The 57,075-nt window shown below is 39.3% G+C and carries 61 protein-coding genes, 1 tRNA gene, 1 pseudogene, 1 riboswitch and 2 other annotated features (2 of these 66 running past the window's edge); of the genes and pseudogenes, 21 read left to right on the top strand and 42 right to left on the bottom strand.

Annotated features, from left to right (window positions below; genetic code table 11):
* From sstT to queF, 9 genes are all read left to right on the top strand, one after another.
* Positions 1-68, top strand: partial view of a serine/threonine transporter SstT gene (gene sstT, locus OC530_RS06840; protein WP_119943197.1) — the 3' portion only. Its footprint begins 1,138 nt before the window's first position; 68 of the gene's 1,206 nt are visible here — the last part of the coding sequence; its start codon lies off the left edge, out of view; it ends in the stop codon at positions 66-68.
* Positions 69-241: 173 nt separating this feature from the next.
* Positions 242-1,195, top strand: a complete 954-nt coding sequence (locus OC530_RS06845) for an aromatic acid exporter family protein (RefSeq protein WP_164226100.1) — start codon at positions 242-244, stop codon at positions 1,193-1,195.
* A gap of 142 nt (positions 1,196-1,337) precedes the next feature.
* Entirely contained in the window at positions 1,338-1,718 is a 381-nt protein-coding gene (locus OC530_RS06850; RefSeq protein WP_112443854.1) for a MarR family transcriptional regulator, read from the top strand.
* A gap of 99 nt (positions 1,719-1,817) precedes the next feature.
* Positions 1,818-2,039, top strand: a complete 222-nt coding sequence (locus OC530_RS06855; protein WP_000570253.1) for a DUF4649 family protein — start codon at positions 1,818-1,820, stop codon at positions 2,037-2,039.
* 15 nt (positions 2,040-2,054) lie between these two features.
* Positions 2,055-2,369, top strand: coding sequence for a thioredoxin (trxA, locus tag OC530_RS06860; protein WP_001029581.1), 315 nt, complete (start codon positions 2,055-2,057; stop codon positions 2,367-2,369).
* A gap of 201 nt (positions 2,370-2,570) precedes the next feature.
* Positions 2,571-3,224 (top strand): 7-cyano-7-deazaguanine synthase QueC, encoded by a 654-nt coding sequence (gene queC / locus OC530_RS06865; protein ID WP_262080776.1) that lies wholly within the window; start codon positions 2,571-2,573, stop codon positions 3,222-3,224.
* Positions 3,224-3,667, top strand: coding sequence for a 6-carboxytetrahydropterin synthase QueD (gene queD, locus OC530_RS06870; RefSeq protein ID WP_000464575.1), 444 nt, complete (start codon positions 3,224-3,226; stop codon positions 3,665-3,667). The genes queC and queD overlap by 1 nt, the downstream gene beginning before the upstream one ends.
* Positions 3,660-4,376: a 7-carboxy-7-deazaguanine synthase QueE gene (gene queE, locus OC530_RS06875; RefSeq protein WP_262080779.1), complete on the top strand. Its 717-nt coding sequence runs from the start codon at positions 3,660-3,662 to the stop codon at positions 4,374-4,376. Before queD ends, queE begins: the two co-directional genes overlap by 8 nt.
* An 18-nt stretch (positions 4,377-4,394) precedes the next feature.
* Entirely contained in the window at positions 4,395-4,886 is a 492-nt protein-coding gene (gene queF, locus OC530_RS06880) for a preQ(1) synthase (RefSeq protein ID WP_173233178.1), read from the top strand.
* Between the two features lie 57 nt (positions 4,887-4,943).
* Here queF and OC530_RS06885 read toward each other — a convergent pair whose 3' ends face one another.
* Positions 4,944-5,612, bottom strand: coding sequence for an MIP/aquaporin family protein (locus tag OC530_RS06885; protein ID WP_173233180.1), 669 nt, complete (start codon positions 5,610-5,612; stop codon positions 4,944-4,946).
* A 255-nt stretch (positions 5,613-5,867) separates the two neighbouring features.
* On the opposite strand from OC530_RS06885, the gene OC530_RS06890 reads away from it, so the two are divergent.
* Positions 5,868-6,632 carry a (S)-acetoin forming diacetyl reductase gene (locus tag OC530_RS06890; protein ID WP_000048147.1) on the top strand — a complete coding sequence of 255 codons (765 nt, stop codon included), beginning with the start codon at positions 5,868-5,870 and terminating at the stop codon, positions 6,630-6,632.
* Positions 6,633-6,739: 107 nt separating this feature from the next.
* Here the strand turns inward: OC530_RS06890 and OC530_RS06895 are convergent, their stop codons facing one another.
* Positions 6,740-7,531, bottom strand: a complete 792-nt coding sequence (locus OC530_RS06895; protein WP_262081011.1) for a DUF2785 domain-containing protein — start codon at positions 7,529-7,531, stop codon at positions 6,740-6,742.
* An 11-nt stretch (positions 7,532-7,542) separates the two neighbouring features.
* Positions 7,543-7,875: a helix-turn-helix domain-containing protein gene (locus OC530_RS06900; RefSeq protein WP_000182730.1), complete on the bottom strand. Its 333-nt coding sequence runs from the start codon at positions 7,873-7,875 to the stop codon at positions 7,543-7,545.
* A gap of 150 nt (positions 7,876-8,025) precedes the next feature.
* Between OC530_RS06900 and OC530_RS06905 the strand changes: the two genes are divergently transcribed.
* A complete protein-coding gene (locus tag OC530_RS06905) occupies positions 8,026-8,415 on the top strand; it encodes a nuclear transport factor 2 family protein (protein ID WP_262080789.1) in 390 nt (129 codons plus the stop codon).
* A gap of 167 nt (positions 8,416-8,582) precedes the next feature.
* On the opposite strand, the gene pepF is transcribed toward OC530_RS06905, so the two are convergent.
* The 7 genes from pepF to OC530_RS06940 form a co-directional block, all read right to left on the bottom strand.
* Positions 8,583-10,379, bottom strand: a complete 1,797-nt coding sequence (gene pepF, locus OC530_RS06910; protein WP_262080791.1) for an oligoendopeptidase F — start codon at positions 10,377-10,379, stop codon at positions 8,583-8,585.
* A 10-nt stretch (positions 10,380-10,389) separates the two neighbouring features.
* On the bottom strand, positions 10,390-11,133 hold the full coding sequence (locus OC530_RS06915; RefSeq protein WP_164226094.1) for a 16S rRNA (uracil(1498)-N(3))-methyltransferase: 744 nt from the start codon (positions 11,131-11,133) through the stop codon (positions 10,390-10,392).
* Between the two features lies 1 nt (position 11,134).
* Positions 11,135-12,085 (bottom strand): 50S ribosomal protein L11 methyltransferase, encoded by a 951-nt coding sequence (gene prmA / locus OC530_RS06920; protein WP_262080793.1) that lies wholly within the window; start codon positions 12,083-12,085, stop codon positions 11,135-11,137.
* 137 nt (positions 12,086-12,222) lie between these two features.
* Positions 12,223-12,696: a GNAT family N-acetyltransferase gene (locus OC530_RS06925; protein ID WP_262080795.1), complete on the bottom strand. Its 474-nt coding sequence runs from the start codon at positions 12,694-12,696 to the stop codon at positions 12,223-12,225.
* Positions 12,689-13,120, bottom strand: a complete 432-nt coding sequence (locus tag OC530_RS06930; protein WP_262080797.1) for an NUDIX hydrolase — start codon at positions 13,118-13,120, stop codon at positions 12,689-12,691. The genes OC530_RS06925 and OC530_RS06930 overlap by 8 nt, the downstream gene beginning before the upstream one ends.
* The gene (locus OC530_RS06935; protein WP_262080799.1) at positions 13,101-14,189 is read right to left on the bottom strand and encodes a M50 family metallopeptidase; all 1,089 of its coding nucleotides are present in this window, start codon (positions 14,187-14,189) and stop codon (positions 13,101-13,103) included. The genes OC530_RS06930 and OC530_RS06935 overlap by 20 nt, the downstream gene beginning before the upstream one ends.
* A gap of 18 nt (positions 14,190-14,207) precedes the next feature.
* A complete protein-coding gene (locus OC530_RS06940; RefSeq protein WP_049511487.1) occupies positions 14,208-14,678 on the bottom strand; it encodes a DUF3013 family protein in 471 nt (156 codons plus the stop codon).
* 115 nt (positions 14,679-14,793) lie between these two features.
* On the opposite strand from OC530_RS06940, the gene OC530_RS06945 reads away from it, so the two are divergent.
* From OC530_RS06945 to OC530_RS06955, 3 genes are all read left to right on the top strand, one after another.
* On the top strand, positions 14,794-16,065 hold the full coding sequence (locus OC530_RS06945; RefSeq protein ID WP_049511488.1) for a replication-associated recombination protein A: 1,272 nt from the start codon (positions 14,794-14,796) through the stop codon (positions 16,063-16,065).
* A gap of 264 nt (positions 16,066-16,329) precedes the next feature.
* Positions 16,330-16,402 (top strand) — tRNA-Lys (locus tag OC530_RS06950).
* Positions 16,403-16,584: 182 nt separating this feature from the next.
* Entirely contained in the window at positions 16,585-17,730 is a 1,146-nt protein-coding gene (locus OC530_RS06955) for a low temperature requirement protein A (RefSeq protein ID WP_173225582.1), read from the top strand.
* A gap of 48 nt (positions 17,731-17,778) precedes the next feature.
* Here the strand turns inward: OC530_RS06955 and OC530_RS06960 are convergent, their stop codons facing one another.
* Positions 17,779-18,234 (bottom strand): GNAT family N-acetyltransferase, encoded by a 456-nt coding sequence (locus OC530_RS06960; protein WP_173225579.1) that lies wholly within the window; start codon positions 18,232-18,234, stop codon positions 17,779-17,781.
* Between the two features lie 69 nt (positions 18,235-18,303).
* Between OC530_RS06960 and OC530_RS06965 the strand changes: the two genes are divergently transcribed.
* Positions 18,304-18,963 carry an A24 family peptidase gene (locus tag OC530_RS06965; RefSeq protein ID WP_262080806.1) on the top strand — a complete coding sequence of 220 codons (660 nt, stop codon included), beginning with the start codon at positions 18,304-18,306 and terminating at the stop codon, positions 18,961-18,963.
* 51 nt (positions 18,964-19,014) lie between these two features.
* Here OC530_RS06965 and OC530_RS06970 read toward each other — a convergent pair whose 3' ends face one another.
* Together OC530_RS06970 and OC530_RS06975 are read right to left on the bottom strand one after the other, a co-directional pair.
* Positions 19,015-20,166, bottom strand: coding sequence for an XRE family transcriptional regulator (locus OC530_RS06970; RefSeq protein WP_130886591.1), 1,152 nt, complete (start codon positions 20,164-20,166; stop codon positions 19,015-19,017).
* Between the two features lie 14 nt (positions 20,167-20,180).
* Entirely contained in the window at positions 20,181-20,912 is a 732-nt protein-coding gene (locus tag OC530_RS06975) for a hypothetical protein (protein ID WP_071478875.1), read from the bottom strand.
* A 228-nt stretch (positions 20,913-21,140) separates the two neighbouring features.
* Here OC530_RS06975 and OC530_RS06980 point away from each other — a divergent pair.
* A pseudogene (locus OC530_RS06980) lies at positions 21,141-21,242 on the top strand (prepilin peptidase); the annotation flags it as partial.
* On the opposite strand, the gene trpA reads toward OC530_RS06980, so the two are convergent.
* The 23 genes from trpA to OC530_RS07095 all read right to left on the bottom strand — a co-directional run bounded on the left by trpA (position 21,214) and on the right by OC530_RS07095 (position 49,568).
* Positions 21,214-21,990: a tryptophan synthase subunit alpha gene (gene trpA, locus OC530_RS06985; protein WP_262080810.1), complete on the bottom strand. Its 777-nt coding sequence runs from the start codon at positions 21,988-21,990 to the stop codon at positions 21,214-21,216. The pseudogene OC530_RS06980 and the gene trpA sit on opposite strands and share 29 nt — an antisense overlap.
* Positions 21,983-23,206, bottom strand: coding sequence for a tryptophan synthase subunit beta (gene trpB, locus OC530_RS06990; protein ID WP_262080812.1), 1,224 nt, complete (start codon positions 23,204-23,206; stop codon positions 21,983-21,985). Before trpB (OC530_RS06990) ends, trpA begins: the two co-directional genes overlap by 8 nt.
* A complete protein-coding gene (locus OC530_RS06995; protein WP_262080814.1) occupies positions 23,184-23,783 on the bottom strand; it encodes a phosphoribosylanthranilate isomerase in 600 nt (199 codons plus the stop codon). Before OC530_RS06995 ends, trpB (OC530_RS06990) begins: the two co-directional genes overlap by 23 nt.
* The gene (gene trpC, locus OC530_RS07000) at positions 23,770-24,537 is read right to left on the bottom strand and encodes an indole-3-glycerol phosphate synthase TrpC (protein WP_262080816.1); all 768 of its coding nucleotides are present in this window, start codon (positions 24,535-24,537) and stop codon (positions 23,770-23,772) included. The genes OC530_RS06995 and trpC overlap by 14 nt, the downstream gene beginning before the upstream one ends.
* Positions 24,534-25,538, bottom strand: coding sequence for an anthranilate phosphoribosyltransferase (gene trpD, locus OC530_RS07005; RefSeq protein WP_261089410.1), 1,005 nt, complete (start codon positions 25,536-25,538; stop codon positions 24,534-24,536). The genes trpC and trpD overlap by 4 nt, the downstream gene beginning before the upstream one ends.
* Positions 25,539-25,548: 10 nt before the next feature.
* The gene (locus OC530_RS07010) at positions 25,549-26,115 is read right to left on the bottom strand and encodes an aminodeoxychorismate/anthranilate synthase component II (protein ID WP_050252723.1); all 567 of its coding nucleotides are present in this window, start codon (positions 26,113-26,115) and stop codon (positions 25,549-25,551) included.
* Positions 26,112-27,473 (bottom strand): anthranilate synthase component I, encoded by a 1,362-nt coding sequence (gene trpE / locus OC530_RS07015; protein WP_262080820.1) that lies wholly within the window; start codon positions 27,471-27,473, stop codon positions 26,112-26,114. The genes OC530_RS07010 and trpE overlap by 4 nt, the downstream gene beginning before the upstream one ends.
* A 324-nt stretch (positions 27,474-27,797) precedes the next feature.
* Positions 27,798-28,029 (bottom strand) — a binding site (T-box leader).
* Positions 28,020-29,198 carry a tryptophan synthase subunit beta gene (gene trpB / locus OC530_RS07020; RefSeq protein ID WP_218764326.1) on the bottom strand — a complete coding sequence of 393 codons (1,179 nt, stop codon included), beginning with the start codon at positions 29,196-29,198 and terminating at the stop codon, positions 28,020-28,022. Its footprint overlaps the feature before it by 10 nt.
* 163 nt (positions 29,199-29,361) lie before the next feature.
* Positions 29,362-29,593: a binding site (T-box leader), on the bottom strand.
* 214 nt (positions 29,594-29,807) lie between these two features.
* On the bottom strand, positions 29,808-30,803 hold the full coding sequence (locus tag OC530_RS07025) for a LacI family DNA-binding transcriptional regulator (protein WP_000410752.1): 996 nt from the start codon (positions 30,801-30,803) through the stop codon (positions 29,808-29,810).
* 686 nt (positions 30,804-31,489) lie between these two features.
* Positions 31,490-32,200, bottom strand: coding sequence for an MgtC/SapB family protein (locus tag OC530_RS07030; protein ID WP_001149044.1), 711 nt, complete (start codon positions 32,198-32,200; stop codon positions 31,490-31,492).
* Between the two features lie 2 nt (positions 32,201-32,202).
* Entirely contained in the window at positions 32,203-33,894 is a 1,692-nt protein-coding gene (locus OC530_RS07035) for an iron ABC transporter permease (protein WP_001216174.1), read from the bottom strand.
* Positions 33,895-33,905: 11 nt separating this feature from the next.
* Positions 33,906-34,916 (bottom strand): ABC transporter ATP-binding protein, encoded by a 1,011-nt coding sequence (locus OC530_RS07040; protein WP_262080825.1) that lies wholly within the window; start codon positions 34,914-34,916, stop codon positions 33,906-33,908.
* A gap of 102 nt (positions 34,917-35,018) precedes the next feature.
* Positions 35,019-36,086 carry an extracellular solute-binding protein gene (locus tag OC530_RS07045; protein ID WP_000738376.1) on the bottom strand — a complete coding sequence of 356 codons (1,068 nt, stop codon included), beginning with the start codon at positions 36,084-36,086 and terminating at the stop codon, positions 35,019-35,021.
* A gap of 24 nt (positions 36,087-36,110) precedes the next feature.
* Positions 36,111-36,770 (bottom strand): DUF1868 domain-containing protein, encoded by a 660-nt coding sequence (locus tag OC530_RS07050; protein WP_262080828.1) that lies wholly within the window; start codon positions 36,768-36,770, stop codon positions 36,111-36,113.
* 183 nt (positions 36,771-36,953) lie between these two features.
* Positions 36,954-37,964: a UDP-glucose 4-epimerase GalE gene (gene galE / locus OC530_RS07055; RefSeq protein ID WP_262080830.1), complete on the bottom strand. Its 1,011-nt coding sequence runs from the start codon at positions 37,962-37,964 to the stop codon at positions 36,954-36,956.
* Between the two features lie 12 nt (positions 37,965-37,976).
* Positions 37,977-39,452: a UDP-glucose--hexose-1-phosphate uridylyltransferase gene (gene galT, locus OC530_RS07060; RefSeq protein ID WP_262080832.1), complete on the bottom strand. Its 1,476-nt coding sequence runs from the start codon at positions 39,450-39,452 to the stop codon at positions 37,977-37,979.
* A 12-nt stretch (positions 39,453-39,464) separates the two neighbouring features.
* On the bottom strand, positions 39,465-40,106 hold the full coding sequence (locus OC530_RS07065; protein WP_000945323.1) for a phosphate uptake regulator PhoU: 642 nt from the start codon (positions 40,104-40,106) through the stop codon (positions 39,465-39,467).
* A 57-nt stretch (positions 40,107-40,163) separates the two neighbouring features.
* Positions 40,164-40,910 carry a protein phosphatase 2C domain-containing protein gene (locus tag OC530_RS07070; protein ID WP_218764323.1) on the bottom strand — a complete coding sequence of 249 codons (747 nt, stop codon included), beginning with the start codon at positions 40,908-40,910 and terminating at the stop codon, positions 40,164-40,166.
* Positions 40,894-43,002 carry a glycosyl hydrolase family 28-related protein gene (locus OC530_RS07075; protein ID WP_050241872.1) on the bottom strand — a complete coding sequence of 703 codons (2,109 nt, stop codon included), beginning with the start codon at positions 43,000-43,002 and terminating at the stop codon, positions 40,894-40,896. Before OC530_RS07075 ends, OC530_RS07070 begins: the two co-directional genes overlap by 17 nt.
* A gap of 920 nt (positions 43,003-43,922) precedes the next feature.
* On the bottom strand, positions 43,923-45,149 hold the full coding sequence (locus OC530_RS07080; protein ID WP_262080840.1) for a DegT/DnrJ/EryC1/StrS aminotransferase family protein: 1,227 nt from the start codon (positions 45,147-45,149) through the stop codon (positions 43,923-43,925).
* 42 nt (positions 45,150-45,191) lie between these two features.
* Positions 45,192-45,884, bottom strand: a complete 693-nt coding sequence (locus tag OC530_RS07085; RefSeq protein ID WP_262080847.1) for a sugar transferase — start codon at positions 45,882-45,884, stop codon at positions 45,192-45,194.
* A 206-nt stretch (positions 45,885-46,090) separates the two neighbouring features.
* Complete coding sequence (locus OC530_RS07090) at positions 46,091-47,833, bottom strand: ABC transporter ATP-binding protein (RefSeq protein WP_262080849.1); 1,743 nt, start codon at positions 47,831-47,833, stop codon at positions 46,091-46,093.
* Complete coding sequence (locus OC530_RS07095) at positions 47,823-49,568, bottom strand: ABC transporter transmembrane domain-containing protein (protein ID WP_262080851.1); 1,746 nt, start codon at positions 49,566-49,568, stop codon at positions 47,823-47,825. The genes OC530_RS07090 and OC530_RS07095 overlap by 11 nt, the downstream gene beginning before the upstream one ends.
* A 45-nt stretch (positions 49,569-49,613) precedes the next feature.
* Between OC530_RS07095 and OC530_RS07100 the strand changes: the two genes are divergently transcribed.
* Positions 49,614-49,829 (top strand): hypothetical protein, encoded by a 216-nt coding sequence (locus OC530_RS07100; protein WP_262080853.1) that lies wholly within the window; start codon positions 49,614-49,616, stop codon positions 49,827-49,829.
* On the opposite strand, the gene OC530_RS07105 is transcribed toward OC530_RS07100, so the two are convergent.
* The 5 genes from OC530_RS07105 to OC530_RS07125 all read right to left on the bottom strand — a co-directional run bounded on the left by OC530_RS07105 (position 49,820) and on the right by OC530_RS07125 (position 52,826).
* Complete coding sequence (locus tag OC530_RS07105; RefSeq protein WP_262080855.1) at positions 49,820-50,455, bottom strand: DUF421 domain-containing protein; 636 nt, start codon at positions 50,453-50,455, stop codon at positions 49,820-49,822. The genes OC530_RS07100 and OC530_RS07105 overlap by 10 nt on opposite strands.
* Complete coding sequence (locus tag OC530_RS07110; RefSeq protein ID WP_261066510.1) at positions 50,452-50,907, bottom strand: DUF3290 domain-containing protein; 456 nt, start codon at positions 50,905-50,907, stop codon at positions 50,452-50,454. Before OC530_RS07110 ends, OC530_RS07105 begins: the two co-directional genes overlap by 4 nt.
* A gap of 126 nt (positions 50,908-51,033) precedes the next feature.
* Positions 51,034-51,675 carry an SdpI family protein gene (locus OC530_RS07115; protein WP_262080858.1) on the bottom strand — a complete coding sequence of 214 codons (642 nt, stop codon included), beginning with the start codon at positions 51,673-51,675 and terminating at the stop codon, positions 51,034-51,036.
* A complete protein-coding gene (locus tag OC530_RS07120) occupies positions 51,656-51,943 on the bottom strand; it encodes an autorepressor SdpR family transcription factor (protein WP_262080860.1) in 288 nt (95 codons plus the stop codon). Before OC530_RS07120 ends, OC530_RS07115 begins: the two co-directional genes overlap by 20 nt.
* Entirely contained in the window at positions 51,927-52,826 is a 900-nt protein-coding gene (locus OC530_RS07125) for a type II CAAX endopeptidase family protein (protein WP_262080862.1), read from the bottom strand. The genes OC530_RS07120 and OC530_RS07125 overlap by 17 nt, the downstream gene beginning before the upstream one ends.
* A 220-nt stretch (positions 52,827-53,046) precedes the next feature.
* Between OC530_RS07125 and OC530_RS07130 the strand changes: the two genes are divergently transcribed.
* The 4 genes from OC530_RS07130 (at position 53,047) to OC530_RS07145 (ending at position 56,575) form a co-directional block, all read left to right on the top strand.
* Entirely contained in the window at positions 53,047-53,874 is an 828-nt protein-coding gene (locus OC530_RS07130) for an exodeoxyribonuclease III (protein WP_262080864.1), read from the top strand.
* Between the two features lie 11 nt (positions 53,875-53,885).
* Complete coding sequence (locus tag OC530_RS07135) at positions 53,886-54,272, top strand: VOC family protein (RefSeq protein ID WP_112443817.1); 387 nt, start codon at positions 53,886-53,888, stop codon at positions 54,270-54,272.
* A gap of 234 nt (positions 54,273-54,506) precedes the next feature.
* A riboswitch (purine riboswitch) is annotated at positions 54,507-54,602 on the top strand.
* 129 nt (positions 54,603-54,731) lie between these two features.
* Positions 54,732-55,313 (top strand): xanthine phosphoribosyltransferase, encoded by a 582-nt coding sequence (locus tag OC530_RS07140; RefSeq protein WP_262080866.1) that lies wholly within the window; start codon positions 54,732-54,734, stop codon positions 55,311-55,313.
* A complete protein-coding gene (locus OC530_RS07145) occupies positions 55,313-56,575 on the top strand; it encodes a nucleobase:cation symporter-2 family protein (protein ID WP_001194477.1) in 1,263 nt (420 codons plus the stop codon). Before OC530_RS07140 ends, OC530_RS07145 begins: the two co-directional genes overlap by 1 nt.
* 53 nt (positions 56,576-56,628) lie before the next feature.
* Here the strand turns inward: OC530_RS07145 and OC530_RS07150 are convergent, their stop codons facing one another.
* Positions 56,629-57,075: the 3' portion of a Sau3AI family type II restriction endonuclease gene (locus OC530_RS07150; protein WP_262080871.1), read on the bottom strand. The gene runs 1,044 nt beyond the window's last position; 447 of the gene's 1,491 nt are visible here — the last part of the coding sequence; its start codon lies off the right edge, out of view; it ends in the stop codon at positions 56,629-56,631.

Below are 57,075 nucleotides of genomic sequence, written 5' to 3' on the forward strand. Positions count from 1 at the left end.
CCCTTAACTCTTCTACAGATGTTCTCTTTACCGCCGTTGCCGAATACGCAGCAGCCCGTAAAAAATAACTCATAAAGGCAAGCCTGCTCAGGTTTTGTCTTTTGCTCTTTTATTCTAACTTATACTCTTCGAAAATCAAATTCAAACCACGTCAGCTTCGCCTTGCCGTACTCAAGTACTGCCTACGGCTAGCTTCCTAGTTTGCTCTTTGATTTTCATTGAGTATTATCAGGAAATTCTTATGTCTATTAGCCAACGTACGACCAAGCTCATCTTAGCTACCTGCCTTGCCTGCCTGCTTGCTTATTTTCTCAATCTTTCCTCAGCAGTTTCGGCCGGAATTATCGCTCTCTTGAGCCTATCTGATACGCGTAGAAGTACTTTAAAACTGGCTCGCAATCGACTCTTTTCCATGCTCCTAGCTCTGGCTATCGGTGTTCTAGCTTTTCACCTGAGCGGATTTCATATCTGGAGCCTCGGCCTCTATCTAGCCCTCTATGTTCCCCTGGCCTATAAGATGGGCTGGGAAATTGGCATCACACCAAGTAGCGTGTTGGTTAGCCATCTCTTGGTGCAAAAATCAACCTCTCCAGACCTTCTAGTCAATGAATTCCTTCTCTTTGCTATCGGTACAGGATTTGCCTTACTGGTCAATCTCTACATGCCTTCACGAGAAGAGGAAATCCAGCACTACCACACGCTGGTGGAAGAAAAGTTAAAAGATATCCTCCAGCGTTTCAAATATTATTTATCCAGAGGGGATGGACGCAACCGAGCACAGTTGGTAGAGGAATTAGACACACTTTTAGAAGAAGCCCTCAGACTGGTCTATTTGGATCACTCTGACCACCTCTTTCACCAAACCGACTACCATATCCACTACTTTGAGATGAGACAGCGACAAAGTCGTATCCTGCGAAATATGGCCCACCAAATCAACACCTGTCACCTAGCTGCCAGTGAAAGCCTGATTTTGGCCCAACTCTTTTCAAAAATTGCTAGTCAACTAAGCCAGACCAATCCTGCTTCTGATTTGCTAGATGAAATTGAACGCTATCTGGAAGTCTTCCGGAACCGCAGTCTGCCCAAGACAAGAGACGAATTTGAAACCCGTGCCACCCTTCTTCAACTCCTACGTGAAGCCAAAACCTTCATCCAAGTAAAAGTTGATTTTTACCAAAAATATGGACAGTAAAAAAGAAAACCACTAAAAAACAGAACTTGCTAGCTCTTTTGAAAAGTAGTATAATTATTGCATGCACAATCATCTTGTGATGCAGAGACTGTCCGTAAATGGACTTTCTTCTATTTACAACTCTAAAAAGAAAGGAGATACTATGACCTATTTGGAAAAATGGTTTGACTTCAATCGGCGTCAGAAAGAAATTGAAAGTCTCTTGGAAGAGACCATTGCCCAGAAGAGCGAGCAAAGTCTGACCTTGAAAGAGTTTTACCTGCTCTACTATCTGGACTTGGCTGAAGAAAAATCTCTACGCCAGATTGACCTGCCAGATAAGCTTCATCTGAGCCCGAGCGCTGTTTCTCGGATGGTGGCTCGTTTGGAAGCTAAAAATTGCGGTCTGCTCAGTCGCATGTGTTGCCATCAAGATAGACGCTCTAGTTTTATCTGCCTGACAAGTGATGGGCAAAAGACACTGACCTCGCTACAAAAGGCTGTCGAAGCAAGCTTGGAAACTGGTTTGGATTTCTTGATTTGAGATGATTTTAGAAAAAAGTTGCGTGCGCAATCATTTTTCTTGACATTCTCTTCTACAAGGAGTAAAATAAAGTCATCATTAAACAAAGGAGTTTTAAACATGATTGAAATCACCTATTTAGATGCCAGCAAGAACGAAAGAACTGTGACTTTCGAGTCTTATGAAGACTTTGATCGTTCGCAGCAAGCTTGCCTTATCGGCGTCGCAGACTACTACCCTGTCCAAAAATTGACTTATAAGGGTCATGATTTGGACTACCATGGGACTTATGGAGACATCTTCTTCTATCTCAAGAAACAAGATTTAAGCCAATATAACTAAAAAAGGAGAAATACAATGGCAAAAGCAATTACAGATGCAACATTCGAACAAGAAACAAAAGACGGTTTGGTCTTGGTAGACTTCTGGGCAACTTGGTGTGGTCCATGTCGTATGCAAGGTCCAATCTTGGATAAATTGTCTGAAGAACTTTCAGAAGATGTCTTGAAAATCGTTAAAATGGACGTTGATGAAAATCCAAACACAGCTCGTGCTTTTGGAATCATGTCTATCCCAACTCTTCTCTTCAAAAAAGACGGCCAAGTTGTCAAACAAGTTGCTGGTGTTCACACAGCAGAACAAATCAAGGCCATCGTTGCTGAATTGAGCTAATCAAACTAGAGACCAAGTACTTTCTTTGGTCTCTTTTTTCTTGCTCTTTGCCATTTTTCAAAAAATATGCTAGACTGTAAGTAGAATATTACGATGTTTGGGACATGCCATCGCTAAAAAAAACCTTGACTTGGTATTTTTTAGCTCCCTCAAGGGAGCTTTTTGCGTGCTCTGAACATTTCCCATTTTGGAAGGAGTACTATGAAACGTCAATCTGCCTTGGTCGTCTTTAGTGGCGGTCAAGATTCTACAACCTGCCTCTTTTGGGCTAAAGAACACTATGAAACAGTCGAAGCTGTCACCTTTGCCTATGGCCAACGCCACCATCTTGAAATTCAAGTTGCCCAAGAAATCGCTAAGGAACAGGGGATTCGCCATCACATCCTAGATATGTCTCTGCTGGGACAAATCACTGAAAATGCCCTGACCTCTGATATGGAGATTGAGCAAAAAGAAGGAGAGATTCCCAATACCTTCGTTGATGGTCGCAACCACCTCTTTCTATCCTTTGCGGCTGTTCTTGCTAAGCAACGGGGCATTAAAGACATCGTGACAGGTGTCTGCGAGACAGACTTCTCAGGCTACCCCGATTGTCGGGATGTCTTTGTCAAATCCCTTAATGTTACTCTCAACCTTGCCATGGATTACGACTTCGTTATCCAAACGCCTCTCATGTGGCTAGACAAGGCTGAAACTTGGGAATTAGCCGACCAACTCGGTGCCTTTGACTATGTTCGTGAAAAGACATTAACCTGCTACAACGGAATTATCGGGAGTGGCTGTGGAGATTGCCCAGCCTGCCACCTACGTCAACATGGGTTAGATGTTTATCTCTCACAGAAAGGAGAAGACTAATGTTTTTTGCACCCAAAGAAATTAAACAGGAAACTGGGGAGTCTCTTGTCTACAATCCTCACAGAACCTTGGTATCAAAAGAATTTACCTTCGATGCTGCCCACCACCTCTTTCACTATGAGGGAAAATGCAAATCCCTGCACGGCCACACCTATCATCTGCAGATTGCTGTCAGTGGATTTTTAGATGAACGGGGCATGACCTACGATTTCGGAGACATCAAAGCAATCTACAAGAACTACTTAGAGCCCCACTTGGATCATCGCTATCTCAATGAAACCCTGCCCTATATGAACACGACTGCTGAAAATATGGTTTACTGGATTTTCCAAACTATGAGTCAAGAGTTGCCAGACGAGCGTGGTCTCCGTTTGGAATACGTTCGCCTCTATGAGACTCCGACTGCCTTTGCGGAGTTTAGACGGGAGTGGTTAGATGACTAGGGAACGTGTCCTCAAACTACCAGTTTTGGAAATTTTTGGCCCAACCTTTCAAGGCGAAGGCCGTGCTATTGGGCAGAAAACCATGTTTGTCCGCACTGCAGGTTGCGACTACTACTGCGACTGGTGCGACTCTGCCTTTACTTGGGATGGTTCTGAAAAGCCAACTCGTATGACTGCTGATGAGGTCATTGCTGCCTTGGATAAATTGGGGAGCTACGACTATGTAACCCTATCTGGTGGAAATCCTGCCATCCTAGCAGCCAATATGGCCGAATTGGTCACTAAGCTCAAGGAACGCGGTGTCACCCTTGCTGTCGAGACTCAAGGTTCTCGCTGGCAAAATTGGTTAAAAGACATCGACCAAGTCACCCTGAGTCCCAAACCTCCTTCATCCAAGATGGAAGTCAACTTTGAGACCTTGGACTTTATCGTTTCCCAACTGGATCCAGACAAGGTCACCTTTAAAATCCCTGTCTTTGATGATGCAGATTTAGCCTTTGCTAAAGGAATACAAGAACGCTACCAACCAGATGTCCTCTTCTTATCGGCTGGAAATCCTGAGCCCAAGGCCACAGGCAATATTATCCAAGATCAACTGAACCGTCTCAAAGAACTCTGGGAACGCGTCGCTACTGACGATAGCTGGGGCAATGTCCGCGTCCTTCCTCAACTCCATACCCTCCTCTACGATAACCAACGTGGTGTTTAAGATTAGAAAGAAAAAATCATGTCACAACAAGAAGAAATGAAAAACCTAAGCCTCCTCGGCAACAAAGAAACCAACTATATCTTTGACTATCAACCAGATGTCCTCGAATCTTTTGACAATCGTCATGTGGAAAATGACTATTTTATCAAATTTAACTGTCCTGAATTTACCTCGCTTTGCCCTATTACCGCTCAGCCAGACTTTGCGACTATCTATATTTCCTACATCCCTGACAAGCTCTGTGTTGAGTCAAAATCCCTCAAACTCTACCTCTTTAGTTACCGAAACCACGGAGATTTCCACGAAAACTGTATCAACACCATCGGGAAAGACTTGGTCAACTTGCTAGACCCTCGCTATTTAGAAGTCTGGGGAAAATTCACTCCGCGCGGTGGCATTTCAATCGACCCCTACTACAACTACGGTAAACCTGGAACTAAGTTTGAAGGCTTGGCAGAACAACGCCTCTTCCAACACGACCTTTATCCAGAGAAAATTGACAACCGCTAAACTCATACGAAAAAGCCCTGTTCCTCAAGATGAGGAGCAAGGCTTTTTGAGTTTCAATTATTCTTCTGTTCCAAGGAAGTTTTTCGCAACAAGGGCTGCAAGAACTCCACCAGCGATTGGTGCAAGGATGAAAATCCAAACTTGTTGAAGGGCTGCGCCGCCTACCAAGACAGCTGGTGCCAAGCTACGAGCTGGGTTTACTGAAAGTCCAGTAATCTTCAATCCGACAAGAATCATCGCCATCAATGACAAACCGATTACCAAACCAGCAATCGCGCCATTGCCCTTACTTTCTGAAGTCACAGTCATGATAACCAAGACAAACAAGAAAGTTGCGATGATTTCAAACAAGAAACCACCAAAGACAGTGACACCGTTTGCCAAGGCATTTTCACCAAGGCTAGCAGTTGACATACCTGAATTACCCAAGAGGAAGAAGACTGCGCCAGAAGCGATGAAAGCTCCAACAACCTGACCAAGGATGTAGTTTACAAGTTCTGAAGATGACAAACGTTTGTTAACAAACATAGCAATCGAAACAGCCGGGTTCAAGTGAGCACCTGAAACAGTTCCGATTGAGTAGGCTGCCACCACGATTGCCAAACCAAAGGCAAAGGCGATTCCAAGGTGACCAAGGCCATCAAGACCATTTCCAAAAACAACAGCCCCTGTCCCAACGAACACAAGCATGAACGTACCGATTAACTCAGCGACAAATTTTTTCATTCTCTTTCTCCTTTTTTCAAAAACTAGATACTAGTCTATCAAAAGAGGGAAAAGGTTTCAAGAAAATTGATTGGAAATTTTCAGGATAGAATTCTATAAAAACGGTAGCATTTATTTGAAACATTTTTTCTAAAGTTATATAATGTCAATATAGTTCTAATTAGTTATTCAGTCCCTAATTTGAACTAATTTTTACAACTTTGCTGTTCTTTTATGAACGTTTAAATGGTATCGTGGATACCAAGGAGGAATCATATGTCTAAAGTTGCTATTGTCACAGGTGCAGGTCAAGGAATCGGTTTTGCAATCGCAAAACGATTGGTTCAAGATGGCTTTAAGGTAGGAGTCTTAGACTACAATCCCGAAACAGCTGAAAAAGCTGTTGCCGAATTATCAGCTGAAAATGCCTTTGCTGTCGTGGCCGATGTTTCGAAACAGGCAGAAGTTGCACAAGCATTTCAAAAGGTTGTTGACCATTTTGGTGATTTGAATGTTGTCGTAAATAACGCTGGTGTTGCTCCCACTACTCCTCTTGATACAATTACTGAGGAACAATTTACACGCACTTTCGGTATCAACGTTGGTGGTGTCATTTGGGGTTCACAAGCTGCACAAGCACAATTTAAAGCACTTGGCCACGGAGGTAAAATTATCAACGCAACCTCTCAAGCTGGTGTAGTCGGTAATCCAAATCTAACTGTTTATGGTGGAACCAAATTTGCTGTTCGCGGAATTACGCAAACATTAGCACGTGATTTAGCAGACTCAGGCATCACTGTTAACGCCTACGCACCAGGTATTGTGAAAACACCAATGATGTACGACATCGCTCATGAAGTTGGTAAAAATGCAGGAAAAGATGACGAATGGGGTATGCAGACATTTGCAAAAGATATTACTCTAAAACGTCTATCTGAACCAGAAGATGTGGCTGCTGCCGTCAGCTTCCTTGCAGGACCAGATTCAAACTACATTACAGGACAAACCATTATCGTTGATGGTGGTATGCAATTCCATTAAGATACACAAAAAGAGGTTGGAAAATGATTCAACCTCTTTTGTTAGTTTTCATTATTAGTTAGGAGGATACAATAGAAACTCTTTCAATAAGTACTATTAGCTTATCTCTAGTATTGAAAAGACTGGATAGCTTCTTTCAAGTCATCTTGTAAACTATTTCTCTGGTCAAGTTGGACATAGACTTCCAACAGACAGGATCTGAAGTTGGAAAATTTATAAAAATCTTTCCTTTCTTCTATCGGAAAATCAACAGTTTTTATCCAAGAAGTCACTTGCTCTTGCTCCAACTTCCCTTGTAAAATCGGTTCATAAAGCACTCTGGCTAAACGCCAATCTTCATCATCTGTAAAACGAATGGTAATTCTTTTAAATAAATGATCAAGTATGTCAAATACTTCATGAATTCTGTTTTTAGGAAAGTCTGGATGACAAACCACCTCTGTCAGTAAATCGGCTCCATGTGCAAAAGCATGAACCCAACCATATTGACTTGAAAAACCCCTTGTATCCTTTTCTTTTGAAAGATAACACAAACCTTGATTTAAAAGGACATTACGAATTCCTGCATTTAATTCCTGATAAAAAATCGATTGCTGGTTGGCATCCGCAGACAAGAGATTTACATAAATAAGCGCCCTAAAAGAACGTTCAAGGGTTGACAAGCCTACCTTATCAATCTCTTTATCTAACCCTCCATCAGATGAAATCCCTTCAGCAATGAAATAAAATTGTTCCTGTGTAAATAGCTCTTCCTGAATCCCCCTAGCAAAGCTTGTAAAAACAAGCTCATCGCGAATTTCTGGAGAAGAATCTCCCAAATGGTCAAGCAACCATTGGATTTCTTCCTCATGATAACTTGGTTTTTCTTCTGCTATTTTTCTGAGTAACTCTTGATACATGGTCAATACCTCTACATTTCTAGCAACTTGATATAATCTAGACCCCATTTCTCGACAGCATCTAAAACAACTCTGAATTCCTGCCCCATTTCGGTTAAGCTGTACTCAACTCGTGGTGGAACTTCGGCATAGACCTTTCGTTGAACAATCTTATCCTTTTCTAATTGACGGAGATGACGGGTCAAAATAGTTTGAGTAATCCCAGGCAATAATCTCTGCAATTCTTTAAATCGTTTGGTACCCGTACTCAACTGATAAATGATTACCAGTGCCCATTTCCCCGTTAAAACCCTCTGCGTTGTCGCAAATGGACAAATACCATACTCACTCACTTTATTTGTCATAAAATATCTTCTTTCTATTTTTTTAAAAAAATTTATCTTTTAGTATCAATAAAAGTACCACTTTTGATACTAGCTATCGAAAAAGTGTCTACTTGTTTTTTTGTTTGTAACTGTTACAATTATATCATAAAAAAGAAATGGAGAATAGATATGTCAACAAACTTAGAAATTTTCAACGCTTATAACCAAGCTTTAATTGCTGGTGACTTTCCTGGTGTCTTTGAAACGATGGCAGATGATATTATCTGGCATCAACCTGGTACTCATAGTATATCTGGTACAGTTGTTGGTAAGGACAAGCTAGGACCTCACTTGGCTACATTTGCTGAGAAAACCAATGGAACCTTTAAGGTGATAACAAATTGGGTTTCTGACAATAAGGATTTAATCGCAGCTAATGTTACTTTTCTTGGAACACGTGCTGATGGTACTGAACTCAATATGAACGGGATTGAACTCTTCCGCATTGAAGACGGAAAAATCAAAGAAGTTTGGCTCTTCTCTTCAGATCAAGCTGAAGAAGATAGCTTTTGGGGATAATTTAAGAGGCCAGGACAAAAAATTTTGATTTTAGGAATTCTTTATTCTAAATTTTTAAATCGATAGATTAGAAAAAAAGCGAACAAGACAGAATTCTGAGTTTCAGATAACTCGTTTTGTTCGCTTTTTATATTTAAGGTTAGACTTTTGTCCCAGACTCTTTTAATTTACTCTCCCAACTGGGCACTGTAAGCGATGATCTGGTCAACTGTGTCTGACAAGAATTGAATTGTATCACGGAGTGGTTTATCTGTTGAAATATCAGCACCGATAATCATAGCTGACTCAAGTGGTGTCTTGCTACCACCTGATTTGAGAAGTTTGAGCCAGTCTTCAGCTCCAGTTTCTGAATGTTTCAAATGGAGGTAACCAGCAGTCGAGATGACTAGTCCTGCTGAGTAAGTGTAACTATACAAGCCCATGTAGTAGTGAGCTTGGCGCATCCAAGTCAAAGCTGCATCATCGTCAATTTCAATGGCATCTCCCCAGAAATCCGTCAAGACTTCCTTCATAATACTGTTGAGTTTACTTGCTCCAAAGGTTTCTCCTTCTTCAATCAATGTATACACCTTACGCTGGAAGGCTGCTTCCAAAAGGTGAGTGATAAAGTTATGGAAGTAGGTGTCTGTCAAGCGGTGAGCAAGAGCAAAGCGTTTTTGACGAGGGTCGTCAGACTGGTGCTCCAAGTAGTCACTGAGAAGCAATTCATTGAAGGTTGACGGCGCTTCAACATAGTAGGTCGACATATGGGCGTTGAAGTAGCTTTGGTGATTATCTGAAAAGATGAATTGACCAGAATGCCCAATTTCATGAATCAAGGTATAGACATCGCTCAAACGGCCTGTCCAGCTCATGAGGACATAAGGATGCACGCGATATGGGTCTGCCGCATAGCCACCAGAATTCTTACCACTATTGGCAGCAAAGTCCACCCAGCGCTCTTCTTGATAGCGAGCAACTTCCTGACAATATTCTTGTCCCAAAGGTTCTACCGACTTCATGACCAAATCATAGGCGTCGTCAATGGTCACTTGAGGATTGAGGGCACTATCCAAATCCAATTTCCAGTCTGCAAAGGTCATCTTTTCAAGACCATTTACCTTGGCAACATGCTTGAGGTATCTCTGAGCAACGGGCGCAAAATCCTTCATGATGAGGTCAATCTGACGATCAAACATAGCACGGTTCACTTCTTGCTCAACCAGGAGATAATCAAAGACTGAGTCGTAACCCTTCATATCTGCTAGTAGTTTTTCAGACTTGACTTGGGCTAGATAGGCTGCAGCGGCCGTATTTTGGTGCTTACGAAGTCCCTCTGAGAAGGAACGGAAGGATTTCTCACGAACCTCAGCATCCTCATGGTTTTGGTAGAAGTTTTCATAGGTAACAAAGCTGTTTTTGTAGGTCTTGCCATGGGCTTCAAAGTCAGCCATTTCAAAATCCCCAGCTCGCATCTTAGTGTAAATGTCCTGCGGACTGTAGAAAACTTCTCCTAAATTGGTCAATGCCTTCTCCACATCAGCCCCTAAGTAGTGGGCTTTTTTGATTTTTGCCTGACGAATGGCCGCCGTCAAATGAGGTAATTCACCCAAACGATCCAAGACTTCCTCATCAGCTTCCACCAAGGCATCGTCAAAGAAGGTCAAGGCTACACTGGCATCTGTTTCAAATTCCATCCCAGCTTGGGCGATATTGGCAAATTCTTCATTGCTATAGTCTGTCGTCTGAGGCATAAAACCATAGTTTCCAATATGGCTCATCTGAATGTAGATTTGTTCCAATTCCGCAAAGGCCTTTTCAAAATCCTCAAAAGTATGAAGATTGCCCTTGTAATCACGACTAAATTGGTTGATGTCTTCACGAGCCTTCTCGATCGCACGTAAGAAATCCTCACGATCTTGGTATAGGGCTGTTAAATCCCAAAGTTCCTTCTCTGGAAATTCTGAACGGTGTTTTTGTTCCATTTTCTTCCTCTTATTTCTCTAATTCTAATAAAACACTAAGGGCTGATAAAGCGTAAAGTGGTGCTGTTTCTGCTCGCAAAATACGAGGTCCAAGTCCTGCTAAGACTGATCCCTTAGCTTCGAAACTCTCAATTTCTGCAGGTGACAGGCCACCTTCTGGACCAAAGATAAAGAGCAGTTTGGCTCCTTTTTCAAGACCAGAGACCGCTTGTAAGAGCGCAGCGGCTTCACCTTCTTTTGCCGACTCTTCATAAGCCACTACGATGCGGTCAAATTGGTCTAGTTGGGCTAGAAAATCTGATTTTTTCTCGAAAAGTGTGACACTCGGTACTAGATTACGCTTGCTTTGTTCTGCTGCTCCAAGAGCAATTTTTTCTAGTTTTTCAACCTTTTTACCCAATTTTTTGCCATCCCATTTGGCGACCGACCAGTCAGCAGGAAAGGCCCAGATTTGACTGGCACCTAGTTCGGTTACTTTCTGAGTAATAAATTCCAGCTTGTCTCCCTTGGGAAAACCAGAGGCGATGGTCACTTGGATTGGCAGTTCCACATTGTCATCTAACTCTTCAACCAACTCAAACTGACGGGCTTCCACATCCAGCACACGCGCCAAGCGCTTAATTCCATCATCAAAGACCAAAGTCACCTCATCATCTTCTTTCAAGCGCATAACCTGAAACATATGTTTGCTGGTTTCCTTGTCCTCGATGGTGACAGGAGAGATAGCACTGCCTTTGACAAAATACTGTTGCATGCTAGCCTCCAATCACACCGGAAATATCCTTGGTTTTCTTAAAGACACAGGCATTCCATTCCCCTTGAACCATGTGAGTTTCAAGGAAAAATCCAGCTGACTCAGCCGACTCGCGCACCATGTCCCACTTGTCCTTGATAATCCCACTCATGATGAGGTAGCCTTCATCCTTGATCAAACGATAAGCATCATCCGTCAGATGAATGAGGATATCCGCCAAGATATTAGCTACAATCACATCTGCCTCAATCTCAACTCCCTTAAGCAAGTCTCCTGCTGCTACATGGATATTTTCCATGCCAGAGTTTAGCTCAATATTTTCCTGAGCAACCCGAACTGCCACATCATCTAGGTCGTAGGCAAAAATTTCTTTGGCACCCAGAAGCGAGCTAGCAATAGAAAGAACTCCTGAACCAGTCCCCACATCTAGCACCGTTTCGCCACCACGAAGAACCTGCTCCAAGGCAAAGAGGCTCATCTTAGTTGTTGGATGCGTCCCCGTACCAAACGCCATACCAGGATCCAGCTTGATAATCTTTTCTCCCGCAGTAGCCTCATAGTCTGTCCAAGACGGCACAATGGTCAAATCATGAGTAATGCGAGCTGGTTCATAGTATTTCTTCCAGTTGTCTGCCCAGTCTTCCTCAGCCAAGGCAGTCGTCACCATTTTAACCTCTCCCAAATCCATAAAATCCGTTAATTCTGCTAAGCGGGCCTGCAAGTCCGCCTCAACCACTGCTACATCAACCGTTTCAGGGTAGTAGGCGGTCACAACGATTTCTTCTTGTTGCTCGACCTCTGGGAAAATCTCTCCAAAGCGGTCAACATTTCCCACATAGTCCATGCTGTCTTCAATCGCAACGCCTTGCGCTCCCAGCTCGATCAAGAGATTGGAAACCAACTCCTCTCCCTCACGCTTAACTGTAACTTTTAACTCTTGCCATGTTTCCATATTTAAGATACCAAGCCCGTAAAACACAAATCCAAAATAGGAAATTCTCTGAAGACGCTTGTGTCTAAGAGAAGTTTATCTTTTTGGCACGGTGTTTAGGGCGAGTTCAGTTTAGAAATGTAACTGAACTATCCTTTCTATTTCTCTATGCATTTTTTCATGTATACCATATCCATGCCTTCTTTTTCAGGTTCAATATGGGTTTGATGGTAGCCGTTCTTCTCATAGAAAGCAACCATACCTTCATCCTGTAATACCGTACACAAATCCCACTGTCTAACGGTTGGAAATTCCTCTTCTAGCAAGCGCAACCCCTCAGAGCCATACCCTTTTCCTTGATACTGGGGCAAAATCGCTGCCGTTCCCAACCAAGCCTCCGTCAACTCTTCATTGGTCTGAACTCGTAAAAATCCGATTTTTTCGTCCTTTTCTTTCACAAAGTAGTAATAGCTATTGGGACGCTCGACTAGTTTCCACTTAATTCGTTCACTGTCCTCCAGATAAGGATCGTATTCATCTTGGTATTTATCATAAACAGCCTTAAAACTAGCTCTTTGAATTGCAATTACGGTTTCTAAATCCTCTGCCCCTGCTCGTTCAAGTCTAATCATACTCTTCCTCCAAATAATCCCTCAATCTCTCCTGCAACTGAGGGACAACTTGACTGGAACTAAGAAACTCCTCAACATTCATTAACTGATAGCCCTGTCCTTCATCTCCAAAGGTGATATTGTCAAACTGTTCTTGACTTAGCTGACCAACCATAAAGACAGAGTGCCGACCTTCATAGAGCATACTTGGATAAACCTTACTCCAAAGCAGACAATCCTCAGTCAGATGAATTCCCAGTTCCTCAAAAACTTCACGCGCCGCGCACTCAAAAGGACTTTCATCCTCCTCTCGCCCACCGCCGGGCAGTTCCCACATATTGGGCCAGGGAATGCTTGCCTTATCATCTCGTAAGATGGTCAAGAGCCTATCCCCACAAAACAAAGCAATCTTACAGCCTGTGAAATCAGATATTTCTAGTTTCATCTTCAGTTCCTTCTGACATTTCCTTTTCCAGCTCGGCTAACCAGTTTTGATAATAGCTTTTCTCATCCCGTAACAACCGGCTGCTATTCATTTTCTGTCTAGCAATCTTCATAGCCATGTGAGTTTGAACTACATCTTTCTTTACCTTAAATTGATACCAAGCTTGAATGACCTGCATATCTGCTGTTTTTATAGATAAAAAGGATTTGACCCCTCGAATACTTGCATATTCTTCCGCTTTCTTATTATCTCCTTCCATCAGAGCAATTTGAAGAAGGTATAATTGAGAACTAGTTTTAGACATTGGATTATCTGTTTTCTCTAACACAGACTGAAACTGTTGCTTTGCAAGCTCTATATTATCATCCAATATGAATACCAACCCCTGAAGAGTCTGAACACTTTCTGCAAAACTCCCTCTCGCCTCCTCATCAACAGACATGATAAAGTCTTTTAAATCATATTCTTGAGGAGATAGCAAGGTCTGGGCAGAATGCCTCAACATCAGGTAGGCGTATTTCGTATTTTCAGGGTATTGTAGCAATTCCCAAATTTTTGCTCCATCGGTGATGCCGACTGGCAAAATGTTATTTAGGAAGAAAGACAAATTAAGAAAAATCCAAGTGCCTGCAAAATACCAGCTTCTTGTCAAAAAACCAAACACTATCGCCAATAATATCAAGCTGAGATGAACCATCAAGCCTCCTGAAAGCATCAGGATGATTCTTTGATCGCTTTCATCCTCTTTTAAACCAATGTATTGAGCACCAACACTTTTCAGAATGGCTGTTCTACTAAGATGAAACCTGCCTGACTTTTTGGTCAAAATAAAATGTCCTAACCCAAAAGCCACCAGCCGATAGCCTGTCACGTAGCCACAAAAAGCATGTCCCAGCTCATGAAGAATCAAGATTAAATACATACTTAGAAGAGCGAAGGCATAACCAAAAGTAAAGACTAAAACTGCAGAATACCCCAACTCTGCAAATGCGATTGTTCCACAAGCACAAGCCAGCATAATAAAGACAACAGCTAGCACATAAACCAAATAAATCCCAATTTTCTTCATAAAATCTCCATCCAACTCCTAGTATCTCGGATAAGGATAAAACTCTCCCTCTTCCAAGCCTACTTTTCCTTCTTCAAAGACTTCTTGGTTCCATTCCATGACGAACTCTTCTGCTTCTGGGTCTTCCAAAAAGTCCATAAGGGCATCTAGTCCAACCTCAGCAGTATCTTTGAGGAATAGCGCAAAATAAGCTAAAAACTCACGAGAAAATCCTTTTTTAGGTAGGTAAGGAATGACCGTCAAATAGTCTTCTGCATTGACTGTTGATTTGGCAGGATTGTAAAAAAGCACTGCTTCCTCAAAAAGAATGTCATCTGATGAAACCTCTCCATCCTCATCTACCATCTCCACACCTGTAACGTTTTGCGCTTCCAATAGAAAACTCACTTCAACCGCGTGATTGCGCTTGTCCCAACTAATCTCAAAGTCAAAGGGAAAATTCTTCTCCAACTCTTCCTCTAAAACATCTAAAAATCCGTATGTTGCCATTTTGTCCTCTTTCTATGCGACTCTTAAATCGCCCCGATTGCTCGGAAATATGCTAAAATAGATACTACCATCTTACCACATATACATCAGAAAATCCACGCTAGAAAGGACTGCTATGCCAGACAATCTCGCGCTTCGTATGCGCCCTAAAACCATCGACCAGGTCATTGGTCAGGAACATCTGGTCGGACAAGGAAAAATCATCCGCCGCATGGTGGAAGCCAACCGCCTGTCCTCCATGATTCTCTATGGCCCTCCTGGAATCGGCAAAACCAGTATTGCCTCTGCCATCGCAGGGACGACCAAGTATGCCTTTCGAACTTTCAATGCGACAGTAGATAGTAAAAAACGACTGCAAGAAATCGCGGAAGAGGCTAAATTTTCTGGTGGTCTCGTCCTATTGCTAGACGAGATTCATCGTCTTGACAAGACTAAACAAGACTTCCTCTTGCCACTCTTGGAAAGTGGACTGGTCATCATGATTGGAGCAACGACTGAAAATCCTTTCTTTTCTGTCACTCCTGCCATTCGTAGCCGTGTTCAAATTTTTGAGTTGGAACCTCTGTCTAACCAAGACGTCAAAGAGGCCCTTCAGATAGCTTTAAGCAACCCTGAGCGTGGTTTTGATTTTCCAGTGGAACTAGATGAGGATGCGCTGGATTTCATCGCGACCTCTACAAACGGAGACCTGCGTTCTGCCTTTAACTCGCTGGATTTAGCCGTTCTATCTACCTCTGAGAATGACAAGGGCATCCGCCACATCACTCTGGATATTATGCAAAATAGCCTGCAGCGAAGTTATATTACAATGGACAAGGACGGGGATGGACACTACGATGTCCTATCAGCTCTGCAAAAGTCTATCCGTGGCTCAGATGTTGATGCCAGTCTCCACTATGCTGCCCGCTTGATTGATGCTGGTGATTTGCCAAGTCTCGCTCGTCGTTTGACTGTTATCGCTTATGAAGATATCGGTTTGGCCAATCCTGAAGCCCAGATTCACACCGTGACTGCTCTGGATGCTGCCCAGAAGATTGGGTTCCCAGAAGCCCGCATTCTCATTGCCAATGTCGTCATTGATTTGGCCCTTTCTCCAAAATCCAACTCAGCTTATGTAGCTATGGACAAGGCTCTTGCCGACCTCAAAACATCAGGGCACTTGCCCATTCCGCGACACCTGCGTGATGGGCACTACAGTGGAAGCAAGGAACTGGGGAATGCCCAAGACTATCTCTATCCACACAACTATCCTGGAAATTGGGTCAAGCAAGACTATCTGCCAGAAAAAATTCGCAATCATCACTATTTCCAAGCAGAAGATACTGGTAAATATGAACGGGCTTTGGCTCAAAGAAAGGAAGCTATCGACCGTTTGCGAAAAATCTGAAATCCTTTTCAAAAAATTGCACTTTCCTCTTGATTTTTTTTGAAAAAGTGGTATCATATAAACATAGAAACGCTGTGGTGTACGACTTCACACTTAAGTGTTGACCGACTATTTTTTGTATTATTAGGGAAACAAAAGTCTTCTAACAGCATGTAGGCCGTCTCACACGGAAACAGCTTCAGTTAGAGCGAGTTGCCCACCTGCTTAATTGCGCGGGTTCAATACAAACCGTGAAGTTTCGGCACCAATACAGCTTTTTTCTTTGCCTCCTTAGCTCAGCTGGCAGAGCAGCGGACTCTTAATCCGTGGGTCACAGGTTCGATCCCTGTAGGGGGCATCTAAATCAACAGGAAAAAGCCTTGATTTCAGGGCTTTTTTTGTGTAGTCTTAGAACTAAAAAACGATAGAAAAAACGCCCCTTCTGAACTGCGCCATATGAAGTTATTTAAGCACCTCCTTTTCTTTTATTGCCATTTTCTGTTATAATAAATTGTACTTCTAAAATAGAAAGGTCTTAAGATGACAACTCTTATTAAACATAAACGTGTAGAATTTTCAGAACTTTTTTATGACTTAGTTTTTGTTTTTGCAATTTCAAAAGTAACTACTTTAATCGACCATCTTCATAACGGTATTTTGACTTGGAATTCTTTCCTTGATTTTTTCATTGCTATTTTGGTTCTCATCGATTCCTGGATGATTCAAACCGATTATACCAATCGCTATGGAAAGAACTCTTTATTTAACATGGTAATCATGTTTATCAAAATGGGACTTTTACTCTTTATAGCCAATATGATTGGACCTGATTGGCAACAATATTTTCATTATCTCTGTTGGGCTATTGGTACATTAACCCTTACCTTATTTTTTCAATATTTGGTTGAATTTTTTAGAAAATCAACCGATGATGTTGAACGGGAAAGTATCAAAGGTTTTCTATGGATAACAGGTCTAGGAAGTTTAGGAGTCTATCTAGCAACTCTTCTTCCTATTTACGTTAGAGTCTATATCTTCTTTGCTAGTATTCTGTTTATCTTTATTATGCCAAGTATCTTGCTTAATAAAGATAAGCATTACCAGGTAAATCTTCCCCATTTAATCGAGCGCATCTCCCTTCTTGTCATTATTACGTTTGGAGAGATGATTACGAATCTAGCTAACTTCTTTACAATCGAGAATTTCTCGATTTATTCGGTTCTTTATCTCATTATTATGATTTCTCTGTTCTTGTTTTATTTTGGTCAATTCGACCATGCTATTGATGAAAAATCTAATCAAAAGGGACTATTTCTAATTTACAGTCACTATCCTATTTTCATTGGACTTATGATGATGACTGTATCGATGAGTTTTCTTCAGAATCCTGAAGCTAATCGTCTCTTTGCAACCAGCTTCTCTTATATCGGATTTGGCCTCTTTCAAGCTGCTGTCCTAGTAAATGGGCCCTATAACAAACACTATCTTCGCTATTCGAAAAGTTACTACTGTGTCCAAGCGACACTCTATCTGGCTGCCTTGATTCTCTCTTTAATCTTTGCTTCTAATCCTATAATAGTAGTGAGTATAACAACCATTTTAGCTCTAGCTATAGCCATTCATTTTATTTATTTTTATATGACACAGAATAAAAAATATTCCAAATCTAACTGGGAGTTATTTTAATGAGTTTATAACATAAAAAAGCTTTGGGAACCAAGGCTTTTTTGATTTCTATCTAAACTTTTTCATAAGGTATTTTCGTGCAGGTGCTTCAATGGTTTGAACAATTTCAAATCCTTCTTTTTGATAGAGGTGCTTGGCTGCTTGATTTGCATCGAAGACATTTAGAGAAATACTATCTATGTCTCCATTTTCAAAAGTCAAACTAACAAATTTCCTTAAGGCCTGGCTACCTAAGCCTTGCCCCTGTTTCTGGGGGTTGATAAAAAATCTTCCAATATGAAGATTGCTGTCTTCTTGCCTGATTTTCTGGATAAGCCCCACAAACTCGTATCCATCAAAGATTGAAAAGATTCCTTCCAAATCTTGCAAGACTTGAATGGTCAAGGGAAAAGGAATCATTGGTCCCATCCATTGTTCTTGAAAGGATTTGCCGAGGGAGTTGGACCATTGGCATACGAGCTGAGCATTTTCTGTGCTCACCTTTTCTTCAAAACGAATTATCATCTTTGCCTCACCATCTTATCTATGTTTCTCCATTATACTACTTCTCCTATTTTTTACGAATAGATAAGTATGATTGATTTTTATTTTTTTCTTGTTGGGAGCATTCTCGCTTCCTTTCTCGGTTTGGTCATTGACCGTTTTCCTGAGCAGTCCATTATCCGACCTGCTAGTCACTGCGATTCCTGTCAGACTCGCTTGCGTCCCTTAGATTTGATTCCGATTCTCTCGCAGGTTTTTAATCGCTTTCGCTGTCGCTACTGCAAGGCTACTTATCCTGTCTGGTATGCCCTTTTTGAACTAGGCTTAGGGCTCCTATTTCTGTCCTGGTCTTGGAGCTTTCTTTCCTTGGGTCAAGTCATCCTAATCACTGCTGGTTTGACCTTGGGCATCTACGACTTTCGCCATCAGGAATATCCCTTACTGGTCTGGATGACTTTTCATATAATCCTAATGGCCTGCTCTGGCTGGAATCTAGTCATGGTCTTCTTCCTTGTACTTGGAATTGTGGCTCATTTTATCGATATCCGCATGGGAGCAGGGGATTTTCTCTTTTTAGCTTCTTGTGCTATCGTCTTTAGCGCAACAGAATTACTGATCTTGATTCAGTTTGCTTCGGCGACGGGCATCCTAGCCTTTCTCCTGCAAAAGAAAAAGGAAAGACTTCCTTTTGTGCCTTTCCTCTTACTCGCTACTTGTGTGATTATTTTTGGTAAGCTACTGCTTGTTTGATAAAGTCCAATTTCTGCCATATGTCCTTCATGAAATTATTTCACAGTTAAATTATAAATTATTTCTTTTATACAAAGGAATGATGTTATCAAATCGATCCGTTCTTTTATCTTCTTGATACTGATCAAAAAATTTCATTTCGACTGAAAATATTTCGCTTATAAACTGTAAACGAATACTTTGTTTAGACATTATAGTCGCTAGACTGACTAGATGATTACTCAAAACGACGTCCAGAATACTCTTTACTTTGCTTGGTTTTTTAACAAAAATTTGATCATCCAGAGGTTCTATCATTTTGTAACCTTTTTGCGCAATTTGACGATAAAAGTAAGAATGTTGCTTTGGAGTCAATAATCCTAACTTAAAAGCTCGATACTCTAAAGCCTGTATCGAAACATTCAAATCCGACTTCAATAAAATATAACTATCAGGATTGCTGACACGCTTGCCAACCCTCTCTTCAAATTTGACTAAAAACTCTTCTTTTGGCAATAAAAAACATGATGCAAAATAATTTGCTTCTTGCTCCAAACGATCGCCATCTTCATTCATATCTTTATATTTGTGTAAAAGAATATGTCCTAGCTCATGAGCTAAGTCAAAATTTCGACGTACAGATGATTTATTCGTTCCCAACACAATATAAGGTCTTCCCAATTTTGACCATGCGCTATAAGCATCAGCTTGGCCATTAATTAATCGTTCCACGATATAGATGCCTGAACGTTCTAATTTATAAAGCAAATCATGATTATCTTTTGAAATACCTAATTTTTCCCTGGCATAAAGAGCCAATTCCTCAATGGATTCTCCCTTATGATAAGATTCACTCACTACATTACTTAGGTCATGAATTGTAATATTAGGTATAATTACAAAACTTTCAAAATAATCAATCAAACTATCTACCTTATGTAAATACATAGTTTGAATATCTATTGTTTTCCGTGTTGCTAGGTCTGCATTTCTAAAGGCAATTACAGAAGAATCAAATCGAATACTTTCTTCTTCTTGTTCAAAATAAGTTAAATCAACATGAAATTGGTTGGCCAAATGCATTTTGGTTGATAATTTAGGTTTCGTTTCGTTGGACTCAAACTGCCAAATGGCTTGTTCCGTTAAATCAATTCTCTGAGCTAATTCTGCTCTACTTAAACCATTTAACAGCCGTAATTCTTTCAATACCCGACCATTAAACATTTACATACTCCTTACTACTTTTGACCTTCTTGTTTTTCTATTCTTGGAATAATTTCAAAATCTTCTGTTTCCGATAATTCTGAAAAATTAGGAATATTTTGATATTTAGCTTCTTCGAAATGGTACGAACTTGATTGAATATACTCAGACAAATCTTGAATCAAGTGTAACTGACCAGTTCGTGCATCAGGCATAACAACATCTACAGATATAATATTGTTTTCTGAGTCCGCCTCATAAGTTAAAATCATAAATTTTTCGATATTCGAATTTTTAGTAGCTTGTTCAATTTCTTGAATCATTTCATCAGAAACTAACTCCATCTGAATTGGAAAAGAATGACTATCTTCATCATTTTTATAGGAAGAATGTTGATTAAGATAAAGTGTATTCATCTGAGCATATTCAAATAAGTAGCCACTCTTATTTTTTTGTACCAAAGGAAATTGGTTCGTAAGTCGCTTCTTACCCTTTATAATTAACAATACTTTCCCATATTTTTCTGTATTTGTTTCAAATTCTAAATATCCCCAAGTCTGTCCTGCTAATTTTAATTTATACTCAAACAAATCTGCTGATGCAAATGCAGTATCAATATGATTAGGTCGCGTCCATGCATAACCATTCGACACTATCATGGTCTCTCTTTTTTCTATACGTTCATCTACATAATCTTTTTGCCCTTTCATCAAAGTATCTACAATTTTTTGTGCCTCAAGCGAATCAAAGAGATCCTGATTCAACATAATTCTTCCTCCTTCAAATTCTTTTTAATGAATTATATCATTTTCTTAAAGAAATTACTACAATAATTAGCTTTTTCTTAAAGTTGCATATCAGAGTAATTTAGAAAATTATATCTTCTATAGTAAAATCAATTAAAAACTGAACAAATTTATTGGGAAATTCAAATCACTTTCTTAAAATATTTTAGGAATCATAATGTACTATTCCAGATTCAATTCATTATAAAACTAGCCTTTCTCCTGCAAAAGAAAAAGGAAAGACTTCCTTTCGTGCCTTTCCTCTTACTTGCTGCTTGTGTGATTATTTTTGGTAAGCTACTGCTTGTTTAATAAAGTCCTCAATCGGCTCTCCTTGGTGGAGAGCTTTTACTATTTTCGAACCAACAATGACACCATCTGACACCGCATTGAAGCGTTCTACATCTTCTTGACTAGATACGCCAAAACCTGTCAAGACTGGGATATCAGCCACTTGATGCAATTGTGCCAAGTGCTTGTCCAAGTCTGCACGGTAATTGCCTGATTTCCCTGTCACCCCATTGATGGCAACCGCATAGACGAATCCTTCTGCCCCATCAATCAACTCTTTCTGGCGCTCAATTCCTGTTGTCAAACTAACTAGGGGAATCAAAGTAATGTCTGTATCTGCCAAAAATGGCTCCACAAAGTTGGCATGCTCATGAGGCAGGTCTGGAATAATCAAGCCCTTAACCGCTGTATCTGCCAAATCTTTGACAAAGTTCTCAACACCATACTGAAAGAGGGGGTTGAAGTAGGTCATGATGACCAGCGGAATCTCTGTTTGAATGGTTTTCAAGGTTTCAACCAAAGCCTGGGTAGAGGTCCCGTGGGCTAAACTGCGCAAGCCAGCTTCTTCGATAACAGGTCCATCTGCAACAGGGTCTGAAAAGGGAATGCCCACTTCAATAGCCGAAACACCCAAATCTTCTAAAAAGTGAATCGTTTCTCCGAGACCATCCAAACCTTTCTCGTGGTCTCCAGCCATGATATAGGGAACAAAAATTCCTTTTCCAGTTGCTTTAATAGCATTTAATTTTTCTGTTAGTGTCTTAGGCATGAGCTTCTCCCTTCTTTGCTGCATCTGCTTCCAAGCGGTCTTTGACTTGGACCACATCCTTGTCCCCTCGACCTGATAGACAGACAATCATGGATTTGTCTGGTCCAAGTTCTTTGGCCAATTTCACCGCAAAGGCAATGGCATGGCTAGATTCCAATGCTGGGATAATCCCTTCAACACGAGACAAGAGTTGGAATCCTTCCAAGGCTTCTTCGTCTGTCACAGGGACATAGCTGGCACGTTTAATATCGTGGTAGTGAGAATGTTCTGGACCGATACCAGGATAGTCCAAACCTGCTGAAATAGAGAAGGCTTCAAGAATTTGACCATGGGCATCTTGGAGCACATCCATGAGGGAACCGTGAAGAACACCTGGACGCCCCTTGGTCAAGGTAGCTGCGTGGTGCTCTGTATCCACACCAAGTCCAGCCGCTTCAGCCCCATACATAGCTACAGACTCATCTTCTACAAATGGATGGAAGAGCCCGATGGCATTCGACCCACCGCCAACACAGGCTACTAGGGCATCTGGCAGATCTTGACCTGTCATATCGCGATACTGTTGTTTAGCTTCTCGACCGATGATGCTTTGGAAGTCACGAACAATTTCTGGGAAAGGATGAGGTCCCAAGGCAGAACCAAGGATATAGTGGGTATCATCGATATTAGCCACCCATGAACGAAGGGCTGCATTGACCGCATCCTTGAGCACGCGCGAACCGTCTGTCACTGCCTCAACCTTGGCTCCCAAAAGCTCCATACGGAAGACATTGAGGGCTTGGCGTTTGACATCTTCCTCACCCATGTAGATAGTACATTCCATGTTAAAGAGGGCTGCAGCAGTTGCAGTGGCCACACCGTGCTGACCAGCACCTGTTTCAGCGATAATTTTCTTTTTACCCATGCGTTTGGCAAGCAAAACTTGTCCCAAGGCATTGTTAATCTTGTGGGCGCCTGTATGGTTAAGGTCTTCCCGTTTGAGATAAATCTTGGCTCCGCCAATATGCTGGGTCAAGTTTTTTGCGTAGTAAAGAGGAGTTTCACGCCCCACATACTGGCGCAAGAGTTGATTTAATTCCTCTTGGAAACTTGGGTCTGCCTGACTTTCACGATAGGCCTTCTCCAACTCCAAAACTGCTGTCATTAATGTTTCTGGGACGAAACGTCCGCCGAATTTTCCGTAAAATCCATCTTTATTTGGTTCTTGATATGCCATTCTTTACCCTCTCTATAAATCTTCTAATCTTTTCCTGATCTTTTTGTCCATCTGTCTCCACTCCGCTCGATACATCGACTGCATAGGGAGTAAAGTGTTGAATTGCTTTTACTACATTGTCTTCATTAAGCCCACCTGCGATAAAGAAAGGCTGAGTTAGTCCAATCGTATCCAGTTGAGCCCAGTCAAAGGTCTGGCCACTCCCAGCCACAGGGGCATCAAAGAGGAGATAGTCTGCCTGAGAATTGGGCACATGACCCTCTCCATCCACCTGCACAGCCTGAATACTGGCACAAGGCAAATTCTCAAACAAATCATCCGCCACCTGACTGTGAACTTGAACCAAGTCCAAGCCAACTTTTTCAATCGCTTCTAGCAGTTCTGCCTGACTTGGTGAAACAAATACACCAACCTTTTTCACATCTGCAGGAATAAGCTTTGCCAGCTCAGCAGCCTCTTCCAAGGTCACCTGTCTTTTACTAGGTGCAAAGACAAAACCGATGTAGTCTGCCCCTGCTGAAACGGCTGTTTCCACTGCTTCTTTAGTAGATAATCCACAAATCTTAACCTTTGTCAATCTGCAACTCCTTGATTCTCTGGGCCACATCTTCTGCCTGCATGAGAGCTGTCCCTACTAAAATTCCGTTAAAGTATGGCGCTACTCGTTCCGCATCCTGCCCTGTGAAAATAGCAGATTCAGAAATGTACAAGCAATCATCTTTGAAATGTTTAGCCAAAGCTACACTGGTCTGCAAGTCAACTTCAAAGGTGGTCAAGTTGCGGTTATTGACCCCGATAATTTGAGCTCCAAGGCGGTGAGCTACCTCTAGTTCAGCTAGATTGTGGGTCTCCACCAAGACTTCCAGACCAAGCTCTGTCGCGTAGTCATACAGTTTCTTGAGGCGTTCTTCGGACAAGGCTGCCACAATGAGCAAGATGACTGTCGCACCTGCATTGCGAGCGCGGATAATTTGCTTTTCATCAATGATAAAATCCTTGTTGAGGGTCGGAATGTTTACCTGACTGGAAATCTCTCGCAGATAATCCAAATGTCCTTTAAAGAAAACTTCATCTGTCAAAACAGAAATCATCACTGCTCCGTTTGCTTCATAAGTCTGGGCCTGTTGCACAATATCCACATCGAGATTGATATCTCCCAAACTAGGGCTAGCTTTCTTAACTTCAGCGATTACCTGTAAACGGTCTTGGTGTTGTTTTAGATAGTCAGCCAAGCGATAGGTCTGGCGCAGGGGCTGGATTTCCTCCAGCTCCATCTGCTCAACCTCACGCGCCTTCTGCTCCAAAATTCGTGCTAAAAATTCCTGACTCATTTTTGGTACTCCTGTAACAGTCTGAGTTTTTCAAGGGCCTTGCCACTAGCAATCACTTGACGAGCCAAGGCAACTCCTTCCTTGATGCTAGCTACCTTACCATTAGCATAGAAACCAAGACCAGCATTTAAAACTGTAGTTTCCAAGAATGGACTTGGTTCATTTTTAAGAACGCTGAGCAAAATTTCTGCATTTTCCTGAGCATTCCCTCCACGAATATCGTCGATAGCGTAGCCTTCCATCCCCAGATCTTCTGGAGTGAAGCTTGACAAGCTGATTTCGCCATTTTCAAGAAGTGCAATCTTGGTTGTTCCATTCAAACCAGCTTCATCTAGCCCTTCTGGTCCAGCAACTACGATGGCACGTTTGCGACCCATATTTTTCAATACCTGAGCTGTACTTTCTAGAAGTTCTGGACGACTAATTCCAAGAAGCTGTGTTTCCAAAGCCATTGGGTGAATCAGGGGACCAGTCAAGTTCATAATCGTTGGAATTCCTAGTTCCAAACGAGCTGGCATGATGTATTTCATAGCTGGGTGCATATTTTTTGCAAAGAGAAAGACAATTCCAGTTTTATCAAAGACCTTACCTAGTTCAGCTGGTTTGAGGTCTAGGTTGATACCCAAGGCTTCGAGGACATCTGCAGAACCAGATTTAGAAGAAATCGAGCGGTTACCGTGTTTTGCCATATGAACACCGCCTCCAGCCAAGACAAAGGCTGCAGTTGTCGAAATGTTAAAGCTGAAAGACTTGTCCCCACCTGTACCACAGTTGTCCATGGCATCATGAATCTCAGTTGGAATGTGTTGGGCATGTCCTCTCATGACTTGGGCAATGGCTGTGCGTTCTTCAGGTGTTTCCCCCTTCATCTTAAGAGCCAAAAGGAGAGAAGCAATCTGCGCCTCAGTAACACGCCCAGTTACAATACGCTCAATGACATCCGTCATTTCCACACCTGATAAATTTTCAAATTTTGCTAGTTTTTCAATAATCTCTTTCATCCTAGTTTCCTCACTTTACAACCTTCTCGATAAAATTCCGAATAGAAGACAAGCCATCTGGCGTTCCAATGCTCTCTGGATGGTACTGGAAGCCATAAATCGGTAGGTTTTTGTGTTGAATCCCCATGATGGCTTGGTCATCAGTCGAACGAGCTGTCACTTCAAATTCTTCTGGCATTTCCTCAATCAAAATACTGTGATAACGCATGACCGCACGGCCATCCTCGATACCTTGATACAAAACAGATGGCGCTTCAAAGCTGATATTGCTCTGTTTCCCATGCATGACTTTGGGAGCCAAACCTAACTTACCACCAAATACTTCGGCGATGGCCTGGTGACCCAAACAAATCCCAAGAATCGGCTTCTTGCCAGCAAAGTCACGAATCATATCTTCCATCTTTCCAGCATCAACAGGCCAACCTGGACCAGGAGAAAAGACCAGACCATCTGCTTTTTCAGCTTCTTCATATAGCTTGGAATCATCATTTCTCAAAACCTGTACTTCTGCAAAATTCCCAATGTATTGGGCCAAGTTATAGGTAAAAGAATCATAGTTGTCAATCAATAAAATCATGGTCTTAGTTCTCCAATTCTAGTCATAGATTTTGCTTTGTTAATGGTTTCTTGGTATTCGTTTTGGGCAATGGAGTCGTAGACAATCCCTGCCCCAGCCTGCACATAGGCTGTTTGATTTTTGAGAATCATAGTTCGGATGGCAATGGCAAAATCCATATCACCCGTCGCAGACAAGTAGCCGATTGCTCCTGCGTATACGCCACGTTTTTCTGTTTCCAGTTCATAGATGCGTCTCATAGCTCGAATCTTTGGTGCTCCTGAAACTGTTCCAGCAGGAAGTGTTGCTTTCAAGGCATCCATGGCAGTGAGTTCTGGAAGCAAACGCCCCTTGACCACACTGGTCAAATGCATGACATAACGGAAGAGCTCCACTTCCATATACTTGGTGACTTGGACACTGGCCGTTTCAGAGATGCGACCAATATCATTTCGTCCCAAGTCTACTAACATCCGATGCTCTGCTGTTTCCTTCTCATCCGAAAGCAGTTCTGTCGCCAAAGCCTTGTCTTCTTCATCCGTAGCTCCTCTTGGTCGCGTACCTGCAATCGGATTGGTTGTCACGATGCCATTTTTGACAGAAACCAAACTTTCTGGACTAGCTCCGATGATTTGATAATCACCAAAATCATAGAAATAAAGATAATTAGAAGGATTAGTCACGCGAAGATTTCTATAGAAGTCAAATGGATTTCCAGTAACCTCTGCTGAGAAACGCTGGCTGAGTACACATTGGAACATATCCCCGTTACGAATCAAGTCACGAGCCGTTTCCACCATTTCCTCAAACTTCTGAGGAGCGATATGGGGTTTGAAGTCTAACGGAGATAGATCCAAGTCTTCAAATTCATTTGGAGCAGGAATGCGTAATTCCTCAAGCACTTGGTTCAAGGCTTCTTCCAAGTCTTCTTGGCTACGCTCACTATAGAGAGCTTCCTCGATGACATGGATTTTTTCCTTCTTGTGGTCAAAGACAATGTAACTCTCATAGACGAAGAAATGCATATCTGGCGTTCCAATAGTATCTTCAGGAATTTGACCAATTTCTTCATAAAGCGAAATCATATCGTAACCAACAAAACCAATTGCCCCACCACCAAAAGGTAGATCTGAATGGTGTTGGCTCTTATGAGTCACTTCATAAAGGAAATCCAAGGGATCACGATCAATCACTTGCCCATTTTGATAAAGAACTCCATTTTCAAACTTAATCTCAAAAACTGGATTATAGGCTAAGATAGAAAAACGAGCTGTTTCCTTGTCTCTCGGAATACTCTCTAAGATAACCTTGTGTTGCCCCTTTAGGCGCATATAAGCCAAGATTGGTGATAAGACATCTCCATGAATGATTCGTTCCATTGTAATTTCCCTTTCAGTTCCTTATTTTTAATTTTTTATCTTTTTCTATTTCCCTTAAATAGTGCGGACGGGAGGTAAAATTATCCAGTGGATGATTTTAGAAATCCATGAAATTTCATCCCTAATTTTTGAGCCATGTGTCTCAAAAATTCCGTCCTAGAGAAGCATCTTTGCTTCTCTAGGATACCACTATGGCGGGAAACAGCTTTTAGAAACTCACTTCGTTCGTAAATATTCTATAACGACCTATTTATTGAAAATATTTAAAAAATTAATCGCAATATCTGCGGTAAATATATAAAAATCCCCACGCAAAATAACTTGCGTGAGGACGAAATTCGCGGTGCCACCTCAATTATAGGATTTCTCCTATCTCTCATTCCTGTCTCAGAAACCTCCTGTAACAGGTTGTGCGATAAAGGGCACTCCCTTGAGAATTATGTTTTCTTCTCTCGTTTCAGATGGACCCAACCTTACAGCTTTCTCTGCTTGTTTTCAGCAACCACAAGCTCTCTGTGAGAGAAAGGACTGTAATTTTTCCATCTATTATTTTTTAGCTTCTAGGTAGTCTGCAATCGCAGCTACGTCCTTGTCTCCACGACCAGAGACATTGATGATGATAATATCGTCTTTACTTAGTTTCGGTGCACGTTTAACTGCTTCTGCGATAGCATGCGAACTTTCAATCGCTGGGATAATTCCTTCAGTCTTGCTGAGAAGGAGGAGAGCCTGAACAGCTTCTTCATCCGTCGCAGCGACATATTCCACGCGACCTGAATCTTTGAAGTAGGCGTGTTCTGGGCCAACCCCTGGATAGTCCAATCCAGCTGAAACAGAGTAAACTGGAGCTAGCTCTCCATCTTCCTTAAAGACTGCATAAGTCTTCATGCCGTCGACAATTCCGATACTACCTTTTGTCATAGTAGCTGCGTGCTTGTCTGTATCAAGTCCGTGACCAGCAGCTTCAACCCCAACCAATTTAACTTCTTCATCAGCCACATACTGAGAAAAAGCACCAATGGCATTGGAACCACCACCTACACAGGCAATAACGTAGTCTGGTAAACGACCTTCTTTTTCTAAGATTTGACGGCGAGATTCTTCACTGATGACCTTTTGGAACTCGTGGACAATTGTAGGATAAGGGTGAGGACCTACAGCAGATCCCAGAACATAGAAGGCTTCAAGGTCATTCATCCATGCTCCAAAGGCTGCATCAACAGCATCTTTGAGGGTACGAGTCCCTGTTTCAACTGCGTGAACAGTTGCTCCCATCATCTCCATACGGAAAACATTGAGACGTTGACGCTCCACATCCTCTGCCCCCATGTAGACATCACAGGCCATACCAAACTTGGCTGCAGCCGCTGCTGTCGCAACACCGTGCTGACCAGCTCCTGTTTCCGCAATCACTCGTTTTTTGCCCATACGTTTGGCCAAAAGAATTTGTCCTAAAACGTTGTTGAGCTTGTGAGAACCAAGGTGGTTAAGATCTTCACGTTTGAGATAAATCTTAGCTCCACCTAAGTGCTCTGTCAAACTTTCTGCAAAATAGAGCGGTGTTTCGCGACCTGAATAGTCCTTCAAGTAATGACGAAATTCTGCCAAAAACTCTGGATCATCCTTGTACTTGTCAAATGTCACTTCCAACTCATCCAACAAATCCTGAATCGGCTCCGGTACGAAACTACCACCAAATTGTCCAAAATAACCTTTAGTTGTCATAAAATTTTTCCTCTTTTAGTATGAATCCGGCCTTTTTGTTTGCTTTTAGTAGTAGGCAAGGAGCTGTAGATAGAACTCAAGTTCATCAAAGCGACTTAACGCCCTAATAAAAGATAAACAAAACGACGGATAGAAAAAAGCCCACACACAGAATTAAATTCCATGTGAGGGCGTTGGTAACGCGGTGCCACCTCAATTATAAAGGGATTATCCCCCTTTACATCTCTGCCTTGTCTAACAACAAGTTGCACTGTAAGGTGTGCGCACCGAATTTTCATTGTTTCAAATTCATTTTTAAAATCAGCCCACTTTCACTACTTCCAACCACCTGTTCACAATCACCACAGGCTCCCTGAAGATCAAAAATAGTTACTTTTCTGATTTGTTGAACTTATTTTAATACTTTGTTTTTTCTTTGTCAAGACTTTTTTACAATTTTTTTGAAAGATGTGTGATTCGAATGTGATAATGTCTTTAGTAAATCGAACGTGAAAATGTCCCACTTGTTAGAAATTGGATCCAACTCAATAGAAACTGAATGGAGGCTAAACAGAACTTACTTTAGAACACTCCATCTTTTCCATTAGGATTTTCAAGAATTAAACAATACTAGAAACTCTGTCTCCTAACAAGTTTAGTAGAAACTTCAACAGATGTGACACTTTCCCCCTTTATAATTGCTAATACCCCTTCAATCATTTCTTGAGCTAATTTAACATAATTAGGAGAAATTGTAGATAAAGCAGGAGTGTAATACTGTGAAATTGGAATATTATCAAATCCAACAACGGATATATTATCCGGAATCGCTATTCCTTTTTCGTAACACGCACGAATTAGTCCCTGAACTTTTTCATCGCCTGAAACAAATATAATATCTGGATAATTTCCAAAAGACAAATCATTCACAGCAAAGGAATAAACTGACTCTATTGTAGTTAAACCATAAACTACCTTCAAATCCATAGAATAATTATTATCCTTTAAAAAAGTTCTCACTCCTCTCTCTCGATCCTTATTTACATAAGACTCACCTCCCATAAGTAACCACATATCTTTAAAATTCTTTTCCAAAACTACTTTCATCATATCATAAGTAGCTTGAAAGTTATTGTTAGATACGTAAACTACTCCAGGTGTTTGAGACTCTCCAAAGACAATGAAAGGCATATTATTTTTCTTTAAATATTGGATTCGAATATCATTCTCCCCCTCATAAAAGACAATCACTCCATCTACAAGGCTACCAATACTTGAAATAATTGAATTACTAATCGAATCTTCCTCTCCAAAATATTCAACAATAGCATTTACTCCAAATTGTCTACAAGTTTGTAAAACTTTATCTAAAAGTGTTTGAAACCAGATTAAAGGAAAAGAATCAATCTTCTTCACAGATATTAAAATATTCGTGGTTTCTTTCTTCGTTAAATTCTGAGCATAGGCATTTGGAATATAGGATAACTCATCGATGACTTTTTTTATGGCATTATAAGTCTCAGGTTTTACTCTATTCCCTCCATTTATTACACGTGAAACTGTCTTTGGAGAAAAACCAGACAAACGTGCAATATCATATATCGTTACCTTTTTCCCTTTTTCCATTAAAATACTCCTGTCATAAACCTTCACTATAACTATACAATATTTAAATTATTTTAACAAGAAAATTACATTCTAATCTTTTAATCTAGTTTACATCTGGAGGAAATACTTCACTAAATCTACATTAACTTTCAGTACTAGTAACATAAATTTTACAATTCAATTCACTGTTTTGTACTATTTTGTAAACTGCATTACAAATCACCGGATAAGAAAATACACTACCTGAAAATTCCAAGGAATCATTTTCAGTAAATCCTTCTGTATTTAGAAATGTATTCATTATCTGTTCAATATAACACTCTAATATGGGAACAGCTTTCTCCTTAACAATAACATTTCTAAGCATTTCTTCAAATGGTAAATGACAAGCGAACACCATCTCACAAACATCATAAAATGAATGGAAGTGGTATACCTGTATGAGATTATAGTCATCAAAATAAGTTATTTTTCCTGCATCAAAATCCACTTTATATACTCTCAAATTAGTTAGATCCTTTTCTTCAAAAATTATTATGGACACCTCTAAAAACTACCGATTTTCTATTTTTATTGCTCAGAAAACGTTGATACATCAATGTTTAAAAGTATTGAAATTGAGTTTTTAGATGTGCCCTTATATTTCTTATTATTTAAAGAAAACAAAAGGACTAGAATAATCCGTCCCTTTGTTTATCCCTAGATTAGCTGATTTCCTCAACATAAATCACACCAACAATATTAGCAATTTCTTCCATTAGTTTAAGGTGCTCAAATCTACCTGATAATTCCAGAGTAATAAATGACGCGATTTTTTTGTCTGGAACATCAAAATATTCAATTCTTTCTGAATTAACATCTCCAAATGCAGTTCTAGAATCAGTCATTCTAATGCCATTCTCAGCACAGTATACTAGTACCCGATTATATGCCTCTGTAGATCTAACAACGATATACAATTCGATTATCTTTGAACGACTTTGAAGATATTTTTTTAAAGGTTGGAACATAGTTATAACACTCCAAACAGACATTGCTCCTAGTATGGCTCCTTCATAAAAACCAACACCAATAGCTAGACCGATTCCAGCTGAAGCCCATATTCCGGCTGCAGTTGTTAAACCAGTTATTTTCTTTTTATCTGTAATAAGTATTGTTCCAGCCCCAAGAAAACCAACACCTGATATAACCTGCGCACCTAAGCGTGTAGGATCTCCTGTACCAAATTTATAAGATACATACTCATTAGTCATCATAATTAAACATGCAGCCAGACAAACAATACTATGTGTACGAATACCTGCTGGTTGAGATTTACTTCCTCTCTCTAAACCAATTACACCACCAATAACTAATGAAAGTACAATTCTTAATACAATTTCGATATATGATAGTCCTAAGCTTGTTGCTTGCATTATTATTTCCTTTTTCTACTAACTGGTCTCTGAGTAAAGTATAAAACAGAACCAGAAATTATCATTAATACAATAGTATAAACGAATACAAGTGCTTGAGCATTTGAAGTTGCTGTTTCATCACCTGCTGAACGAATAGTTATACCCAGTGGTTGAGCTAATGGATGGTAAAGAAATACAGATAAGTCGAAGTCAGTTAATAAAGAGTTAAAGTTTAAAGCAATAACAGAGAGAACAACCGGTAAAATAAATGGGATGATAACCTTCATCATAGTATAAAAAGGTGAAGCACCCATACTTCTTGCTGCATCTTCCATCTCATCATCAACACTAAATAAAATAGCACGTACCATTCTATAAGAAAATGGGATTTTTACAACTATATATGCAATAAGTAGAATTACCAAACTACCTACCAAAATCTGATTCAAGACAAGAAATTGTGGCTGATTAAAAGTAAATAATAAACTTACTGCTAAAAGTGTACTTGGTAGTAACCAAGGAAGTAGAGCACCATATTCAAATAAGAAATCAAAACGAGATTTATGTTTTCTGACAACACGAGCAAATACAACTGCGAGAATTGTTGCTGTTGTCGCAGCAATAATAGAATAAATAAAGCTGACCAAGAATGGAGAGAATGCCGCACTATTACTAAAGAATAAGCGATAATTTTCTAAAGTAAAGTTTGATAATGTTAAGTTACCTGTTTGAATTGCAACTGGATCTGTAAATGAGTATAATACTATAAAAATTAGTGGAAGCATGAAAACTGTGAACAATCCATATGCTACAATGTGAGCAATGATATTCCAAGGCTTAGACGCAATTTTTTGTTTTTTAAGAGGCGCTTTAGTCTTAGAGATAGAAATATAATTTCCACCTTTTTCTATCTTGTTCATGATAGTAAGCAAAATTGTAGTTGCAATACCTAAAATAATTGCAAGTAGAGCAGCTAAATCACGAGAATTCCCCATCCCTGCAAATGTAATAATCATTGGATTTATAGTTTGAAATTCTTTACCACCAACAATCATGGGTGCTGCTACTGCAGATAAACCACTAAGAAAAACCATGATAGTAAGTGCAAATAGAGTTGGAATTAAGGTTGGTAACACTACTTTTCGGAAAACAGTAAATGGTTTTGCTCCCATATTTCGAGCAGCCTCAATAGTGTGATAGTCAACGCTTCGAATTGTATTTGTTAAAAACAATGTATGATTAGCAGTTCCTGAAAATGTCATAATGAATAAGACTGCACCATACCCAATAAACCAGTTAGGGTCTAAAGAAGGGATAATATTTTGTAAAAATTTTGTAATCAATCCATAAGGACCATAGACAAATTTATATCCAGTCGCTAAAACCACTCCTCCATAAATTAAAGAGGTCATATAACCTAATTTTAAAATTTTAGCACCTTTAATATCAAAGTATTCTGTAAATAGAACACAAAGAATACCTACGACATTAACTGTAATAATGAGTGAAAATGCCAACTTAAAACTGTTCATAATACTCTGAAGTGCCCTCTGAGATTTTAGAACACGATGTACAGCATCAAGGGAAAATTCTCCTCCTTTTACAAATACATTCACTACTAGATCAAAGTTTGGATAAATAATAAATGTTACTAAGAACCAGATTAACCCTAAACGAATAAGCCAATCTTTTAAATTTAATTTATGACGCATACTGCACCTCCTTAAAATTGCAGAACGTCTGATGGTGTGATAAATAATTCCACACTTTCTCCGACAGATCTAATAGCAGCCTGACTATCAATACTTGTTACATTAAGAATCTGACTTTCAGAAACTTTTATTGTATAGTGAATTGTAACTCCAGAAAACTCAACATCAATAATTGTCCCTTTTAGAGTGAAATCTTGTTCAGTTTCACGATTGAATCGAACTTTCTCTAATCGAATGTATCCTTTTTTATCTTCTAAGAAAACGCTTGCATTTTTCAGTAATACTTCGTGGACTGTTTCATCGGTCAAAATATTAATATCTCCAATAAAATCACATACAAATTCAGTTTGAGAATTATGATAAATTTCTACTGGTGTACCGACCTGTTCGATGAATCCATTGTTAAAGACTGCAATTCTATCAGATAAAGTCAAGGCTTCCTCTTGATCATGAGTAACATATAAAGTAGTAATACCTAACTCTTTTTGAAGTCTTTTCAACTCTTTTCTCAAATCTACACGTAATTTTGCGTCAAGGTTTGACAATGGTTCATCTAGACAAAGAATTTTAGGTTCAAGAACCAGAGCACGAGCCAATGCTACCCTTTGTTGTTGACCCCCAGATAATTCTGATACATTACGCTGTAACTGTTGATCAGAGATCTTAATTTTTGCTGCTACTGCTGATACTTTTGCTTTAATAACATCTGGAGCTACCTTCTTAACTTTTAAACCAAATGCAATATTATCAAAAACAGTCATAGTTGGAAATAGCGCATAAGATTGAAATACAATACCAATTCCACGCTTTTCAGGTTCCAAATGAGTGACATCTGTTCCATTAACTTCAATACTTCCTGATGATGGATCTAGAAAACCTACCAATGCTCTCAAAGTAGTTGATTTACCACATCCTGAAGGTCCAAGAAATGTAAAAAATTCCCCTTCATGTATATCTAAATTTAGATTATCAATTGCAACAAAATCACCATATTTAATTTGAATATTATCAAATTTAATCATCTCACTAACTCCCTCTATTACTAAACCAAAAGCCTCTCTTTATTTCTTCCTTAAATTTAGAAATAATAGAGAGACTTGGACATAAAAATTAACTCTTATTTCTTATTGTACGTATTCTAATTCAGCTTTTTCTACCCATTCATCCAAATGCTTTCCAACAGCTTCCCAGTCAATATTTTGTGGTTTCACTTGATCAACAAATTTTTTCGTATCTTCAGGTAACTCTGTTAGGGCATCTTTATTTGCAGGAATAGATCCAAAGTTCTTACTATATTCTACTTGAATTTCTGATTGACCAAACCAATCAATAAATTCTTTAGCTAACGCTTGTTTTTTACTAGTGCTTAAAACCATAGTTTGTTCAGTTACAAATGGTACACCAATCTCAGGAGTCATAACTTTGAAAACAACATTTTGTTCTTTTTGTCCAACTAATGCACCAGAACCCCACATCATTCCATATTGTATTGGATCTTCTTTGTCTAACATCTTAACAATTGAACTTTCTCCCTTTTGAAGAGTGTATGCATTTTTCAAATATTCTTTTGCTGCTTCCCAACCTTTTTCGGAAACACCTAATTCACCTTTATCATCAAGGTATCGAACTAAGATACTTGCTAGAATTGCCCGTCCTGTACCACCTTGAAGACCAGAAATTGAATATTTACCTTTATACTTACTACCTAATTCAGTCCAATCTTTAGGCATTTCTTTTACATCAGGCGCCCCAATTAAAACTAATGGTTGAACAATCACAGGATTATAATAATTATCTTTATCTGATAAAGATTGATCAATTTTATCTAACCATTTAGGCTTGTACTGGACTAGTAATTTTTGATCTCTAATTTTATTTGAATCAACAGCACCAATTCCAAATACCATATCTGCAACTGCATTATTCTTCTCGGCAATAACACGGTCTGCTAATTGAGCGCCAGGAATATCAACCATTTTTATATTAAAACCAGCTTCTTTTGCTTTAGCAGTTAACCAATCACCACGACCATTTGAGACTGAGTTCGAATAGATTACTAATTCTTGACTTTTATCAGCTTTTTCTTCAGATGAAGAAGCAGTCGTAGAATTTGAACCTCCAGAGCAAGCAGCAAGTGTAGTAAGAGCAACTCCCGTTGCAAGTACAGTAGACCAAACTTTCATTTTTTTCATGATAAGTTCTCCTTTTTTATTATTTTATTTAAATTTTTCGTGATATGGAACAAATTGTCTCATATCTTCAAATACAGTATAGTCAATACGGTTTACAGTAATAGTTGGAATCTTCTCTAATAAAATTTCAGTTAATTCCGCTCTAACTTTAGTAAACTCTTCTTCCTCCTCTTCGGTTAGAGGAATCCGAAGATACCCAATTGAAATATGGAATTGATATCTATCATGATTAGGGAAACGAACATCTGCTTTTTCTGAGACATAAGTACGAATTTCTTCTAATCTCTTAGCAGAAGCTTCATCTGCAGGTTCAACTAGTATGTTTTGTTTTCCCATTTCCGTTACACGCATAAGAATTTCTTCATTTAACAATGGAAAAATTTCAAGTTGTTTAGCAAAGTAATCATGTATTTCCTGTAAAGGTGTATCAAGAGGAAGATTACTGCTCCAAAACTCCGTTTCACGATTTTCATGGCACAACAATTCAATTACAGTCATGTGAATAGAATTCCTTGGAGTTAAAGTAAACTTATCGATAAATGGTAATTCTCTATAACGTGATTGAATAATATCAACAACTTCCATCAAATCTTGTTTAGTATAAAGATTTGCTACAACAGTATTTCCTGGAAAATGATTAAATTCTCCATTTTCTTTGAACTTAATTTTTGTTAGGTTTTTCATATAAAGACCCTCTTTTTTATATTTGACACCGGTGTCATCTATGCTTATATTATATAACGAAACCGTTTACTTTGTCAAGCGCTTTCAAACATTTTTTTAAAAAATTTATCTTTCATTAAATATGCATTTCATTAAAAGTTTAAGTAATTTTTCCAAAATACAGCACTCATATAGACAGTATCATCAATTATAGCCATTGGGATTTTTTGATTGCCAATTCCATGTATCTCTACACATGTCTTCAATCGATTTTGTTGTCCTCCAATTTAATTCCTTATACGCTTTGTCTGCATTTGCATAACAAGTTGCAACGTCTCCTGAACGTCTTGGAACTATTTTATAAGGAATAGGGATCTTATTAACACTTTCAAATGTATTTACAAGTTGTAATACACTAGTACCTTCTCCCGAGCCTAGGTTATAGATATAAACATCTGTGTTTTCAGATACTTTTTCTAAAGCTTTTATATGTCCTATTGCTAAATCTACTACATGGATATAATCACGCACACCAGTACCATCAAGCGTATCATAATCATTTCCGAACACACTTAGCTCTGACAACTTACCTACCGCTACTTGTGCAATATAAGGCATCAAGTTGTTAGGAATTCCTGAGGGATCTTCCCCAATCAAACCAGACTCATGAGCACCAATTGGATTGAAATAACGAAGCAACGCAATACTCCATTCTGAGTCTGCCACATGAACATCTTTTAAAATTTGCTCAAGCATCACTTTCGTATACCCATAAGGATTTGTAGCACTTGTTTGCATCGTCTCAATTAGAGGTGACTGATTGTTAATTCCATATACAGTCGCACTTGAAGAAAAGACAATCTTTTTAACATTAAATTCTGACATCACTTCAACAAGTGCCAATGTACTCATAATATTATTTTTGTAGTACATCACAGGCTTTTGCACGGATTCTCCGACAGCTTTATAACCTGCAAAATGAATTGCAGCATCAATCGATTCTTGTTCAAATACCTTTCTCAATGCTTGTTTATCACAAACATCTAATTCGTAAAACACGGGACGTATTCCTGTAATTGCTTCAATACGGTCTAGCACCAAGATGCTAGAGTTCGAAAGGTTGTCGACAATGATAACTTCCTTTCCTAAATTTAGTAATTCTACTACGGTATGGCTACCAATATAACCAACTCCGCCTGTTACCAATATTGCCATTTGGGTTTCCTCCTAATTAATTCCAACCGACTTAACAAATCTCATAAACGCTTCATGCCCAGACGGTGTATTCTTATAAACTCCTGCATCTTCCAGAACTCTCGCAAACACTTGTCCTACTTCGTGTTGAACTACGCTATTAACCTCTTCTTTATTAATGCGAGGATATTTTTCTTTCAATTGGTCGGCCCATTCTAAATGATAATCCGCAATTGCGTTTTCCTCTCCTAAAAGATATTTTCCAACTTCTTCTAACTCTGGTTTCAAACGAGGTGGTAATATCGCAAGTCCCATCACTTCGATTAATCCGATATTTTCCTTTTTAATATGTTGTACATCTTGATGAGGATGGAAAACACCATCTGGGTATTGTTCAGTAGTATGATTATCTCTTAGAACAATATCTAATTCATATCTCCCGTCCACTTTACGAGCAATAGGAGTCACCGTATGGTGTGGGACATCTTCAGTCATAGCAATGATGTCTACTTCTAAATCTGAATATTCTCTCCACTTATTTAGAATTTTAGTAGCTAAATCTAACAAGCGATTTTTATTTTCACTTTGTAACCTAATTACTGACATTGGCCATTTTACAATACCAGCATTAACATCCTCAAAGTCTTTAAAACGAAATTCACTCTCAAATTTTGCTTTTTCCATTGGGAAAATATGTTTCCCTCCCTGGTAGTGGTTATGACTAAGAATGGAGCCTCCTGAGATAGGAAGATCAGAATTTGAACCAGCAAAATATCCTGGCAAAATATCAACAATCTCCAATAATTGTTCAAATGTTTTAGAGGTAATAGCCATTGGTACATGTTGACTATTCAAAAATATCGCATGCTCATTAAAGTATGAGTAAGGAGAATACTGGAATCCCCATACTTCGTCACCAAGTTTCATCCGAATAATTCTATGATTCGAACGTGCTGGATAATTTATTCGCCCCTGATATCCTTCATTTTCCATACATAGTAAACATTTGGGATAATTAGTGGCTTTTACTAATTTTTCAGCAGCAATTGTTTTTGGATCTTTTTCGGGTTTTGACAAATTTATCGTAATCTCTAGCTCTCCGTATTTAGTTGATGCTCGAAACTCAATATTCTTAGCAATAGCAGAAGTTTTAATATAATCACTATCTTTACTTAACTTATAAAACTCTTCAACTGCTTTTTGAGGTGATATATCATATGAACTCCAAAAAATATCATTTAATCGACTAGGTAAAGGAACTATGAAATTCATTAACTCTGCTCCTAAACATTCCTTTTCCTCAATTAAATCTTTAATTTTACCGTTTTTTAAGGCGATTTCCACTAAGTAATCTTTTATTTGTTTCAGGTCATTTTCATCGGAAATGCGATCAGTTCCCTCCTCACCTATTAACGCTAGTACCCTATTTTTCACATATATTTTGTCAATTTCATTATACATTCCGTATTCAATTACTCTATCAACAAAATTATCAATAATTGTTTTCATATATTTTTCTTTCTAATTTATGTTCCCATATTTTCTATACATTATCCATTTATAAATTGATTGCGTAGTATGAGCAATTTTATCAAGGTGATGAATAATATCTAAAGCACCAATTACTTCAGAAACATTCCCATCATCTTCAAATATGTAATTCATTATTTTCTTTTCAATATTTATACTAAGCTCTTCTATCTCATTCTGTTTTTGTATAACAACCATATCTAAACATCCAAATTGTTCCTCTCTATAACAAGATATAGCCCTATTCATATGCAGTCCGATAACTTCATGAAGTATTTTTATTTCTGAAATAATTTTCTTCAAAATTTCATTATTTTGAATAATCTGTAGATTTTTTAAAATTTCAACAATTCTATCCCCAATACGTTCAATGTCAGTTGATATTTTTATTACACTAATAATTCTTCTTAAGTCATATGAAACGGGATGTTGTAAACAAATTAACTCATATCCTTTTTTATCAACATTTAGAACTGACTCATTTATGATTAAATCTTCTTTAATCAATTCTATTCGTTCTTCATTTGATAAATATTCAAATAACTTCTCGTATTTATCAAGCACAGATACCCAAATGGTCTCTAAATTATTTGATAATTCTATAATTTCATTTTCTAAATATAACCTTAACATTTAGGTACCTCTTCTTAACAAAGTTCAATAGTAACAATTAATATTTTAAACAATATATCAAACATCAATAACTAGAATACTTGCATCATCCTTCTTTCCATAGATTGGATCAATAGCAGAAGAATTAAATCTCATCTTAATTAACTCTTCAAAAGTTTTATTTTGATTATTTTGATAGAATTCATAAAAGCCATCGCTCATTAAAACAATTTGTTCACTAGTAACATCTATTTGATTAATAATAGCATAGTCTAAAAATCTCTCATCCAACGAACCTATCCAGTACCCATTCGGTTGATTAGATAATTTTCTGATTTTTTGTAAAATAATTTTTTTATTTAAAACACTATTTGTACCAATTGAATCTTTTATCTCATTTTTCCTTTTTTCAAATAAGTTATCTACTCTATGATCAGTTATTTCCATTTCGTTTACTAACATGACGCAGTCACCTAGCATCATATACTCCAACTTTTTTTCTGAAAGTTTAGCAAATATAAAAGCAAATGTTGGTAAGCGATAATACTCTGTTAGTTCATATGAGTTTAAACCGATTTCATCTTTAACCTCGAGTAAAGCAGTTTCAAATATTTGTTTAAGAGTTTTTGATTCTTTACAATTAACCGACAAACTTTCTGATAAAATATGTACAACTTCTGAGACTGAATAACCTATCTCCTCTTTAGAATTATATAAATCTGTAGCTCCATCGATAATCCAAAAATACTGATTTTGTGAACCTACAGTATCCTCATTTTCTACAGAACTTCCTTGTATCGAACAAATTTTATTTATCTTTGCCATAATACTTCAACCCTTTTAGTGTCAAAAGTAAACCAATTCCTGTCACTGTTAAGAATAGTTCCATAATCTTGTTCGAACCAGTCTTTGGTAATTTTTGTTTTACATCTACTATTTCTTTAGATTTATTAATATGATTTTCAGTTTCTCTGCCATCTCCAACTATTTTATAGTTTACTTCTTCTGTCTTATTATCTTGTTTATTGTCGATCTTGTCATTCATTTGTCTATTATCTTTACTTGAGTTAAACTCTCCGTTCTTCTGGTTACTATCAATTACATTATTTGAATTAGATTGTTTTTCATGCACATATGAACTTGTTTTAATTTTTTCCTCTTTGTTTTTTTCTTTTTCGTTTTTATCACTTAAATTATTTGTTACAATTTTGTAAAGCCCATTCTCCGTTACAATATTGAAATTACCATCGCTATCACGTATAACAGGTTCTTTCTCATTTGCATTAGATTTGATGAATGATATATACTTACCGGATAAATTATAAAATTGGTTATTTAAAACGGTTATTTTACCCTTTGAATCCTCAATAACAATTCCTTCTTTACCACCGAATATACTATTCTCTGAGACTACTAAATTATCACTAACTCGTAATAATTCAATATTTGGTTGTTCTGTTTCCTTAGAATTATTATTAATTACATTTTTTGTTACAGTAATATCTGATACTTTTCCTAAATATTCTGCACTATCTTTTGCAACTCGTATCGCTTTTGTTTTAGGATCGGCAATATTAAATATATTTTCGGCGATAACCACCTGTTTATTTAAATCTAATAGGTCTTTAGTGTTTTTATAGCTATAAGCATTTACTAAAGCTGCTCCGCTTTCTCGATAATGTACACTCTCTCCTTTAACTTTCTTATCAAAGCGATTTCCTTTGATTAATACATCAGTGAATCCTGTAAAACGTACACCTGCATACATCATGTTATCAAAATGATTATTTAAAATTTTAATATTAGAGGGGTTCTGTGTCGACAATGTTTGATAGTGTGTGCCAATTGCTGTTACTAATTCCCCAGATTTATCACTTTTGCCAAAATAGGAATTTTGAATAGTCACATTTTCAGATTTTTTCCCATCATCATTCAAGGCATAAGGAAAACCTTTTCTAGTTAATGGTTCAATCTGAATGCTCTCCTTACTTATGATTTGCCCATCCTTCATCGTTTTGGGTAAGGCTTGCCCAAGAAAACGAGAATTATCAACTAATACATTTTTCGAACCTGCAATTTGAATAGCATGCCCTTGATAACTATCCTTGAATGTTACATTTTTTATAGTTACGTTATTTGAATTCCCAATAGCAAATGCACCTGAAGAATTTATAAGTGGTAGATTTTTTGCTTTAGTTCCTTCTTCATTCAAAGCACCGTTCATATCAATAGTACCACCAGAATAACTAATATCTTCTGTTGGGCCCCATTCTACTTGCGCACCATCATCCGTAAATAAACCTGTCATAAAAACAATAGAAGGGTGATTCTTAATATTTATACCATTTAGAATGGTAGCTTTCTCATTCAATTCTAAGTGTGTATGACTTTTTAAAAAAACAATTTCTTTTACTAAATAAGTTCCTTCCGGAAAATATACATTTCCTCCACCTAGCCCTTGAGCTGCAGCATCTATTGCATCTTGAATTGCTTGTCGATCATCATTAACCCCGTCACCTATTGCTCCATAATCTTTAACATTCAAAGCTACGTGTTCGTTCAGATTAGTACTTAAAATAGTATTCACTTCCATCCCAGAGATGTTACCCATCATAGTATCATTTGTTATATCAGGTTTATTTTGATTAATACTCACTCCTCCATTATTATCAGTACTTAAACTTGAATTGTTATCAAGACTGAGAGTATCAGAATGGGGTTCCGCAGATAATGATGTAGATGTGCTACTCAACAAAGAGTTCATTTGCATATTATCTTTAGACGAAGAAGTTTCACCAACTACTTCATTAGCTAAAACACTTTGTGTTCCAATAAATAAAACCGCTAAGAGAACTGAGCAAACTCCCACCTTAGACTTACGAATAGAGAAAACCTCATTTTGTTGAAAAGATTTCATATTAGCCTCCAATTAAAAACATTATGTCCTAATTTAATATTCATATAAATTCCATACCAGAAAATGACACCGCTGTCATTTTCTTTATAATATATTTTTAAATCAAAATTGTCAAGGAATAACACAATAAAATATCAAAATTGTGAAAGCGTGACCATTTATATATCTAACCATACTTCTAATAATTCTTTAACCTTCCATTCAAAAGTGATTACTATCTTTCTTAGCTTGAACATAAAAATATCCTATTCACTGTATTTAAAGCATGTTGACATCTCGTAAAATACTAATTTATAAATACAAGAACAAATATCTTGTCATGCAAGCATTCGCCAGGTATATTTACATGAATATCGTTCATATAGCGGATTGAAATCAAAACAATACAATATATTTCTTAAATAGATTTTCTATAAAAGCTAGATTCAAGCTCTATAAAAATAGACGCAGTTCTTCTAAAATACTGGAATAGGACATATAAATCATTGTAGACACGTGTTTTATAGATTATTTCAAAAGAATGACTAGAACATGAAAAATAGTCTCAAAACTTTGAACAATATTCTGAAAACAAAAAAGAAAGACGCGAGTTTCCACAACCTCATCGTGGAAACTCGCGTCTTTCAAAAAATAGGGTGAATTGAAAACTAGAACAAGACACTACATTTTCTAAATGATGCCTAATAAAAATTCTAAATGCTACACCAAATTGCTCACATCTCATTTCAAACCATACAGTATATTGAAACTATAAGAGTACACCTTTGCTTCTAAAATATTGCTAGAAATTAATTTGACTATCCTGATTGATTTGTCCTGTTTTTATTTCATTTTACTATAGGACTTTCAATTGAAAACAACAGTTTTACACTCAATTAGACTTTTTAGAAACAGAATCACTATTACTTGACTGTAGTTTGTCATTTTTTTGATGAAACTAGTACTTTTTCAGAAACTGTTTTGAAAGTCTCAATGATATAGTCTACTTCTTCATCGCTTAATTTAGTGTGAAGAGGGAGCGTAATTTCATTTTCAAAGAAGGCATAGGCCTTAGGATAGTTGGCTATATCAAAGCCAAGATTCTTATAGGCTGTCAAGAGCGGAAGCGGTTTGTAGTGGACGTTACTCGCAATTCCTGCTTTAGCCAATTCTTGGATGATAAGATTGCGTTCTTCTAAGCTCGCTCCTTCTACATGGGTGATGTAGAGGTGGCGGCATGATTCAACTGTATCAGTCTTGTGTGCCAATGGATGGATACGAGAACCTGCAAAACCACGATCATAGCGGTCCACGATGTCCTTACGACGTTGCAACAAACTTGGATAGCGGCCCAATTGTACCAAACCAAGGGAAGCCATGATATCAGTCATATTGCACTTGTAGGCTGGTGTGACGATATCGTATTCCCATGAGCCCAGTTGCATCTTAGCAAGAGCATCCTTAGTTTGCCCGTGAAGGGAAAGAATTTGGAATTCCTTGTACATCTCTTCGTCGTCAATCGCTGGATTGGCTTTCCAAGTAGCACTTCCACCCTCAGCTGTTGTAAAGTTCTTAACGGCGTGGAATGAGAAGGAAGTAAAGTCAGCGATAGAACCAGCTGGTTGTCCTTTATAAGTTGATCCCAAAGCATGGGCACTATCAGAAACAATCACAATACGGTTCAAGGCTTTTTGCCACTTGCTTGACGCAGTAAAGAGGTCACGTTTCTTCTCCACAACTTGGAACAAACGGTCGTAGTCGCAAACAATCCCCGCAAGCTCAACCGGAATAATTACCTTAGTCTTTTCAGTAATGGCTTGCTCCAGCAGGTCATAGTCCATCTCAAAAGTATTTGCTTGGATATCCACCATGACAGGGGTTGCTCCCACGTGCGTGATGACACTACATGAAGCTGTATAAGTCATGGCTGGAACGATGACTTCATCACCAGGTCCCACTTCTAAAACGCGTAAAATCAACTCAAGCGCGGCAGTTGCAGAGTTAAGACAGACAGTCTTAGGCGTCTGTGTATATTGAGACAAGCGACGCTCTAGTTCTTTTGTCTTAGGACCTGTTGTGATCCAACCAGAACGCAGGGTATCCGCTACTTCAGCAATTTCTGCTTCCGTAATATCGGGTGGTGAAAATGGAATATTGTAATTTGGCATTAATTTGCTCCTTTTATCTGTACTCATTTTCTCATGACTACTTTATTTTAGCACTTCAAACACGGTTTGAAACATGATTTTGATGTCTCCAAGGAAACTAAACTCTCGGAGATAGGCGAGGTTATAGCGCATCTTTTCAGGGAGGACGTGTTCGACATAGGCTTGGTCAACTGACAAGCCTTTTTCCGTCATTTGACTGATGATAGTATCCTCATCCTTATAGTTGATACTGGCCGGAGAGGTAATCCCTGCTGGCAAAAGCAAGGTAGCCATCATTTCAGGGTTATACTGCTCTGTATAACGTGGCACTTCAGGACGCGTCCCTACAAAGGACATTTCACCTTTCAGGACATTGACCAGCTGAGGCAGTTCGTCCAAACGGACACGGCGGATGAAATTGCCAACCTTGGTGATGCGGCTGTCGTTAGCAGAAGTCACTAGACTTCCTTTTTTGTCCGCATCCGTCACCATGGTACGGAACTTCCAAATCTTGAACCGACGGTTGTACTGGGTCACGCGCTCTTGCTTGTAAATAACTGGCCCCTTGCTATCCAACTTGATCCAAATGCTCAAAATGAGAAAGATGGGAGAGGTCAGAATCAGTACAACCAAGGCCAAAACCCAGTCCAAGCAACGCTTGAAAATCAGCGAACCCTTCCTTTTAGAGACAAGCTGGTAGTAAGACTCAACCTCGCTTGATTTCATTTCCACGGGCAAGTCTTCCCATTTCAGCATGCTGTTTCTCCTTTGTTTTTATTATACTATTTGTCAACATTTTTCATTATACCACAAAATGGAAAAGGCGGTGAAAGAAATCTGTAATTTGAAGGATTTCCTTCTTATGCTCAATGAAAATCAAAGAGCTAGCCGCAGGCTGACCAATGTACAGCTTTGAGATTGCAGATAAAGCTGACCTGGTTTGAATAGATTTTCAAAGAATATTAAGACATGGCCCCTGCCTGCAAACTATACATCTTGTGATAGGTTCCTCCCAGAGCCAAGAGTTCCTCATGGCTTCCGCTCTCGATAATGCGCCCCTTGTCCAAAACATAGATACAGTTGGCGTCTTGGATGGTCGAAAGGCGGTGGGCGATAGCAATGGTTGTTCGTCCCTGTCTCATCTTAACCAGTGAAGCTTGAACCAGACTTTCTGTTTCAGAGTCAATATTGGCTGTCGCTTCATCCAAAATCAGGATTTTAGGCTGACTGGCGACTGTTCTGGCAAAGGCTAGAAGCTGGCGCTGACCTGTTGAAAAACTGGAGCCACGCTCAGAAACAGGGGCGTCATATCCCTGAGGAAGTTCTTGAATAAAGGAATCTGCATCTACGAAGGCAGCTGCAGCCTGGACCTGCTCATCACTGATTTCTTGGTACATGGCGATATTGGACTTAATGGTTCCATGATAGAGGAAGGGCTCCTGCAAGACTAGACCGATATTTTTTCTCAGTTCTTCCTGACTGTAGTCCCTGATATCCACATCATCCAAGAGAACTCGCCCTGACTGGAATTCATAAAAGCGCATGAGGACATTGATAATAGACGATTTCCCTGAACCTGTATGCCCCACAAAAGCAATGGTCTCACCCTTGTTAACGGAGAAGGAAATATCATCCAGAATCGGATGTTTGCCATCATAAGAGAAACATACATGTTCAAAACGGATATTTCCCTCTTGGACTTTGGCTTGCCCATCTTTTTGATGAGGCTCATAGGTCCTCTCATCGATTAAGGCAAAGACACGGCCTGCAGACACCATAGACGTTTGAAGAGTTGAAAAGTTTTGCGTCACCTCAATCAAGGGGTCAAAGAGACGATTGATATACTGGATAAAGGCATACATAGTTCCTGCCGTTATTCCCAGATAAAGTCCACGGTAGCCAAAATAGGCCATTAAAACTGCATATCCTAGGAGTTTCAGCAAACTCATGGCAGGGCGTAAAAAGAGGGCATCCAAGGCTACAGAACGGTTGGCAAAGACCAAGTGTTCTTGGTTAATCTCATCAAATTCTGCTTGCAGGCGCTTCTCTTGATTAAAGGCCTGGATAATTCTGATTCCTTCGATATTTTCTGCTAGCTTACTATTGATATCAGACAAGAGACTTCTGGTTTTCTCGATGATTTTCATTGATTTTTTCCGATAGAGATTGACCAAAAGGAAAATCAAGGGGAGAAAGAGTAAGACCAAAGCTGTCAAACGAAAATCCAACACCAACATGGTATAAAGAGTTGTCAGAAAGATGAAAACTGCTGAGATAAAGCTAGATAAAATCCCCGAAAACATATCGCTGATGGTCTCAGTATCATTGGTCAAACGAGAGACGATAGAGCCTGCTGGTGTCTTGTCAAAATAGGACATGCCCAGCTTTTCCATATTGGCAAAGGCATCACGACGAATATCCCTAACAATACTGTAGGACACGCGCGCAAAGAGAAGATTGCCGACATACTGTACCAGAGTTTGTAGGATATAAAGGCCATAATAGACCAGCAAAACAGTCACAGCGAGTTGGTTGAGATTGCTCAGATACTGGTCGATAAAGTGGGAAGCGACAAGGGGAATAACACTTTTAATGACCGTCGTCGCTAGGAGAAAGCTGAGTGCCAAAAAGGTCAGAAGACCATAAGGTTTGAGATAGGACATCAAGCGATTCAATACAGCCCATTGTTCTTTCTTATTCTGCATCTTCTTCTCCCTTCATTTCCAGCTGCTGAGACTGGTAGGTTTGGGCATACCAGCCATCCATGGCTAGTAGGTCTTCGTGCGTGCCTCGTTCTATAATTTGACCATTTTGCAGAACCAAAATCAAATCTGCATGGACAACCGCACTCAGGCGATGGGCCGTAATAATGGTTGTCTTGTCCTTTCGCGTCTCCTTGAGGTTGTCGATGATGGCATACTCTGTCTTGGCATCCACAGCTGACAAAGAATCATCCAAAATCAAGATATCTGGATCTAAAATCATCGCCCGACTCATGGCCAGACGCTGCTTTTGACCTCCAGAAAGACTGACTCCCTTTTCACCAATCAGCGTATCAAATCCTTGGGGCATAGATATAATATCTTGGTAAACTTGAGCTAGCTTGGTCGCTTCCTCGACCGCTGAAAGGGGCAAGTTAGGATTGCCAAAGCGGATATTGTCTAAAATCGAAGTCGCAAAGAGGAACTGGTCCTGAGGAACATAGCCCATAAGACTACGAAGGTCTGTCAAACGGTAGTCACGAATATTATGACCGTTTAGGTAAATGGCTCCCTTATCCACATCGTATTCACGTAAGAGGAGCTTGATCAAGGACGTTTTTCCAGAGCCTGTCTGACCAACCAAGCCCAGAGTTTGCCCTTTTTCCAAACTAAAGTGAACATTTGTCAGTGTTTCCTCATTTTCAAAGGCAAAGCTGTCAATATCGTACTCCAAGCGCCCATTTTCAATACCATTTAAAGGAAACTCAGGGTCTTGTACAGGTGATTCCTGAGACAAGAGTTCCTCAATCCGCTGGTAGGAAACCTTCCCTCGCTGAGTGATATTAAAGAGGAAACCGATGGCCATGAGAGGCCAAACCAGCATATCCAAGTAGCTGATAAAGGTAACTAGATTCCCAACCGTGATTTGCCCTTTCTGAACCATCAATGAGCCTACTAAGAGGGTTAAAACATAGGATGAACCAACAAACAAGAGAACCATAGGGTCAAAGAGACTATCGTATTTCATGGTTTGGAGATTCTTTTGGAAGGTCAATTCATTGACTGCCTGGAAAGACTTCAACTCGTCCGTCTGGTAACCGAAAGACTTGGTCACTTTAATACCTGATACGGACTCCTGCACCTTGTTATTGAGTTCGGAAAAGGCGGCTTGCGATTCGCCAAAAGCCTTGTGGGTCTTTCTCCCTAGACGACTGGTCGCATAAGCCATGAAAGGCAGGGGAAGAATGGCAACCAAGGTTATCTGCCATGAAATGCTAAAGAGCATGGTCAACAAGGTCACTAAAGCTGTGATTGAGGCATCCACCGCAGACATTACTCCTCCACCTGCTAGACGAGTCAAGGCATTAATATCATTGGTTGCGTGTGCCATCAGGTCCTCCGTCCGATAGATTTGATAAAAAGCTGGAGACATTTTTGTGAAATGCTCAAATAAGCGAGAGCGCATAATCTGTCCCAAACGGTAGGAAGTCCCGAGGATATACATACGCCACACATAGCGCAGATAGTACATCCCAAAGGCCGCAAGTAGCAAGTAAAATAGGTCAAGAAGGAGGTCCTGCTGGGTTAATTGCTCCGAAGTAATGGCATCAATAACCCGCCCCATAACCATAGGTGGAATGAGATTGAGGACGGAAACCAAGACCAGGGCCACAATCCCAACTAGATAACGGCGTTTTTCTAACTTGAAAAACCACCAAAGTTTTTGAATAATGGACATAAAATCCCTTTCTGATTGCAAATGGAAACCTGAGGCCAATACTCAATGAAAATCAAAGAACAAACTAGGAAACTAGCCGCAGGCTGCTCAAAGCACTGCTTTGAGGTTGTAGATAGAACTGACGAAGTCAGCTCAAAACACTGTTTTGAGGTTGCAGATAGAACTGACGAAGTCAGCAACCCTACATACGGCAAGGCGACGTTGACGCAGTTTGAAGAGATTTTCGAAGAGTACAAGACCCCAGGTTTTTCTTATTCATAGGTTACGACTGTAACCGCACCCTTGTCATACTCAGCGATAAAGACATTGGCTACATTGTCATACCCTTGTTTGCTTAGGTTATCAAGCAGCCACTCTTCGCTACGGCCAATCGATTCCAAGACTTCCACTTGGATCACACCGTCAGTCACAACTGGATACTTAGGATTTTCATCTCCCATTTGGACCACGATGAGTTGGCCATTTTGCTCTTGCACAGCTCGTTTAACTTGCTTCATCTGGAAAATCCCTTGGCTACGAAGTTTGAGAGCAACATCCGACGCAGACAAACCAACTGAACGACAGGCTTCTGGGTCGATCTGCCCATTTTTGATGAGGAGAGTTGGTTTCCCATCAATCAAGCGTTTGACAAAACGAACATTATTGTTGAGCCATTTGAGGGTCAAGACCAAAATCGTCCACATCATCAAAATCACTGCGTATTGCAGAATACTAATTGAACTATTGTAAATCACCCCACCGATGATACCACCAAGAACATAGTTCTGAATTTGGTCTGTCGCAGAGTTAGGCGCTAGGTTTCCTTTTCCTGTCACATTGATAACAAAAACAAGCGAGAATAGACCCAGGGCTAGTTTGATTAAAATTTCCATATAATTGAGTGTCATTTGTTTACCTCCACCAATTCAATAGCGTCTGTTTGATGCAATTCTAATTTCTCTAAAAGATACTTGTCTGGTTGGCTCCCGTTCATAGCGCGGTAGAAATTTGGACCTACCTTGACAAGCGCTCCATCAGTGGCAGCTGAAGTATTGACGTAAACTTCTGATTTATCCACTCCCAAGTCTTTGGAAACAACCTCTATGAAATGAAGGGAAGTTTGAAATTGGTTGTTAGAGGCTTGATTGGTCTGGTATTTTGAAATTGTCACCAAAAGCATGGCTACCAAAGTCAGGGCCAAAATCATGACCAATTCCCGAAACTTAGTTCCCTTTTTATCACGATAAGCCTTAAAAGCAAAAAATCCTGTGATAGCTAGGAGCACAATCCCAAAGCCAATCATCATTCCATTTTGCTGACTGATTTGGCTAAGTACATAGTCATATGAGTAAAATTTCATTTATTTTCACTCCCTTTCATAAAATCATTCTTCATTATAAACGAAAGAGGGTGATTTTTCAAACCATACGTTGGGGAAATAGACATATCAGACCAACTTCTCAAACTAATGACTCAAATACCTGTTTCAAGATTCTAATTTTGATAATTGATAAGAATAGACACTAGGAATTATCACTACAAAGAAAAGTGTCAAGAAGAATACCCAGTAAACATATAGTTGTACAAAGGAATTTAGAAACAATAACAATCCTCCTAATACCCAAATTTTTCCAGCTAGACGATGCGTTTTTCTCCAGTTTTCATCATTCTCCAAGGTCCACGGTAGTCGAATACCGATTATATAATTTCGGTGTGTTTTTGGTAGATAATTTCCAATTACGATCATCACGACTCCCATAAAAATCTGAGCTAGTAGCCCACTCATCATAGAATAACCCAAAGATTCTCCGAAGATAGAAATCATTAATAGACAAGATATAAAAGGAATAATCCAGTAAATCAAAAGTTGTATTTTTGAACTGATATTGCTAGATTTAGGATCCTTAATCATTAAAAATAGAAGCAACCAATGCATCAAAAGCATGAGAGTAGGTAATCCAAAGATAGCAGACATTTTATGATTGTAGCCATCTGCTTGACCCAGTAGATTAAAATGAGTGGGTATCTCCTCTGGTAATTGATTCCAGAACACACAACCTACAAGGGAAGGTAGTAGGATGAGAATGCTCGTAAATAATACCAATTTCTTATTGATTTTTATCTTCATCAAAATGATCTCCTTTCAGATCTGCTAGCCAAACCATTATATCCTCTAAAACCGATGTATTTAACTCATAATAAATAAAGTTTTTTTCTTTCATTTCATGAATCAAATCCGCTGCTTTCAAAATCGTGAGATGGTGTGAAATAGTTGCACCTGTCAACTCGAATTGACTGGTAATTTCTCCTGCAGATAATCTACCTGCTTTGAGTAAATTTAAAATCTCTCTCCTAACTGGATGAGATAAAGCTTTAAAACTATTTGCAAAACTCATAATGACTCCTTTCCCTTTGTAATATTAGTAGGGCTAGGAATAAGCAAGGTAGAACTGATAGCATTCCGGTCGGTGATGGGCCTAAAATCAAGAGGCTTGAAACTTTTTCTCCTGGTAATTGGAAGAGTAACCCAAGACCTGCAGTTGCATTGATTGCCCCATGAAATAGGGCAGAAGCCCAGATAGAACCTGTCTTTTCCAACAACCAGCTCAACAATATTCCTAGGCTAAAACAAGATAGAAACATAGCAACAACTCCCAAAACAGGATAAGCAAAATAAGATAGTCCATAATTATAGCCTTGCAAATTGATTGGTAGATGCCAAAGACTCCAAATGAGACCAAGCAAGACATGAGTCTGGACTAGTGAAAAGCGTTCTCTTAGCACTGGGTAAAGATAGCCACGCCAACCAATTTCCTCTCCCAATGCAAAGAAACTATTAAGAAAAGGAGCGTAGGTCAAACTAGATAGGATTTGAATCAAAGCCAAGAAAGATAAGGGAATCGGTGATTGAAGGACTCCTTTTTCTTCTAAAATAGCTTGAATAGATTCAAAACCAAGGCTGAAATTACTAGGGAATACAAGAAAATAAAGTCCCGCTCCTAAAAAACTGATGACTGCTGGTAACCAGATAGCTAGTAAGTAAAAGCTCCAGTTCCTCTTGAGATTCACGACTAATTTAGATTTGATTCCACTAGGTTGATTCGTGATTTTCCCTGAGAGAAAGACTGCAAGCGCAGGCATCCACATGGCTACAATACTAGCAAGCTGACTCCATGGAGAATTTAGACCAACACCACTTAGCCATAGTGTCAACCATACTATCCAAGCAAGCCCATAAGACAAGACTACAAAAAGAAGGATTGTTCTCTTATTTGACATATTTGTACACTTCACTTTCTATTTAGATGTTTTTCTAAATAACATTATACACCTTTCTATTCTAAATACAAGAACTATTTAGATTTTTTTCTAAATAGTTTAGGGAATTTTTATTTTCTCAGGATAAAGTCTAAAGAGTCATTTTTCAAACCATACGTTGGGGAAATAGACCTTTTTTTGGTATAATAAAATCTATAATCTGAATGAAAAAGGTAACTTTATGAAACTTATCTCATGGAATATTGATTCCCTCAACGCAGCCCTAACTAGTGACTCAGCTCGTGCCAAATTGTCCCAAGAAGTCCTACAAACCTTGGTCGCTGAAAATGCTGATATCATCGCTATCCAAGAAACCAAGCTTTCTGCCAAGGGTCCTACAAAGAAACACTTGGAAATTTTAGAAGAACTCTTCCCAGGCTACGAAAACACGTGGCGCTCTTCCCAAGAGCCTGCCCGTAAAGGCTATGCTGGAACCATGTTCCTCTATAAGAAAGAACTTACACCCACTGTCACTTTCCCAGAAATTGGTGCTCCATCTACCATGGACTTGGAAGGCCGTATCATCACTCTAGAATTTGATGAATTTTTCGTGACTCAAGTTTACACACCAAATGCTGGTGATGGTCTCAAACGCTTGGAAGAACGTCAAGTCTGGGATGTCAAATATGCTGAATACTTGGCTCAACTAGACAAAGAAAAACCAGTCCTTGCTACAGGTGATTACAACGTTGCCCACAATGAAATTGACCTTGCAAATCCTGCCAGCAACCGCCGTTCACCTGGATTTACAGATGAGGAACGTGCTGGATTTACAAACCTTTTAGCCCAAGGATTTACGGATACCTTTCGCCATCTTCACGGCGATGTCCCAGAACGCTACACTTGGTGGGCACAACGCAGCAAAACTTCTAAAATCAACAATACAGGCTGGAGAATCGACTACTGGCTCACAAGTAACCGTCTCGCAGACAAGGTCACTAAATCTGATATGATTGACTCAGGAGCTCGCCAAGACCATACACCCATTGTCATGGAGATTGAACTCTAAGGAGAAAACGAATGGACTATCAAGCTGTCATTCCTGAATTTGTAGTATCTGACATCGAAAAATCACGCCACTTCTACTGCGACCTGCTAGGATTCTCTGTCGAATACGAGCGCCCCGAGGAGAAATTTCTCTTCCTCTCGCTTGAAGACTGCCAGCTCATGTTAGAAGAAGGCAGCGCAGAAGAATTAGCCCAACTGACCTATCCTTTCGGACGCGGTGTCAATATTTCCTTTGGCATTGCAGATGTTCCTCGACTCTATCAGAAAGTAATCGAGTCTAACTATCCTATTCATCGTCCTTTGACTAAAAGAGAATTTCGAGTTGGCGAACAATATATCTATCCCCATGAATTTGCAGTTTTGGATCCAGATGGCTATTTTTTAAGATTTAGCGAGTAGAATAATAAAGATTGGGAAAAAGTCTTTAAAGTTAGAAAAAGGCATATTGTCAAGTCTTGGAAAATCTTGATAATATGCCCTTTTATGCTGGAAAAACCTTCTAAAGGTTAGCAAATAAGTTGTTTTTTGCCCATTTTTATTATATTTGTTCGTTTTTCAAACCAAAATACTAACAAAATATTTGATTTCTAAAGTTATTTAGTGTAAAATAAAAACATTGGCTCAAGCCTATTTAAAATTGAATATCATTTTACTTGTTTATGTCGTGAATTGGTGCGACGTTTCTACAAGGTGCCGGAACACCTAACAATAAGTAAGTCAGCAGTGAGGTATGGTCTTTTTTGCCATGCCTATTTTGGGGACTTGCTTAGAGATTAAGTAGGTCCTTTTTCTATCCGTTTTACTGGGTAGAAATCTGAAACAAGCAAATGGATTGGCTTTTAGACTTTAGGAGGTCTTATGAAATTATTAGAAGAGCGCATCCTCAAGGATGGGCATATCTTGGGTGATAACATCCTCAAGGTGGATTCCTTTTTAACCCACCAAGTTGACTTTAGCTTGATGCGAGAGATTGGTAAGGTTTTTGCGGAAAAATTTGCTTCTGCTGGCATTACCAAAGTCGTGACCATTGAAGCGTCAGGTATTGCCCCAGCCATTTTTACAGCTGAAGCCTTAAACGTTCCCATGATTTTCGCTAAAAAAGCTAAAAACATCACTATGAACGAAGGCATCTTAACTGCCGAAGTTTACTCCTTTACCAAGCAGGTAACCAGCACCGTTTCTATCGCTAGAAAATTCCTCTCACCAGAGGACAAGGTCTTGATTATCGACGATTTCCTTGCTAATGGCCAAGCTGCTAAAGGCTTAATTCAAATCATTGAACAAGCTGGTGCCACAGTCGAAGCTATCGGTATTGTGATTGAAAAATCCTTCCAAGATGGACGTGATTTGCTTGAAAAAGCAGGCTACCCTGTTCTATCACTCGCTCGTTTGGATCGTTTTGAAAATGGTCAAGTTATTTTTAAGGAGGCAGATCTCTAATGCAAACTCAAGAAAAACATTCACAAGCAGCCGTTCTTGGCTTGCAGCACTTACTAGCCATGTACTCAGGATCCATCCTAGTTCCCATCATGATTGCGACAGCCCTTGGCTATTCAGCTGAGCAGTTGACCTACCTGATTTCTACAGATATCTTCATGTGTGGAGTGGCAACCTTCCTCCAACTCCAACTCAACAAATACTTTGGTATTGGACTCCCAGTCGTTCTCGGAGTAGCCTTCCAATCCGTCGCTCCCTTGATTATGATTGGACAAAGCCATGGTAGTGGTGCTATGTTTGGTGCCCTTATCGCATCAGGGATTTACGTTGTTCTTGTGTCAGGCATCTTCTCAAAAGTAGCTAATCTCTTCCCATCTATCGTAACAGGATCTGTTATTACCACGATTGGTTTAACCTTGATTCCTGTCGCTATTGGAAATATGGGAAATAACGTTCCAGAGCCAACTGGTCAAAGTCTCTTGCTTGCAGCTATCACTGTTTTGATTATCCTCTTGATTAACATCTTTACCAAAGGATTTATCAAGTCTATCTCTATTTTGATTGGTTTGGTTGTTGGAACTGCCATTGCTGCTAGCATGGGCTTGGTTGACTTCTCTCCTGTTGCAGCAGCACCGCTTGTCCATGTCCCAACTCCCCTCTACTTTGGGATGCCAACCTTTGAAATCTCATCTATTGTCATGATGTGTATCATCGCAACGGTGTCTATGGTTGAGTCTACTGGTGTTTATCTAGCCTTGTCTGATATCACGAAAGACCCAATCGATAGCACACGCCTTCGCAACGGTTACCGCGCAGAAGGTTTGGCCGTACTTCTCGGAGGAATCTTTAACACCTTCCCTTACACCGGATTTTCACAAAACGTTGGTTTGGTTAAATTGTCAGGTATCAAGACTCGTCTGCCAATCTACTACGCAGCTGGTTTCCTCGTTCTCCTTGGACTCCTTCCTAAGTTTGGTGCCCTTGCCCAAATCATTCCGAGCCCTGTCCTCGGTGGTGCCATGCTGGTGATGTTTGGTTTTGTATCTATTCAAGGGATGCAAATCCTCGCCCGTGTTGACTTTGCTAACAATGAACACAACTTCCTTATAGCAGCTGTATCAATCGCTGCAGGTGTCGGACTCAACAACAGTAATCTCTTTGTCAGCATGCCGACAGCCTTCCAAATGTTCTTCTCAAACGGAATCGTCGTAGCCAGCCTACTCGCCATTGTCCTCAATGCGGTACTGAATCATAAAAAGAAATAAGAAAAAGAGGTGTGAGCCTCTTTTTGTTTATCACAAATTGATTATAAATACAATCAATCCCAATTCCCATCTAATATTTCTTTAATAAACTTCTTAGGCATCCAAAAGGAGTGTTTTGTAATCCTACGTCCATCTGGAAGTTCATCCGTATCAGATAATGAACCTTTCCCAACAAATTTTCCTTTGTCAATTTCATAATAAGTATTGGTAGCATGTAGTTTCGTAAATAGAATTTTGTTTATCTTACTTTGAGGGAAATTAGTTGAAACTTTATTACCGTTTTGAGTTAATTTAACTCCGTCAGAAATAATTTGTCTAGTTTCCTGCCATACTCTTTGGATTTCTTCTAATTGTCTATCCTGAAATCCCCAAAACTTGATAGAATCTAATACAAATAGCTTAGGTTCAATTTCCTTAAAAATAACGAAAAGGAATCGTTTATTATAAATTTCATTATAAACATGTGATGATTCCCAACTATCTGTTGCTGCTAGTTCTTT

This window comes from Streptococcus sp. Marseille-Q5619 (assembly GCF_946901205.1).
GTDB lineage: Bacteria > Bacillota > Bacilli > Lactobacillales > Streptococcaceae > Streptococcus.

Bases quoted from the DNA above. Each gene is read 5' to 3' on its own strand.
- OC530_RS06845 (WP_164226100.1), top strand. From the start codon at position 242: ATGTCTATTAGCCAACGTACGACCAAGCTCATCTTAGCTACCTGCCTT.
- OC530_RS06850 (WP_112443854.1), top strand. From the start codon at position 1,338: ATGACCTATTTGGAAAAATGGTTTGACTTCAATCGGCGTCAGAAAGAA.
- OC530_RS06855 (WP_000570253.1), top strand. From the start codon at position 1,818: ATGATTGAAATCACCTATTTAGATGCCAGCAAGAACGAAAGAACTGTG.
- trxA (WP_001029581.1), top strand. From the start codon at position 2,055: ATGGCAAAAGCAATTACAGATGCAACATTCGAACAAGAAACAAAAGAC.
- queC (WP_262080776.1), top strand. From the start codon at position 2,571: ATGAAACGTCAATCTGCCTTGGTCGTCTTTAGTGGCGGTCAAGATTCT.
- queD (WP_000464575.1), top strand. From the start codon at position 3,224: ATGTTTTTTGCACCCAAAGAAATTAAACAGGAAACTGGGGAGTCTCTT.
- queE (WP_262080779.1), top strand. From the start codon at position 3,660: ATGACTAGGGAACGTGTCCTCAAACTACCAGTTTTGGAAATTTTTGGC.
- queF (WP_173233178.1), top strand. From the start codon at position 4,395: ATGTCACAACAAGAAGAAATGAAAAACCTAAGCCTCCTCGGCAACAAA.
- OC530_RS06885 (WP_173233180.1), bottom strand. From the start codon at position 5,612: ATGAAAAAATTTGTCGCTGAGTTAATCGGTACGTTCATGCTTGTGTTC.
- OC530_RS06890 (WP_000048147.1), top strand. From the start codon at position 5,868: ATGTCTAAAGTTGCTATTGTCACAGGTGCAGGTCAAGGAATCGGTTTT.
- OC530_RS06895 (WP_262081011.1), bottom strand. From the start codon at position 7,531: ATGTATCAAGAGTTACTCAGAAAAATAGCAGAAGAAAAACCAAGTTAT.
- OC530_RS06900 (WP_000182730.1), bottom strand. From the start codon at position 7,875: ATGACAAATAAAGTGAGTGAGTATGGTATTTGTCCATTTGCGACAACG.
- OC530_RS06905 (WP_262080789.1), top strand. From the start codon at position 8,026: ATGTCAACAAACTTAGAAATTTTCAACGCTTATAACCAAGCTTTAATT.
- pepF (WP_262080791.1), bottom strand. From the start codon at position 10,379: ATGGAACAAAAACACCGTTCAGAATTTCCAGAGAAGGAACTTTGGGAT.
- OC530_RS06915 (WP_164226094.1), bottom strand. From the start codon at position 11,133: ATGCAACAGTATTTTGTCAAAGGCAGTGCTATCTCTCCTGTCACCATC.
- prmA (WP_262080793.1), bottom strand. From the start codon at position 12,085: ATGGAAACATGGCAAGAGTTAAAAGTTACAGTTAAGCGTGAGGGAGAG.
- OC530_RS06925 (WP_262080795.1), bottom strand. From the start codon at position 12,696: ATGATTAGACTTGAACGAGCAGGGGCAGAGGATTTAGAAACCGTAATT.
- OC530_RS06930 (WP_262080797.1), bottom strand. From the start codon at position 13,120: ATGAAACTAGAAATATCTGATTTCACAGGCTGTAAGATTGCTTTGTTT.
- OC530_RS06935 (WP_262080799.1), bottom strand. From the start codon at position 14,189: ATGAAGAAAATTGGGATTTATTTGGTTTATGTGCTAGCTGTTGTCTTT.
- OC530_RS06940 (WP_049511487.1), bottom strand. From the start codon at position 14,678: ATGGCAACATACGGATTTTTAGATGTTTTAGAGGAAGAGTTGGAGAAG.
- OC530_RS06945 (WP_049511488.1), top strand. From the start codon at position 14,794: ATGCCAGACAATCTCGCGCTTCGTATGCGCCCTAAAACCATCGACCAG.
- OC530_RS06955 (WP_173225582.1), top strand. From the start codon at position 16,585: ATGACAACTCTTATTAAACATAAACGTGTAGAATTTTCAGAACTTTTT.
- OC530_RS06960 (WP_173225579.1), bottom strand. From the start codon at position 18,234: ATGATAATTCGTTTTGAAGAAAAGGTGAGCACAGAAAATGCTCAGCTC.
- OC530_RS06965 (WP_262080806.1), top strand. From the start codon at position 18,304: ATGATTGATTTTTATTTTTTTCTTGTTGGGAGCATTCTCGCTTCCTTT.
- OC530_RS06970 (WP_130886591.1), bottom strand. From the start codon at position 20,166: ATGTTTAATGGTCGGGTATTGAAAGAATTACGGCTGTTAAATGGTTTA.
- OC530_RS06975 (WP_071478875.1), bottom strand. From the start codon at position 20,912: ATGTTGAATCAGGATCTCTTTGATTCGCTTGAGGCACAAAAAATTGTA.
- trpA (WP_262080810.1), bottom strand. From the start codon at position 21,990: ATGCCTAAGACACTAACAGAAAAATTAAATGCTATTAAAGCAACTGGA.
- trpB (WP_262080812.1), bottom strand. From the start codon at position 23,206: ATGGCATATCAAGAACCAAATAAAGATGGATTTTACGGAAAATTCGGC.
- trpC (WP_262080816.1), bottom strand. From the start codon at position 24,537: ATGAGTCAGGAATTTTTAGCACGAATTTTGGAGCAGAAGGCGCGTGAG.
- trpD (WP_261089410.1), bottom strand. From the start codon at position 25,538: ATGAAAGAGATTATTGAAAAACTAGCAAAATTTGAAAATTTATCAGGT.
- OC530_RS07010 (WP_050252723.1), bottom strand. From the start codon at position 26,115: ATGATTTTATTGATTGACAACTATGATTCTTTTACCTATAACTTGGCC.
- trpE (WP_262080820.1), bottom strand. From the start codon at position 27,473: ATGGAACGAATCATTCATGGAGATGTCTTATCACCAATCTTGGCTTAT.
- trpB (WP_218764326.1), bottom strand. From the start codon at position 29,198: ATGACAACTAAAGGTTATTTTGGACAATTTGGTGGTAGTTTCGTACCG.
- OC530_RS07025 (WP_000410752.1), bottom strand. From the start codon at position 30,803: ATGGAAAAAGGGAAAAAGGTAACGATATATGATATTGCACGTTTGTCT.
- OC530_RS07030 (WP_001149044.1), bottom strand. From the start codon at position 32,200: ATGCAAGCAACAAGCTTAGGACTATCATATATCGAAATTGTATTAAGA.
- OC530_RS07035 (WP_001216174.1), bottom strand. From the start codon at position 33,894: ATGCGTCATAAATTAAATTTAAAAGATTGGCTTATTCGTTTAGGGTTA.
- OC530_RS07040 (WP_262080825.1), bottom strand. From the start codon at position 34,916: ATGATTAAATTTGATAATATTCAAATTAAATATGGTGATTTTGTTGCA.
- OC530_RS07045 (WP_000738376.1), bottom strand. From the start codon at position 36,086: ATGAAAAAAATGAAAGTTTGGTCTACTGTACTTGCAACGGGAGTTGCT.
- OC530_RS07050 (WP_262080828.1), bottom strand. From the start codon at position 36,770: ATGAAAAACCTAACAAAAATTAAGTTCAAAGAAAATGGAGAATTTAAT.
- galE (WP_262080830.1), bottom strand. From the start codon at position 37,964: ATGGCAATATTGGTAACAGGCGGAGTTGGTTATATTGGTAGCCATACC.
- galT (WP_262080832.1), bottom strand. From the start codon at position 39,452: ATGAAAACAATTATTGATAATTTTGTTGATAGAGTAATTGAATACGGA.
- OC530_RS07065 (WP_000945323.1), bottom strand. From the start codon at position 40,106: ATGTTAAGGTTATATTTAGAAAATGAAATTATAGAATTATCAAATAAT.
- OC530_RS07070 (WP_218764323.1), bottom strand. From the start codon at position 40,910: ATGGCAAAGATAAATAAAATTTGTTCGATACAAGGAAGTTCTGTAGAA.
- OC530_RS07075 (WP_050241872.1), bottom strand. From the start codon at position 43,002: ATGAAATCTTTTCAACAAAATGAGGTTTTCTCTATTCGTAAGTCTAAG.
- OC530_RS07080 (WP_262080840.1), bottom strand. From the start codon at position 45,149: ATGCCAAATTACAATATTCCATTTTCACCACCCGATATTACGGAAGCA.
- OC530_RS07085 (WP_262080847.1), bottom strand. From the start codon at position 45,884: ATGCTGAAATGGGAAGACTTGCCCGTGGAAATGAAATCAAGCGAGGTT.
- OC530_RS07090 (WP_262080849.1), bottom strand. From the start codon at position 47,833: ATGCAGAATAAGAAAGAACAATGGGCTGTATTGAATCGCTTGATGTCC.
- OC530_RS07095 (WP_262080851.1), bottom strand. From the start codon at position 49,568: ATGTCCATTATTCAAAAACTTTGGTGGTTTTTCAAGTTAGAAAAACGC.
- OC530_RS07100 (WP_262080853.1), top strand. From the start codon at position 49,614: ATGAAAATCAAAGAACAAACTAGGAAACTAGCCGCAGGCTGCTCAAAG.
- OC530_RS07105 (WP_262080855.1), bottom strand. From the start codon at position 50,455: ATGACACTCAATTATATGGAAATTTTAATCAAACTAGCCCTGGGTCTA.
- OC530_RS07110 (WP_261066510.1), bottom strand. From the start codon at position 50,907: ATGAAATTTTACTCATATGACTATGTACTTAGCCAAATCAGTCAGCAA.
- OC530_RS07115 (WP_262080858.1), bottom strand. From the start codon at position 51,675: ATGAAGATAAAAATCAATAAGAAATTGGTATTATTTACGAGCATTCTC.
- OC530_RS07120 (WP_262080860.1), bottom strand. From the start codon at position 51,943: ATGAGTTTTGCAAATAGTTTTAAAGCTTTATCTCATCCAGTTAGGAGA.
- OC530_RS07125 (WP_262080862.1), bottom strand. From the start codon at position 52,826: ATGTCAAATAAGAGAACAATCCTTCTTTTTGTAGTCTTGTCTTATGGG.
- OC530_RS07130 (WP_262080864.1), top strand. From the start codon at position 53,047: ATGAAACTTATCTCATGGAATATTGATTCCCTCAACGCAGCCCTAACT.
- OC530_RS07135 (WP_112443817.1), top strand. From the start codon at position 53,886: ATGGACTATCAAGCTGTCATTCCTGAATTTGTAGTATCTGACATCGAA.
- OC530_RS07140 (WP_262080866.1), top strand. From the start codon at position 54,732: ATGAAATTATTAGAAGAGCGCATCCTCAAGGATGGGCATATCTTGGGT.
- OC530_RS07145 (WP_001194477.1), top strand. From the start codon at position 55,313: ATGCAAACTCAAGAAAAACATTCACAAGCAGCCGTTCTTGGCTTGCAG.